At 68.7% G+C, this 48,911-nt stretch carries 42 protein-coding genes and 4 pseudogenes; 20 read left to right on the forward strand and 26 right to left on the reverse strand.

The genetic code is table 11. The features are described from left to right. Positions 1–80: 80 nt before the first annotated feature. Complete coding sequence (locus ACWCPY_RS35100; protein ID WP_451271923.1) at positions 81–1,337, forward strand: RNA polymerase sigma factor; 1,257 nt, start codon at positions 81–83, stop codon at positions 1,335–1,337. Positions 1,338–1,671: 334 nt separating this feature from the next. On the opposite strand, the gene ACWCPY_RS35105 is transcribed toward ACWCPY_RS35100, so the two are convergent. Continuing rightward, positions 1,672–1,956, reverse strand: coding sequence for an SsgA family sporulation/cell division regulator (locus ACWCPY_RS35105; protein WP_451272001.1), 285 nt, complete (start codon positions 1,954–1,956; stop codon positions 1,672–1,674). 281 nt (positions 1,957–2,237) lie between these two features. On the opposite strand from ACWCPY_RS35105, the gene ACWCPY_RS35110 reads away from it, so the two are divergent. After that, positions 2,238–2,453, forward strand: a complete 216-nt coding sequence (locus tag ACWCPY_RS35110) for a hypothetical protein (RefSeq protein WP_451271925.1) — start codon at positions 2,238–2,240, stop codon at positions 2,451–2,453. Then, on the forward strand, positions 2,441–2,884 hold the full coding sequence (locus tag ACWCPY_RS35115; protein ID WP_451271927.1) for a tail fiber domain-containing protein: 444 nt from the start codon (positions 2,441–2,443) through the stop codon (positions 2,882–2,884). The genes ACWCPY_RS35110 and ACWCPY_RS35115 overlap by 13 nt, the downstream gene beginning before the upstream one ends. Positions 2,885–3,000: 116 nt before the next feature. Here the strand turns inward: ACWCPY_RS35115 and ACWCPY_RS35120 are convergent, their stop codons facing one another. Genes ACWCPY_RS35120 through ACWCPY_RS35130 form a run of 3 tightly spaced genes read right to left on the reverse strand, consistent with a single transcriptional unit; the run spans position 3,001 to position 5,339 of the window. Next, complete coding sequence (locus ACWCPY_RS35120) at positions 3,001–3,327, reverse strand: hypothetical protein (protein ID WP_451271929.1); 327 nt, start codon at positions 3,325–3,327, stop codon at positions 3,001–3,003. A gap of 42 nt (positions 3,328–3,369) precedes the next feature. Continuing rightward, on the reverse strand, positions 3,370–4,233 hold the full coding sequence (locus ACWCPY_RS35125; RefSeq protein WP_451271931.1) for a DUF3592 domain-containing protein: 864 nt from the start codon (positions 4,231–4,233) through the stop codon (positions 3,370–3,372). A 23-nt stretch (positions 4,234–4,256) separates the two neighbouring features. Next, positions 4,257–5,339: a hypothetical protein gene (locus ACWCPY_RS35130; RefSeq protein WP_451271933.1), complete on the reverse strand. Its 1,083-nt coding sequence runs from the start codon at positions 5,337–5,339 to the stop codon at positions 4,257–4,259. Positions 5,340–5,774: 435 nt separating this feature from the next. Here ACWCPY_RS35130 and ACWCPY_RS35135 point away from each other — a divergent pair, with 435 nt between their 5' ends. The 3 genes and pseudogenes from ACWCPY_RS35135 (at position 5,775) to ACWCPY_RS35145 (ending at position 7,435) form a co-directional block, all read left to right on the forward strand. Beyond that, positions 5,775–6,653 carry a hypothetical protein gene (locus ACWCPY_RS35135; protein ID WP_451271935.1) on the forward strand — a complete coding sequence of 293 codons (879 nt, stop codon included), beginning with the start codon at positions 5,775–5,777 and terminating at the stop codon, positions 6,651–6,653. A 72-nt stretch (positions 6,654–6,725) separates the two neighbouring features. After that, a pseudogene (locus ACWCPY_RS35140) lies at positions 6,726–6,854 on the forward strand (IS5/IS1182 family transposase); the annotation flags it as partial. A 278-nt stretch (positions 6,855–7,132) separates the two neighbouring features. After that, positions 7,133–7,435: a hypothetical protein gene (locus tag ACWCPY_RS35145; protein WP_451271937.1), complete on the forward strand. Its 303-nt coding sequence runs from the start codon at positions 7,133–7,135 to the stop codon at positions 7,433–7,435. Positions 7,436–7,791: 356 nt separating this feature from the next. On the opposite strand, the pseudogene ACWCPY_RS35150 reads toward ACWCPY_RS35145, so the two are convergent. Next, positions 7,792–8,234, reverse strand: a pseudogene (locus tag ACWCPY_RS35150) (helix-turn-helix domain-containing protein); the annotation flags it as partial. A gap of 63 nt (positions 8,235–8,297) precedes the next feature. On the opposite strand from ACWCPY_RS35150, the gene ACWCPY_RS35155 reads away from it, so the two are divergent. Further along, entirely contained in the window at positions 8,298–8,510 is a 213-nt protein-coding gene (locus tag ACWCPY_RS35155; protein WP_451271939.1) for a hypothetical protein, read from the forward strand. On the opposite strand, the gene ACWCPY_RS35160 is transcribed toward ACWCPY_RS35155, so the two are convergent. From ACWCPY_RS35160 to ACWCPY_RS35175, 4 genes are all read right to left on the reverse strand, one after another. Further along, complete coding sequence (locus ACWCPY_RS35160) at positions 8,501–9,157, reverse strand: class I SAM-dependent methyltransferase (RefSeq protein ID WP_451272003.1); 657 nt, start codon at positions 9,155–9,157, stop codon at positions 8,501–8,503. The genes ACWCPY_RS35155 and ACWCPY_RS35160 overlap by 10 nt on opposite strands. A gap of 835 nt (positions 9,158–9,992) precedes the next feature. Then, positions 9,993–10,265: a DUF6225 family protein gene (locus tag ACWCPY_RS35165; RefSeq protein ID WP_451271941.1), complete on the reverse strand. Its 273-nt coding sequence runs from the start codon at positions 10,263–10,265 to the stop codon at positions 9,993–9,995. 473 nt (positions 10,266–10,738) lie between these two features. Further along, a complete protein-coding gene (locus tag ACWCPY_RS35170) occupies positions 10,739–10,909 on the reverse strand; it encodes a hypothetical protein (protein ID WP_451271943.1) in 171 nt (56 codons plus the stop codon). Positions 10,910–11,372: 463 nt separating this feature from the next. Continuing rightward, a complete protein-coding gene (locus ACWCPY_RS35175; RefSeq protein WP_451271945.1) occupies positions 11,373–12,917 on the reverse strand; it encodes a hypothetical protein in 1,545 nt (514 codons plus the stop codon). 500 nt (positions 12,918–13,417) lie between these two features. Here ACWCPY_RS35175 and ACWCPY_RS35180 point away from each other — a divergent pair, with 500 nt between their 5' ends. After that, on the forward strand, positions 13,418–14,992 hold the full coding sequence (locus tag ACWCPY_RS35180) for a N,N-dimethylformamidase beta subunit family domain-containing protein (protein ID WP_451271947.1): 1,575 nt from the start codon (positions 13,418–13,420) through the stop codon (positions 14,990–14,992). Positions 14,993–15,249: 257 nt separating this feature from the next. Here ACWCPY_RS35180 and ACWCPY_RS35185 read toward each other — a convergent pair. Then, positions 15,250–15,441, reverse strand: a pseudogene (locus ACWCPY_RS35185) (SUKH-4 family immunity protein); the annotation flags it as partial. A gap of 276 nt (positions 15,442–15,717) precedes the next feature. Here ACWCPY_RS35185 and ACWCPY_RS35190 point away from each other — a divergent pair. Beyond that, on the forward strand, positions 15,718–17,319 hold the full coding sequence (locus ACWCPY_RS35190; protein WP_451271949.1) for a TROVE domain-containing protein: 1,602 nt from the start codon (positions 15,718–15,720) through the stop codon (positions 17,317–17,319). A 263-nt stretch (positions 17,320–17,582) separates the two neighbouring features. Here the strand turns inward: ACWCPY_RS35190 and ACWCPY_RS35195 are convergent, their stop codons facing one another. The 7 genes from ACWCPY_RS35195 to ACWCPY_RS35225 all read right to left on the reverse strand — a co-directional run bounded on the left by ACWCPY_RS35195 (position 17,583) and on the right by ACWCPY_RS35225 (position 27,400). After that, complete coding sequence (locus tag ACWCPY_RS35195) at positions 17,583–18,449, reverse strand: NAD-dependent epimerase/dehydratase family protein (protein WP_451271951.1); 867 nt, start codon at positions 18,447–18,449, stop codon at positions 17,583–17,585. A 26-nt stretch (positions 18,450–18,475) separates the two neighbouring features. Then, positions 18,476–20,698: an FAD-dependent oxidoreductase gene (locus ACWCPY_RS35200; RefSeq protein WP_451271953.1), complete on the reverse strand. Its 2,223-nt coding sequence runs from the start codon at positions 20,696–20,698 to the stop codon at positions 18,476–18,478. A gap of 12 nt (positions 20,699–20,710) precedes the next feature. Continuing rightward, on the reverse strand, positions 20,711–23,002 hold the full coding sequence (locus ACWCPY_RS35205; RefSeq protein WP_451271955.1) for a hypothetical protein: 2,292 nt from the start codon (positions 23,000–23,002) through the stop codon (positions 20,711–20,713). 103 nt (positions 23,003–23,105) lie between these two features. Further along, on the reverse strand, positions 23,106–23,984 hold the full coding sequence (locus ACWCPY_RS35210) for a carbohydrate ABC transporter permease (RefSeq protein WP_451271957.1): 879 nt from the start codon (positions 23,982–23,984) through the stop codon (positions 23,106–23,108). Then, positions 23,981–24,931, reverse strand: coding sequence for a carbohydrate ABC transporter permease (locus ACWCPY_RS35215; protein ID WP_451271959.1), 951 nt, complete (start codon positions 24,929–24,931; stop codon positions 23,981–23,983). Before ACWCPY_RS35215 ends, ACWCPY_RS35210 begins: the two co-directional genes overlap by 4 nt. Before the next feature lie 7 nt (positions 24,932–24,938). Beyond that, the gene (locus ACWCPY_RS35220; protein ID WP_451271961.1) at positions 24,939–26,279 is read right to left on the reverse strand and encodes an ABC transporter substrate-binding protein; all 1,341 of its coding nucleotides are present in this window, start codon (positions 26,277–26,279) and stop codon (positions 24,939–24,941) included. 119 nt (positions 26,280–26,398) lie between these two features. After that, positions 26,399–27,400: a LacI family DNA-binding transcriptional regulator gene (locus ACWCPY_RS35225; protein WP_451271963.1), complete on the reverse strand. Its 1,002-nt coding sequence runs from the start codon at positions 27,398–27,400 to the stop codon at positions 26,399–26,401. Positions 27,401–27,636: 236 nt separating this feature from the next. Between ACWCPY_RS35225 and ACWCPY_RS35230 the strand changes: the two genes are divergently transcribed. From ACWCPY_RS35230 to ACWCPY_RS35240, 3 genes are all read left to right on the forward strand, one after another. Beyond that, positions 27,637–28,779: a mandelate racemase/muconate lactonizing enzyme family protein gene (locus ACWCPY_RS35230; protein WP_451271965.1), complete on the forward strand. Its 1,143-nt coding sequence runs from the start codon at positions 27,637–27,639 to the stop codon at positions 28,777–28,779. A gap of 454 nt (positions 28,780–29,233) precedes the next feature. Beyond that, a complete protein-coding gene (locus ACWCPY_RS35235) occupies positions 29,234–31,327 on the forward strand; it encodes a DUF6351 family protein (protein ID WP_451271967.1) in 2,094 nt (697 codons plus the stop codon). Positions 31,328–31,541: 214 nt separating this feature from the next. Continuing rightward, positions 31,542–31,868, forward strand: coding sequence for a hypothetical protein (locus ACWCPY_RS35240; RefSeq protein WP_451271969.1), 327 nt, complete (start codon positions 31,542–31,544; stop codon positions 31,866–31,868). A 279-nt stretch (positions 31,869–32,147) separates the two neighbouring features. Here ACWCPY_RS35240 and ACWCPY_RS35245 read toward each other — a convergent pair whose 3' ends face one another. Beyond that, positions 32,148–32,627, reverse strand: coding sequence for a hypothetical protein (locus ACWCPY_RS35245; RefSeq protein ID WP_451271971.1), 480 nt, complete (start codon positions 32,625–32,627; stop codon positions 32,148–32,150). A 177-nt stretch (positions 32,628–32,804) separates the two neighbouring features. Here ACWCPY_RS35245 and ACWCPY_RS35250 point away from each other — a divergent pair, with 177 nt between their 5' ends. From ACWCPY_RS35250 to ACWCPY_RS35265, 4 genes and pseudogenes are all read left to right on the forward strand, one after another. Then, positions 32,805–33,647, forward strand: coding sequence for a DUF6461 domain-containing protein (locus ACWCPY_RS35250; RefSeq protein WP_451271973.1), 843 nt, complete (start codon positions 32,805–32,807; stop codon positions 33,645–33,647). A gap of 734 nt (positions 33,648–34,381) precedes the next feature. Further along, a complete protein-coding gene (locus tag ACWCPY_RS35255; RefSeq protein ID WP_451271975.1) occupies positions 34,382–35,125 on the forward strand; it encodes an SDR family NAD(P)-dependent oxidoreductase in 744 nt (247 codons plus the stop codon). Positions 35,126–35,334: 209 nt separating this feature from the next. Next, complete coding sequence (locus tag ACWCPY_RS35260) at positions 35,335–36,528, forward strand: PP2C family protein-serine/threonine phosphatase (protein WP_451271977.1); 1,194 nt, start codon at positions 35,335–35,337, stop codon at positions 36,526–36,528. 382 nt (positions 36,529–36,910) lie between these two features. Continuing rightward, positions 36,911–37,134 (forward strand): annotated as a pseudogene (locus tag ACWCPY_RS35265) (IS256 family transposase); the annotation flags it as partial. Positions 37,135–37,214: 80 nt separating this feature from the next. Here the strand turns inward: ACWCPY_RS35265 and ACWCPY_RS35270 are convergent. Then, a complete protein-coding gene (locus tag ACWCPY_RS35270; protein ID WP_451272005.1) occupies positions 37,215–37,625 on the reverse strand; it encodes a hypothetical protein in 411 nt (136 codons plus the stop codon). Between the two features lie 647 nt (positions 37,626–38,272). Here ACWCPY_RS35270 and ACWCPY_RS35275 point away from each other — a divergent pair. Further along, positions 38,273–38,953 carry a class I SAM-dependent methyltransferase gene (locus ACWCPY_RS35275; protein ID WP_451271979.1) on the forward strand — a complete coding sequence of 227 codons (681 nt, stop codon included), beginning with the start codon at positions 38,273–38,275 and terminating at the stop codon, positions 38,951–38,953. 117 nt (positions 38,954–39,070) lie between these two features. Here ACWCPY_RS35275 and ACWCPY_RS35280 read toward each other — a convergent pair whose 3' ends face one another. Further along, complete coding sequence (locus tag ACWCPY_RS35280) at positions 39,071–39,499, reverse strand: hypothetical protein (RefSeq protein WP_451271981.1); 429 nt, start codon at positions 39,497–39,499, stop codon at positions 39,071–39,073. Positions 39,500–41,220: 1,721 nt separating this feature from the next. Between ACWCPY_RS35280 and ACWCPY_RS35285 the strand changes: the two genes are divergently transcribed. Next, on the forward strand, positions 41,221–41,775 hold the full coding sequence (locus ACWCPY_RS35285) for a hypothetical protein (protein ID WP_451271983.1): 555 nt from the start codon (positions 41,221–41,223) through the stop codon (positions 41,773–41,775). Between the two features lie 118 nt (positions 41,776–41,893). Here ACWCPY_RS35285 and ACWCPY_RS35290 read toward each other — a convergent pair whose 3' ends face one another. From ACWCPY_RS35290 to ACWCPY_RS35305, 4 genes are all read right to left on the reverse strand, one after another. After that, a complete protein-coding gene (locus ACWCPY_RS35290; RefSeq protein ID WP_451271985.1) occupies positions 41,894–42,451 on the reverse strand; it encodes a DUF3291 domain-containing protein in 558 nt (185 codons plus the stop codon). 613 nt (positions 42,452–43,064) lie between these two features. Further along, positions 43,065–43,832, reverse strand: a complete 768-nt coding sequence (locus ACWCPY_RS35295) for a hypothetical protein (RefSeq protein WP_451271987.1) — start codon at positions 43,830–43,832, stop codon at positions 43,065–43,067. A gap of 242 nt (positions 43,833–44,074) precedes the next feature. Then, positions 44,075–44,878, reverse strand: a complete 804-nt coding sequence (locus ACWCPY_RS35300; protein ID WP_451271989.1) for an SMI1/KNR4 family protein — start codon at positions 44,876–44,878, stop codon at positions 44,075–44,077. 186 nt (positions 44,879–45,064) lie between these two features. Continuing rightward, the gene (locus ACWCPY_RS35305) at positions 45,065–45,985 is read right to left on the reverse strand and encodes a DMT family transporter (RefSeq protein WP_451271991.1); all 921 of its coding nucleotides are present in this window, start codon (positions 45,983–45,985) and stop codon (positions 45,065–45,067) included. 52 nt (positions 45,986–46,037) lie between these two features. Here ACWCPY_RS35305 and ACWCPY_RS35310 point away from each other — a divergent pair, with 52 nt between their 5' ends. Next, positions 46,038–46,562: a MarR family winged helix-turn-helix transcriptional regulator gene (locus tag ACWCPY_RS35310; RefSeq protein WP_451271993.1), complete on the forward strand. Its 525-nt coding sequence runs from the start codon at positions 46,038–46,040 to the stop codon at positions 46,560–46,562. A 131-nt stretch (positions 46,563–46,693) separates the two neighbouring features. Here the strand turns inward: ACWCPY_RS35310 and ACWCPY_RS35315 are convergent, their stop codons facing one another. Next, positions 46,694–47,197, reverse strand: a complete 504-nt coding sequence (locus ACWCPY_RS35315) for a hypothetical protein (RefSeq protein WP_451271995.1) — start codon at positions 47,195–47,197, stop codon at positions 46,694–46,696. A 350-nt stretch (positions 47,198–47,547) separates the two neighbouring features. Then, entirely contained in the window at positions 47,548–47,715 is a 168-nt protein-coding gene (locus ACWCPY_RS35320; protein ID WP_451271997.1) for a SulP family inorganic anion transporter, read from the reverse strand. 145 nt (positions 47,716–47,860) lie between these two features. On the opposite strand from ACWCPY_RS35320, the gene ACWCPY_RS35325 reads away from it, so the two are divergent. Next, positions 47,861–48,727 carry a hypothetical protein gene (locus ACWCPY_RS35325; RefSeq protein ID WP_451271999.1) on the forward strand — a complete coding sequence of 289 codons (867 nt, stop codon included), beginning with the start codon at positions 47,861–47,863 and terminating at the stop codon, positions 48,725–48,727. Positions 48,728–48,911 lie beyond the last annotated feature (184 nt).

Here is a 48,911-nt window from a genome sequence, read left to right on the forward strand (position 1 = left end):
GCCGCGATGATCCCGGACGCCCGGTTCAACGGCCTGGGCATCGAGATCCGCCAGGTGATCTTCTCCGGAGGCCCGACCGCGTGAACGCCGACCGCACCACCGTCGAGGGCCTGCTGCGTGCGCTCGCGCCGCGGGCCCTCGGCGCGCTGGTGCGCCGGTACGGGCAGTTCGACCTGAGCGAGGACGCCGTGCAGGAGGCGCTGCTCGCCGCAGCGACACGCTGGCCGACCGAAGGCGTCCCGGACAACCCGCACGGCTGGCTGACCACGGTCGCCGGCCGCCGCCTGATCGACGAGCTCCGCAGCGAACAGGCCCGACGCCGACGAGAGGACGCGGTCGCCGCCCGGGAAGCGGATCCGATGTCGCCCGGTCCCGGCGAGCACACTCCGGTCGACCGGGACGACACGCTCACCCTGCTGTTCCTGTGCTGCCATCCGGCGCTGAGCCCGGCCTCGCAGATCGCGCTGACACTGCGCGCGGTCGGCGGCCTGACCACCGCGGAGATCGCCCGGGCCTACTTCGTGCCGGAACCGACCATGGCGGTCCGGATCAGCCGGGCCAAGCAGCGGATCAAGGCCGCCGGCAGCGAGTTCACCATGCCGGTCGGGCAGGACCGGACGGAGCGACTGCGGGTCGTGCTGCACGTGCTGTACGTGATCTTCAACGAGGGTTACACCGCCAGCTCCGGCGACCGGCTGCGCCGCGACGACCTGGCCGCCGAGGCGATCCGCTTGACCCGCCTGCTGCACCGGCTACTGCCGGACGACGGCTCGGTGGCCGGCCTGCTGGCCCTGATGCTGCTGACCGACGCACGCCGGGCCGCCCGCACCGGCCTGCACGGCGAGCTGGTCCCGCTCGACGAGCAGGACCGCTCGCGCTGGGACCGCGGCCGCATCGCCGAGGGCGTCGCACTGGTCACCGATGCGATGACCCGCTCGACGCTCGGCCCCTACCAGTTGCAGGCCGCCATCGCCGCGCTGCACGACGAGGCGCCCAGCACCGGCGAGACCGACTGGCGCCAGATCAACACGCTGTACAAGATCCTGGAACGGCTCGCACCGAACCCGATGGCCAGCCTGAACCGGGCGGTGGCGGTCGCCATGATCGACGGACCACAGTCCGGCCTGGCCCTGCTGGACAGGCTGGCCGCGGACGACCGGATCGCGGACCACCATCGGCTGCACGCGGTCCGCGCACACCTGCTGGAGATGGCCGACGACCTCCCGGCGGCCCGGGAGTGCTACCACCGCGCCGCCCGCGGCACCACCAGCCTGACCGAGCGCCGCTACCTGGAAACCCGTGCCGCCCGACTGACGTCACCCCCCGCTTCCGGCTGACCCGGCCGTCAAGGCCGACGGCGTGGGCGCGCTGAAGGATCCTGTGACCGGCTGCGGCGTACGTGGCGAACACCGTCACCCGGTCCAAGTCCCGTACCCGGGTAAATGGCTCCGCACCCAACAACGTTCGCCCTGCTCACGGCCTCACGGAGGTGTTCGTCGGCGGCGTCCCTGTTCCGCCGGACGATGTAGTGGTGGATCATGCTGCTCTGTTCCTGACGACACCCGTTGATGCTCGCGAGGTCCTGATCCAGCGAGAGGCCAGGACGTGGTCCAGGACGACCGGCGCCGCCCCCTGCGCCGAACCGCCACCCTCCCTGCGCGCGGGTTCCGCTCAGGCGCCGTTGCGCTTCCATTGCGGCCAGTTCTCGGGCGTCGGTCCGTCATCCGGGAAAGAGGCATCGCCATCGACGCGCTTGCGCTCCGTGCCCAGGGAGACGGATTCGTGAGTGGCCGGAAGGAACGCTTGGAGGGCCACGGCCGGGGCATGCAGCAGTGCGTCGCCCTCGGGCGAGCCGAGACCGACGCACACGGTTCCCGCCCGTTTCGTAGAGGGCAAGACGCGCACGTCGCCAGTGCCGACCGCGGTACGGCCCCTGCGCGAGTGGAGCCGTTGCAGGAAGCTCCTTCATCAGGCCCCGGCGCGCACGCGCCCGACGTTTCCCGGCGGGCGGGCGGATGGTGTACCACAGCCGTCGTTCACCATCCACGAACCACTGCGAACAGCTTCGTCGCTCGGGCTCATCGCGAAGCGCGCTGATCAGGACCCCCGGGCCTCGTCAACGTGTGGTCGTGCTGCTCGTGACCGACGGGGGACGGTGTCGTTGCTTGGTTGATCCGATCTCTGACCAACCCGGAGCGTGCTTCATGTCTCTTACTGCAGTTACCCGGCTTGCCGCCGTGTCCTCCGCCGTGATTGCCGCCGTGTCGGTGTGCCTGGGTGCGGCCTCGGCGGCAGCGGCCACCGACACCGCGCAGGTTCGGGCAGTGGAGCAGAGCACCGCCCCGGCCGACGACGACCCGCAGGATTCCGCTCAGTTCGTCCCGCTGGGCAGTCTGCTGTTCTCGGACCGGGCCGTGAAGACGAACGTGAGCCCGGTGCGATGGGATCGCTGACCGAACGCCTTCACCGTGCCCGGATCGCCGGCATTCGGGCCTACCGGGCGCGCCTGCACCCTGACACCCTCAATCCCGCTGGAATGATGTCCACAGCCTCCCGGGAAACAGTCGCAGAGGCGGGTGACGGCGTGAACGGATTCGATGTTCTCGCCGCGGTGGTCGGCCTGCCCGTGAGCACATGGCGATACCGGTGGGAGGGCGACGAAGTGCGCCACCTGGGGCCGATGGCACAGGACTGGCGGGCCCACCTGGGCCTGGGAACCGACGACAAGACGATCTGCTGCACCGATGCGAACGGCGTCGCGATCGTGGCGATTCAGGCACTTCACCGGCAACTCGCGGACCTTCAGGCTGAGGTCAGGGAACTCCGGGCGCAGGAGACCGAACCAGCAGTACACGCACCTGGTGCGGAGACTCCGCGGAGCTGACCGTCTCAACCGCTGGGCCTGGCCGTGGCTGGGTGCAGCGGTTGCACCGGAACACCTCGAGGGGGTGCGTGGTCGACCCGCATGTGCACGGTGTCGTGAAGACCACCGGTTCCACGTCAGACCACCGACCGGTCGGCGAGCCGCGCCACCTCGGTGAAGTAGGCGCGGAACAAAGGCTCGTCGCCGGGCGGCACCTGGAACGCGGGCGAGGTCGAGTACCGCAGAGCGAGCCGGTCGGTGTTGTAAAGGGCGGCCTGCGGATCACGGACCACGCCGAAGTACGGTGTGCCGGGCCGGTCTGGTCTCTTGTAGTGCAGGGACACCCCGAGCCAGCGCAGCGGGACACGGAACGTGTGCGCCGAGCTGTCCAGGTTGAACAGCTCGAACACCCCCCGGTCCACACGCGCGTGCAGGTTCTCGTAGTCGAACGTGAACGGTTCCATGGGGGAGAAGGTACACACCTGGTCCAGAGCCCGTCGTGGTCCTCAGAGGAACACCACTCCCACCACGGCCGTCGCCACGAGCACGACGAACACCAGGGCGCTGAACGTCACCTCCCGCTCTTCCGAGCGCTGCTCGGCGGTGCGGTCCAGGGTGAATTCGGCGGGGTCGGCGCGCGTGTAATGGACCATCACGTCACGGCCGTACGCGCCGGCGGGGTCCGGAAGGTTCGACGTGCAATAGGCCGTGACGGCCGTGCCCTCGAGGGTGGTGAACGACACGACCGGGGTGATCGTGGTCGAGGTGTGACCGTCGTCCTGGTCGACGCTGACGTCCTTGAGGACCGCGACGACCCGTCCCGGGACGGTCTCCATCGCAGCCAGCCTCTCGACGCGGCGGTTCTTGGCGCGTACTGTCCCGGGCAGGTGAACGGCGCCGGAGACCGCCCAGGTCCCGCCGAAGCCGATCAGCGCCCACGGCCACCCCCACTCGAGCGCGGCGAGGACCACCAGCCCGACGTAGACCAGGAAGACCGCGAACCCCGGCCAGCCGAGCCCACGATCGGGCTCCTTCGGTGTGTTGGAGAACTGGTAGGCGTGCGGTCTGCCCCGTGGGTGGCTGACCCCGATCTCCCGGCCCTCCCACGCGGGGGTGATCATCTCGCCGCGCTCACCGTCGTTCGTGACGGTGACCTCCTGACAGGAGGCCGGGTCACGGTAGGAGACGACCACCGATATCCCGCCCTTCCGGGACCCGCCGTGCCGCGGCTCCCGCACCCGCGTGATCCTCCCCGTGAGCCGGACCGTCCGCTGCGCCTTCGTCACCCCGGCCAGCGACCGGACGAACCCGACCACCGCCGCCGCGCCCCACACCGCACACCACAGCGCCAGAAACGTGTCCCACCCCATGCGCCTTTCTCCTCCCGTTGCGATCAACTTCCGCTGCGGCGAAGCACTTTGCCCTGCACGTCCGCCTCCAGCGTTCCCATGTCACCGCCGCCGGTCACCACGACTCCGAGTGTGAGCGAGCCGGTGACGTTGTCGGCGGTGAGCTGCCAGTTCTGCGGAGAGTCGACGCCGAGGGTGGTCCTGGCTTCATCGACCAGACCGGGGATGCGATCGTAGGGCAGGGACTTCGGGTCGAACCCGGCGGTCGTCGTGCCGGTGGGGGAGAAGACGACCGTCAGCAGGTGATCCTGGATGACGACGGTGAGCGCCTGGCGCTTGTCCCCGCCTTCGGCCAACGACGCGACGGCCTTGCGCAGTTCACCCTTGTCCAGCATCGACTGACTCGGCCCCAGCGTGACCGTGCCCGTCGCCGACGTCACGACGGTCGTGGACGACGAGGAGGAGACAGACGGCTCGGGGACTCCGCTCCTGCTCTCAGCGGAGTCGAACAGGTCGGTGCGCAAGAGCACGAGCACGGCGCCCGCGCCGAGCAGCAGACCGAGGAGAGTGAGGAGCCCACCGAAACAGCCCGCCGGGGTATCGATCTTCATGGCAGGACCGGGCACCGAGTCCACCTGGGCCTTGGCCGCCCGCTCCTCCCATTCCGGGGTCGGCCGCTTCACGATCCGTGTCTTCCACGGTCGGTCCGGCGGATACTCCACCACCACGACCCCGCGCACCCGGTAGTCGGTCAGCTCGACGAGGTTGACGTCCTGCCGTATCTCGACGCGGAACGCGGGCGCGCTGTCCGGCGCGACGGACAGCTCGAACCGCACCGGCACGTCGCTGGTCTCACCCCCGAAGGCCTCCAGATCCTCGATCACCGCGAGCGCCGTACGCGGAACGACGGCCGCTTCCCGGGCCCGGCGAGGCAGAGTGGCGAGGAAGAAGACCAGCCCGTAGACCGCAGGCAGGACCAGCCCCGTGACGATCAGCGAAGCCCTCTCGACGATGCAACCGCCGATGAAGGCGGTCAGCGACGCCCCGATCACCCCGCCCGTCAGGAGCCCCAGGGCGAGGTCGGCAGGCGTGTTGTGCGTGGGTGGCGCGCCCGCCGGGATCGTCATGTCGCTGATTGTGCACGTCATGGATGACGACCGACAGACTTGTGGATGACCTCTGCGAGCACGACGGGAGAGCCTCGGCCGTCCTTCTCAAGCGGCATGGCCCACCGCGAGCAGTTCAGGGTAGCGGCGACCGCCGAGCGCCACTGCCGGCATGCACTACTGAGAGGCATGGCTCCGAGTCGACCCTGCTGATCACTGTTCAGATCTCACGCCTGCACCGATGTGACCGCCCGTGCCGAAGATGTCCGCAGGCTGCCCGTCCGGCGTCGCCGTCGTTACCAATGCCACCGGGCAGTCTTCGAGTCGCTGTCCGCCTCGCCGGTGAACCGGTGTTCATCCAGTGCTCATTGACGGTGGTCGTCCGCCGCTGCTGTAATCCCTTCGCCCCCGAAAAACGACGTTCCGCATTGCAGAACAACGGAAGGGTGGAATCAGATGAAGCTGGGCAGGGTCTCGGCGGTCGCGGTAGTCGCGGCCGCGACACTCATCGGGAGTACGGCGTCTCCCGCGATGGCCGCGACTTGGACACGGACGGCGGACTATCAGCGGTGGACAGGGTTCAATGCGCTGGAGCGCGGGCAGGGCGTGGCGACGGACGGGACGTATTTCTACTATGCCGGGCCCGGAGGGATGGTGAAGGCCACCGTCGCCAACGACTCGGAGACCGCATCGTCGGTGGCCCCGATTCCCCGGGAGATGAAAGGGGCGTACGGCAGCGATCACATAGGGGACGTGGAGTACTACGACGGCTATGTCATCGCGCCGATCGAGGATGGTGACAGCGGCTACCAGCATCCGCTGCTGGCGTTGTACAACGCGAGTGACCTGAGCTACACGGGTCGCTATGTGCAACTGCCCCTTGAGCAGATGCCGGGCGGGGTGCCGTGGGTCGCGGTGGACGCTGCTGCGGGACTGGTCTACACCGCACCCTGGGATCAGGATGTCGCGCAGGGCACCAACGAACTGGTCGCCTACAGCCTGACAGACCTGTTGGGTCTTCCGGCCGGTTCGACACTGCCTGTGGTGAAGACCGTGACGCTGTCACAGCCCCTGAGCCGGATCCAGGGTGCCGCGATGTGGCAGGGCAAGCTCTACGCCTCCGTCGACGACTCGGCGAAGTCGGTCTACTCGATCGACATCGGCTCCGGACAGGTTTCCTACGCATTCCATCAGGACGTCGAGTCCGGGGACGAGGTTCAGGGGATCGCCGCCTGGGACTTCGGCCCATCCGGCGGTCAGCTGCACATCGTCAACGTCGGATCGGGCTGGAAATCGATTTTCCTCTATCTGCAGCACTACAACCAGACCGGCTGAATTGGTGCAGCATCAGGAGTTCATGGACGAGCGAGATGGTGTCCTATTTGGCGATAGTGCGTTGTGCTGTCCATGGAGTGGGGCACTCGGAGCCGAATTGTTCCGGACAGGCTGCGGGAGATCGCGAAGCCGCTGATCCCGTTGTCGACGGTGCGTCCGCAGGGCGATGAAACGCAGGATACGCCCGAGGAGAAGCTGTTTCAGACGTCGGCCGTGTGCCATGAGTCAAGTCGCCGCCAGCACGTCATGCCAGAGCCGAAGCCCGGCTCCGGCGGCGGTGCGATGAGTCACGGGCCGGGACCGTGAGGTCGTCGCGCGGCAGGAGACGGAGTGGGGTCTCCCGTTCTGTTTTCCCATGAGCCCTCGGGCAGCGGTGGCCCGAGGGCGCGCGGGAACCGCTGGACGGCGAAGTCCTCGATCAGGTTGTCTGCCATGATCACTCAAGCGTCCGGCGCGGGTCCGACGCGCAGGGAAGGACCATGAAACTCTGCCTCACCGTACCTGTTGTTCTGCTGGCGTTGCTCATCGCCGCCTCCGGCATAGCGGCGGTTGCCCGCGGCCGGGTGCTCCCCACGAACCGGCGAGCGGTCCGCCGCCCGCGCCTCTATGGCTGGGGCCAGTTGATGGTTGCCTTCGCCCTGTGCTGGCAGATGGTCTTACTGCTGGTGATCAGCGATCCCGGCACGCGCCAGTGGGGGACCCTGACTGGCAGCGCGCTGCTGCCGGCCGGCCTCATCATGATGACGGTGAGCCACCGCACGGGCCGTATACCGGCAAGGTAGTGGCACGTCCTGAGCACGGCCATCGACGGCGTGGCGCCGGGCCGTTACGCCCACGGCGCCGTTCAAGGTGGACGCCGCCGACCCGGTCAAACTCAAGGGCCGCCTCTCCGATCTGCTCCCGAACCGTAGACCTGGACCTCGGCCGGCCCGCACCTCGCAATCCACGGCAGCGCGACGACCGGGGCGAGTTCGGGGGCGGAATTCGTATCGGTCGGCTGAGTGTGCCGGGCAAGGCCCGGTCCTTCGCCCTGGTCGGTCTCCGCGGGCGCGGCCTTGTCGACTGCGGCGTTGGTGCGGTGAGGTTCGCTGCTGCCGGGAATACAGAATCTCTCGCTGAGTTCACCGTCGGTCCCCGGCCTGAGACGACCGATGAGAGCCGGTGCGTACGTGCGGAAGCCTTCATGGGTTGCGCGGTCGGTTCGAGTGATTCCGGCCGGGCGGGGATGATCATTTTGAACGCGTGCACACCGCCCGGCCGCCGCGACAGGGGCACGAAGGTCATTCCGCACCGCCTGATCGGCTTGAGGTGGATCCGGGGGTCGCCGGTGCGCGGGGCACCGACGAGGTCGTCCAGCCGAACGTCGTAGATACGGGCCAGCGGAAGCAGCAGTTCCAGGCTCGGCCGACGCTGCCCGCTCTCCAGCCGGGACAGGCTGCTCTCCGACACGCCGGTCGTCGCCGCGAGGTCGGCCAGGCTGATGCCACGGTCACGACGCAGTGCACGGAGCCGTGGCCCCACCGCGTCGAGCACGTCGTCGTCCGTCCGGCTATTTACACGGCCATCTTGCCATTCTCGCAAGATCTCGTGCCAGGCCGTGGAGCGCCTGGCAAGACTGAGCGCCCACCGACACAAGGAGTCTTGATGAGCAGCACCGAAGCGGTCGCCTTCTGGGACGGCGTCTACGCGGGCCGACCGGCAGCCGGCAACCCGCAGCCGAATGCTCGCCTCACCGAGACGGTGACGGGCTTGGCGCCCGGTGGCCCTGGCAGACTTCCTGCCCAACTGGTCGAAAAGGCCATTCATCGGCAGCTGAACGTCGAAAAGAGCGGTTCCGGGAACGCTCGTCAGCCCTGATGCCAGACCAGCGTGTAGCGCCAGAACAGACGTCGGCGCAGCCGAACACCGGGCAGAACACGGCGGGCTTCACGAGCAATGTCGGCGAAGCTCATGGTTGCTGGTCGGGTGGGGGCGGTCATGGAGTCCGGCCGTGGTGCTCTGCGCCCCTTGTTCTTGATCCAAGCCATGGCGACATTCAACGGAATGGCGGCAGCGCCGAGAAGGTGATCACCGGGGGACTGAGCGCGGGCCACGCCTACGACGACCAGGGTCCCACCCGGTGCCAGGTGCTGGCGAAGGCGGGAGAGAGCGTCGGAGAACGGCAGGTGGTGGATGGTGGCGACACACGTGATGACGTCGTAGGAACCAGGCGGAATCTCCGTCAGCGCGTCTCCCGCGGTGAACATCACTGGGGCAGCCGGCGCAGTGAGCTCCCGGGCCCGAGCAACGATCGCGTCGTCGGCGTCCAGACCCTGCACCGTTCTGGCACGTGAGGCCAGGAGCCGGGCCAGATCTCCGCTACCCGACCCGACGTCCAAAGCCCTGTCGAAGCGCCTGGGGACCTGCCGCATGATCCATCGGTGGTAGTGGGCGTTGTGGTCCCACGGGTGGACGCTGTGGAATCGATCAATCGCCTGAAAGAGGCGGGCCGCCCATGTCGTCATGGCAGGAAGTTCATCATCCTCGGGCCACCTGCAACAGTGCCGCAGGATCTCAAACACTCAACTCACCGTCGGCGACACCGAGCGGTTCGGTTGCCTCGCTCACATCCACGGGCTGTGGTTCATCACGATCGAGCCCTTCGCCGTCGCCGTGCTCACCGCCACCGAGCCGTTGTGTTGGCAGTGAGCCCGATGCCCTCCCGGTTGATTCCGGCTTCGGATCATTGGGGCCCACAGCATCATGGCCATGACGGTGACGGTCATGACCGGCAGCAGCCAGCGGAATGCGCGAGAGGTACGCAGTCCGAAGCCGGAAAGGGCCCAGCACACGGTGAGCAGGCCTCGTTCAGGACGGGCTGTGCCGTGGTGGTCGTGCCGACGGCGAACCGGGTACGACCGGATGGACGGAACTGGCCGACGTGGAACGACCCAGTGAGAACGCGGCCGCTCAGGTCGGAATCGGTGGGGACCGGACATGTCGTGTCGATCCCGCGCAAGGAGGTCACTTTCACGGTCGCCTCGCTCGTGAAGTCCGAGGCAGGCGTATGCGGTGCATCCGGAAGCGGGCAGGCTGGTCGGTGGCCGCAGTCGGGCGGGTGATGACAGCGTCCGGCAGATCGACTTCGGCGTAACGCAGGAGCAGGGCCGACCGCATCCCAGCGGGTGCGCACGCACCGCACTCGGACGATCGGCGACTGCCCGAGCCGCTCGTACTCCGAGCGCCGCACCTTCCTCCTGGAGATCCTCGCCGATGTCGAACCGTCGATCCAGGCAGTCCTGGCAACCGACGACCGGGACGTCGCCGTACTCCGGGGGAGGTGCCGTGATGGGCCCCGGTTCAGTCCAGGTGGTCGTATGCGCCCGGCTCCCAGTCGGCGAACAGCGTCAGTGCGTCCGCCGTCTCGGTACGTTCCGGCGCTGTGGAGGTGGCCGGCCACCAGTTCTCCACCTGATGAGCGTCAACGAGGACGAATTCCCGGTATCCGTCGAAGTCGCCGGGGTCGCCTGCCACGCCGATGTGGATGGGCGCGTCATCGGGCAGGTCCTTGAGCGCGTCGCGAAGCTGCGCGGCATTCCAGACCTGCGGGGTGTGCTCGAAGATGTCGGTCATGGGCACAGAGTGCCGGACCGGGCCACGTTGCCGGTGGAGACACGGCCACGCGCAGGGCTGACTCTGCACACGTCGAGAAGCACTGCTTCTACCGCAGTTCGCCCGGGTGGCCGACGATGGAAGCGCCGGCCACGGGGCCAGGCGGTCGGTGGTCCAGCATCGATGCCGCTCGCAAGCCGCCCGGTTCGGCAGTCGGGGCAGAATGAGTGCCACGCCTACGACGTCGAACGAGTGAAGGATCGATCGGCCGGTCGCGCCCCCTGGTCGGCGCCGGGCGGAAGAAGACCCCGGCCGGCGAGGCCGTGGCCCGTGGGAACGGCCCGGCACACGGCCCGCGCGCAGGAGACCGAGGCGGACGGGCGGGTACGACCGGCCCGTGATGCCCACCGCACCTGCCTGGCTGGTACGACCGGCTGAGCAGCACAGCCCACGCAGGCACACATCCCCAGGCCCCAACCGCGCCGGTGGACCGGTCATACGGCGAAGACGTGACCTGCGCCGAGCCGTTGGTCATTGCCCGGCCGCGCCGAGCAGGCGTTGGGATTGATCTCGTAGGTCTCGTCACCCTCCTTGATCGCCTCGTCGGGACACTCGGGCTCGCAGGCAACGCAGTTGATGCAGTCCTCGGTGATCTTGATGGCCACTGCCACTGCCACTGCCACTGCCACTGCCGCTGCCGCTGGCTCCTGTCTCCTGGTGCAGTCCGGTGACCAACGAGCGAACGGCCGGACATTGCCGCGTGATGCCCGCACCAGCAGGTACTGAAGGGCTTGGGCAGTCGGGCAGGGGAAAGTCCGGGTCCGGGGTGCGCAGCCACGTGATCGCGTCAGGGACTCGGCTGTGCCCGGCGTGGCTGCTCGGGGCCCGGTGCGCCGCGCGGACGCGGTCGAGGGGCGGTGAATATCGGTGGGTTCGTAGGTGGCCGGACGGCCTTCGGTGAGTTCGTGGATGAGCGCGCTCGGCCCGGCGCATCCGAGAGTGCGGTGTGCGCAGTCGTTCGCGGCGAGCAGCAGGCCCGGCAGGCAACCAGGCTGGTGCCGACCAGCGGCCGACACCAACACGGGTTCACTCGAACGGGTGTTGTACCTCGCCCTCGGCCTGCCCCGGCTATGTGAGGGGGCAGGTGAGCGGGAGGACCCGCTCGGTCAGCCGGCCGGTGAGGCGGGTGGCGGTGAGGGCGGGTTCGGCGAGCCAGTCCGCCGCGGCCAACTGATCGGCCGGAAGAGCCAGTTCGTCGGGGTCGACGGCGCACCAGGAGGCGAGATGGCCCAGGTCGATGCCCTGGCCTCCAGGGCCCAGCCGTCCGTCGGGGGAGCTGTGGGTGGCCAGGACCAGGGCGAGCAGCCGGGGAACGGCGCCTGCTTTGGTCTTGCGGAGTTTCTTGTCCGAGACGATCTTCTGGGCCCACCCGGAGAGTTTGGGCCGCAGCTTCTTGCCGAACGTGAACGGCCCCGGCTTGTCCCCGTCGGGAACCAGCGAGGGGACGGTGATGGGGGTGGGGCTCTCGGGCCGGGAAGCGAGCAGGTCACGAGGGGTATGGGGAAGGCGTAGCCAGCCGCAGTCGGTCAATTGCGTGACCAGGTCCTCCGGCTCGCTCAGACCCAGCCCGGTGATGTCCTGGCCGACGAGGTTGCCCGTGCCGGTGTGCGCTGTGCGCAGAGTCAGCATCACCACCAGCAGGCGCGCCTCCGGCCCGGGCAACGGTGCGGTGTCGGTGACGTGGGCCAGGACGGACCGGGCGTGGCCCCACTGGACGGGGCCCACCAGCAGGCGGGCCACGGCGGCAGCGTCGCTGTCCGGGTCGGTGCTGCTCGTGACCAGGCCGGTGCGCTGCTGGTGCTGGAGGCGGGCGGCGGTGGCGGCCTGCTCGGCACGCTGGGCGTCCAGTCTCAGGCGGGTGTCGCCAGTGGCCTCGGCCCAGGCCGCGAAGGCGCTCGCCTTGCGGGTGTGGAGGTCTGCCAGAAGTGCCAGGTCCGGTTGGTCGCGCTGTTGGTAGGCGCGGAAGAGGTCACCGAGTTCGATGAGTTCGTCCCGCAGGGCGATGGGCCGCAGATCGTGCGGGATGACGCGCTGGGCGATCTTCACCTGCGGTGGGCGACGCCGCACGGGTGTGGAGCGAGGAGTCGGCACCCATGTCCCGGCTGTGACCTGCTGGTCGGAGAACTGCGGTGTGCCCGTGTCCAGGGCTGCGCGGGCCGGGCGGCGGTCGGTGCACTGGGGCCCGGGAGCCTGGGAGGTGGCCGCGGTCTTCGCTCCGGGTGTGGCGGCCGCACACCGTGAGCAGCACTCCATGGCCTGCCACCAGCGTCCTGCCCGGTCGGCGACCACGGCCAGGACGATCGGCCCGCCGCACCGCCAGGGTTCGGCACGTGTCTGCCGGCCGGTTTCGGGCAGATGAGTCTGGCAGCCCTCGGCCCTGCACGCGCAGTACGACCCTGCTCTGGGGGCGGGGGCGGCGCGGAGGTGGGCCTTGAGGTGGGCGACCGCTGCCGCACGGCCGGCGGTCGCGGACGGCAGACGCTGCTCGGCACATGCGGGGCGGCTGCACGAGATGCGCACCGCCGCACTGCCCCGGCCGGCGGAGTCCAGCCGTACTGTCCACCGGCGTCCCGGCACCCGCTCGTCCAGCTCGCTCCCCGCAGCCTGTGTCATCCCGCTCTTCCTCCCTGTTTCGTGTCCCCGATCGCCACCCGCCGCCTGCCATGGCCGATGGCGCGCGGCAGGCACAGCGTATGCGGCTCACCGAGCCGGCAGGGGCGGTCGCGAAGTGCGCGTCGACGAATGATCCGCCGTGTGGTATCCGGCCAGCTCCGAATGGCTTTGTGTCATTTTTCGGCAACCCGTCTCCAGCATCGCTGAGGCCCGGCTGCACAATAAGGCGGGGCGGCACGCGGCGGCCTCATCTGTGTGTGGGCCGGTCGTGCGGGAGGTCCTTGAGCCCGCCGGCCGACACGCCGGCTGATACGCCGGACGGCCCGTGAGGGGCTCCTGCACGTGTCCCGGAAGCACGCCGAGCGCCTGGGAGTCGGCAGGTTAGCGATGCCGCGACACGATGCGGCCCGTTCCCGGTTCGGCGCTGCCTCGTCGTTCCCGAGCACGTGGCGGGTGACGATGGCCGGTGACAGCGTTGCGGTACGGGATTGGCGGGCGACATGAAGCACGGTGAGGGGCAGGATGCCGGGATCCCCGGCGGACTGGACCGCAGGCTCTTCCTCGCTGCGGCAGCGGGCGGGGCAATGGCCGGCAGCGTGGCAGTGACCGGTTGCCACTCCTCCGGGACCGGCGGGTCGACCCCGCCCGGCGCGGGCGGCCGCACCGAGAGAGCGGAGAACGCCCGGGCGGGGGACTCCGACTGGCGGGTCCGTTCGCTGGGACCGTCCGGGGCCATCGAGGGCTATGCCGACAAGGTCAGTGTGTTGCCGGGCGAGGAGTTCGGCCTGTACGTCTCCACCACCGCCCCGGCGTTCCGGGTCTCGGCCTACCGCGTCGGCTGGTACGACGGGGCGCAGGCGCGGCTGGTCTGGCGTTCGCACCGTGTTGCCGGGTCGGTCCAGGGGCGCCCCCGGCTGGTCCAGGCAACCCGTACCGTAAAGGCGGACTGGCAACGCACACTCCCCGTCCGCACCAACGGCTGGCCGGAGGGAGCGTATCTGCTCCGGCTGGACTCGGACGACGTCCATCAGCACTATGTGCCACTGGTCGTCCGCTCGGTGAGTGCCGCGGGCAGAATCGTATTGATGCACGCCCCGGCAACATGGCAGGCGTACAACCGGTGGGGCGGCTACAGCCTCTACCAGGGCGAGAACGGCGCGTACGGCACGCGGTCGCTCGCCGTCAGCTTCGACCGGCCCTACGACGGCAACGGCGCCGAGAAGTTCATGGTTTACGAACGGGCGGTGGTGGTCCTGGCGGAGAAGCTGGGTATCCCGCTCGCCTACACCACGGGCCTGGACATCCATCGCGACCCCGGAATCCTCCACAACGCGGCCGGAGCGGTCTCGCTGGGACATGACGAGTATTGGACGCCGCAGCAACGGGCGCACGTGACCCGGGCACGCGACACAGGCACGAACGTGGCCTTCCTCGGGGCCAACGCCTGCTTCCGCAGGGTCAGGCTGGAGCCGGACGCCACCGGCGCCGACCGCACCGTCGTCTGCTACAAGACCGACTACCTGAACGACCCGTACCTCGCCGACCACCCGGACATGCCGACCAACGATTTCCGCGAGCCACCCGGTGCCTCCCCCGAATCCTCTCTGACGGGTGTCCTCTACGAGGGCTATCCCGTGGACGCCCCGTATGTCGTCCGCCGGAGCGACCACTGGCTCCTCGAGGGGACGGGCGCGAAGCGAGGAGCCTCCTTCGACCATCTGGTCGGGGTGGAGTACGACCGGGTCACTCCCGGCATGCCCACCCCGGCACCGCTCGAGATCATCGCCCATTCCCCTCTCGTTTGTAAGGGCAGGCCCAGTTACTCCGACTCCGCCTACTACACCGTGCCGAGCGGGGCGGGCGTCTTCGCCTCAGGGACGATGCGGTGGGTCGAGGCCCTGATGGCGGGAACCCGCGAGAACGGACGCAACCACGGCATGGACGCCCGTACGGGAGCTTTCGTCACGCGCACGACGGAGAATCTGCTCCGCGCCTTCGCGGCGGGCCCGTGCGGCCGGAACAGGCCGAAGCCCAGGGACGATGTGAGAGGCGTGTACGCGTCCGCATCACGCTGACACCAGCGGCGCCGCCCCGTCGGAGGACATCCTTCGCATCGGACGAAGTCGAGCACGGCCGGATCGGGCGGCGCGCCCGGCGCTGGACCTGAGCCGGCCGTTCCCGGGCCGAGGACGTTCTCCAGGGAGCAGGCGAGCACACAGCAGGGGGCGGATTGGCCGGATGGGCATTCAGCCACGCGTGAACCAGGTGCGGGGCCGACACGTCCGGCGCCGCAATCGGAGCGCGCGGTGCGTGAGCGACATCGGCCCGGCGATCACCCGTGGAGCGAGCGTGCTCCCGGGCTCTTGCCCTTGAAGCGTTGGCCCGCGGCGATCTCCTCGCCGACCACCTACCAGATGGTCTCGTCGTCCTGGAAGGGGAGCGGGTCCATGCCGCTCGTCTCCTGACGGATACGTTCGACCTCGCGTTCCAGGCGCTCGAAGTCGGCTTCCTCGTCACCCTCGTCACCGTCGGCGCCCATGCCGGAGTCCGACAACGGGCCTGCGTTAATCGTTGGTGCGCGGCACGGGCGGCTTGTAGGTTGGCATCGCGACCGCGCCTCCGATGCGCTCGGCTGCGGCTACTTCCTTCTGACAACCAAGTGATGCCGCCGCCCCCTTTGATCTCGGCAGGCGCGGGCGTCTTCGCCCCGTCAGGCCTTTGGCCGGGGCGTCCAAACCTTTGAATCCGGGAGGATTCGCTGCCTCGTCACACCCCACGTGTCTCCAAGATCTGGTCCGAGATGCTCGTGGCCTCGCACGTCTCGTCGGCTGCCCGCACACTGCCGGGGCCACGACCCCATCACGGGCCCGCCGGGCCGGACTTCCGCACCTACGAGGGCGGACCGTCCTTCGTCCGCGAGCCCCGCGAGGAGCTCTTCCTCCTTGCGGTCGGCAACTTCGTATCCCAGAGCACCTTTTACGAGGGCGGTGACGAGCGGGACGACCGCTACGCTCGTCTCGTCGGCGAACTCGCTGTCCAGGACCCCGTGTGGACGGCCGGCCTGCTGCGCTGGCTTCGCGGCGAGGGCAACATGCGCACGGCGTCCCTGGTGGGTGCCGCCACATACGTGCGGGCCCGACTCGAGGCCGGGGCGTCCGAAGGCCCGTCCAACCGGTCAGTGATCGACTCGGTGCTCCAGCGCGCCGACGAGCCCGGTGAGCTGCTTGCCCACTGGATCTCGGTGTACGGGCGGAACGTGCCGCAGCCCGTGAAGCGGGGCATCGCCGACGGCGTACGTCGGCTGTACACGTCCCGATCCCTGCTCAAGTACGACACCGAGTCCAAGGACTTCCGCTTCGGTGACGTGCTCAACCTGGTGCACGCCTCCCCCGACCCGGACAAGCCCTGGCAAGGCGCGCTCTTCCGGTACATCCTGGACCGCCGCCACCACCCGGAGCAGGCTGTTCCGCCGGCTTCCGACCATTTGCTGACCGCCCACCGGGCATTGATGGAGTCGGCTGTGGACCAGCGGCGGGCGGTGGTGACCGGGCCCGGCGGCTCCGGGCGGCTGGCCGCGGCGGGCATGACGTGGGAGTCCCTGGCGGGCTGGCTCCACGGACCGATGGACGCCGCCGTCTGGGCAGCGGTGATCCCCACGATGGCGCCGATGGCGCTCCTGCGGAATCTGCGGAACTTCGACGAGGCGGGGGTCTCGGACGAAGTCGCGGCCAAGGTCGCCGCACGGCTCTCGGACGCCTCCGAGGTTGCCCGGTCCCGGCAGTTCCCCTTCCGCTACCTGGCCGCCCATCAGCACGCGCCGTCGCAGCGTTGGGCAGCCGCGCTGGAACAGGCACTGAGCCACTCCCTGGCCAACGTACCGCCCCTGCCCGGCCGTACTCTGATTCTGGTGGACCGGTCGGACTCCATGTTCTGGGACACCGTCTCCGAGCGGTCCAAGCTGACTCGAGCGGACGCGGCCGCCGTGTTCGGTACCGGGCTGGCCATGCGTGCCGAGCAGGCGGATCTGGTGGAGTTCGGCTGGCGCAGCGCAGAGGTGCCGTTCGAGCCGGGCGAGCCGGTGCTCGAGGTGCTGAAACGGTTCCACGGCCTCGGAGGCACCCACACCTCGAAGGCGGTGCGGACCCACTACCGGGAACACGACCGGGTCGTGATCGTTACCGACGAGCAGGCTGCCGCCTACGGCCCCGGCGGGCCGGCCGAACCGGTCCCGGCCGACATCCCCGTCTACACGTGGAACCTGGCGGGGTACCGGCCCGCCCACGGACCCACGGGCCCCCACCGGCACACGTTCGGCGGCCTCACGGACGCCGCGTTCCGGATGGTCGGCCTCATCGAGGCCGGCTGCGAGGCCTCTTGGCCGTGGACCGCCGAGCCGGCCTGATCCGAAGACACGGCCGGTGGCCTCCTTGCCCGAGGGCCGGACTTCGAGCATGGCGAAGTGCGAGGTCGTCGTGGGCTTGCTGCCCCATCGCCAGGCCACCTCCTCGAAGACGGTTCCGGCGTCGAGGAGCCGTTGTCAGGGGCGGGCGGTCTCGCGGCAACGGGTGACAGCCGGGCGATGACCTCTCGTGGCGAGTCAGGCCCAGGAGTCGACGGATTCGCGGCAGCCGTCACCCCGCGACCGGTCCGGTGGCCGTCGTGATCTCACTGCGGGGCACCCGCCCCGCGACCGAGGAGATTCCGTGCCGTGAACCCGAGCAACCTGTGCGCGGCCGAGGTGTCGACCGGCGCCGTGCGACCCGGCAGCGGGCGCCGCAGCACGGTGCCGGGGTGATAGCGGCGCAGCAGTTCCTCCGTCGGGTACGGCACGATGATCTCGGGCGCGCAGAGGTGTACCGTGTGCGCCGCACGGCCGGGTACGTCCAGGGCCAGCAGCGCGGCCCTCGCCGCGTCCTGGACCTCGAGGTACGTCCACAGGTCCCTTGCCCCCGCGGCCGGGTCGGCGGTGAGCCGGGCGGCGTGCGCGCGCAGCCGTTCCTCGAATCCCCCCACGTACGGATAGCGCAGGCACACCACGCTCATCCCGTGCCGCCGCGCCATCATCTGCGCTGTCAGCTCGTCGACCTGTTTGGACAAGCCGTAGGGGTCGGCGACCTGGGAGGCCATTGCCTCATCGACCGGTGCGTACGGTGGATGCGGATCCGCGACGTCCGTCCAGGGCAGGCCCGTGACACCCCAGGAGCTCGCCACCGCCGCATGCCGGATCCCGGCCCGGCCGGCCTCCTCCAGGACGGTGAAGGTGGAGAGGCTGTTGCCCGCGAAGACCTCGAATGCGGTGTTGCGCGCGGGAGTCGGGATCGCCGCCAGGTGGATGACCGCGTCGGCGCCCTCCAGAGCCGCCCGCACGGTCTTCGCGTCGGCCGCGTCACCGGTGACGACCAGGCGCGCCGCGAGATCACCGGGATCATCGAGGACCAGGGCATTGGCCTCGATCCCGCGCTCGGCGAGCAGCGCGAGGACCGCTCGCCCGATCCGCCCGGCGGCCCCGGTGACCATCGCTCTTCCGACCATCCAGTCACTCTCCTGCGTCGGTGCTTCTACTCGTAGGCGCGCACGGCGACGACGTGCGCCGCCGCCGCACCGTTGGTGGCTTCGACGACGACCCGGATCGCCGACGTGGTGACCCGCTCCGCCGGGCTGTGCGTCTCGCGTCGCCGCCGATTCTGCGCCGCACGGGCGATGACGCGCCAGGTGCCGTCAGTATCCAGTGCTTCGACGCGGTAGTCGCGAAGGAGGGTGGGGAGGGTGTCGAAGGGCGTGCGGTGGTGATGCAGGTTGATCAGGTCCTCGTTGACGTCGTCGTCGGCGATGACCTCGATCCGGCCAAGGACGACCGGTTCCGGCCAGGCCAACTCGATCCAGGGGGTGGGGACGTCCGCCAGTGGTGCGGAGACCCACATGTGGGGCCCCGCGTACGGGCGGGCGTAGCCGTCGGTGGCCTTGGCGGGGGAGTAGGCCGAGGTCTCTCCCGTACGGAGGCAGAAGGTGCGGCGCAGCAGGCCGGTGTCCGTCCACTCGCGCAGCGGCTGCGGCGATTCGTCCGACGGGCGCGGCGGAACGCGCGTGAAGCACAGGACGCCGGGGGTCGGGCGGTCGGAGCGGTGCAGGGCGAGGGCGTCGTTGGCGCGGACGACCAAGAAGGCGTTGCGCGGGGTTTCGGGGGACCAGTCCAGGCCCGTTCTGAGCCACTGCCGGGCACCGGCGGTGACGGGCAGGGTGGTGGAGGTGACGAGGCGGCGCGGGACGTAGTTCTGTCCGAGTTCGGGGTCGTACAGATCGATGACGATCTCGGTGTCGCGGTCGGCGTCGACGAGCAGCTCCACCCCGGAGAGGCCCGGGTCCGCGGGAAGGACGAGCCCGGCGTCCGCCGCGAGCGGCCACAGCTCGTCGGAGTCCTCGACCGCCAGTCTGCTCAAGGTGGACGATGCGGTGGCCGTCGCCCGAAGAGCCAGATCCTCCGGGTCCGTCGAGGCGAGGCCGATGAGCGAGGCATCGTGGCGCAACAGCGCCCTGTGCAGCTCGGGTACGGGGAGCGCGCGCGGGGTGACGTCTCCGGTGGCGCAGAGTGCCGCCGCCGTGCCGGCCGCCTGGCCCATCGTGGCGCAGGTCGCCATGACGCGGGTCGAGCCGAAGGCGACATGGCTGGCGGAGATGTTGCGTCCGGCGAAGAGCAGGTTCTCGGTGTTCACCGAGTAGAGGCTGCGGTAGGGAATGTGGTAGATGCCGTCCGCGTAGAGCTGTCTGGCACCAGCCTCGGTGGCGTACATGCCCTGCGGCGGATGCAGGTCGATGGACCAGCCGCCGAAAGCGACCCGGTCGGCGAACTCGGTCTGGCCGAGGATGTCGCCCTGGTGCAGGACGTAGTCGCCGAGGAAGCGCCGGTACTCCCGTTTGCCGGGGATCGAGCCCACCCACTCCAGGGTCATGTTCGCCGCGTCGAACTCGCCGGAGTTCTTGATGTGGTCCCAGATGCCGTGGATCACCGACCACAGCTCGTCGCGGATGCGTTCGTTGTCGTGGACGGTGTCGAGCTCGCCGCCGAACTCGATCCACCAGTACGCGCAACCGTTGTCGCCCGCCTTGATGATGCGGCGCTGCGGGATGGAGGTCCGGGTGATGTCCTTGGCGAAGTCGGGCGGCACGAATTTGACCGGGTGCCCGGCATCCTTCGTATAGAAGAGGAGAGTGGAGCCCAGAGTGATGTCGTCGGCCGCCTCCGGAGCCCATGCCTCGTCGTACTCGGCGCGTGATTCCCGGCCGATGCGGTGGTGGGCGCCCGCCAGGTGGCCGATCAGGCCGTCTCCCGTGCAGTCGAGGAAGAGCGTGCTCTCGAAACGTATCCGCCGCTCCGAGCCCATCATCCAGCCGGTGACCGAGGTGATCCGCCGGGCCTCGTCCGGACCTTCGGCGTCGACCTCGCGCACGTCGGTGTTGAGGTAGAGCGTGATGCCGGGCTCGGCGCGTACGGCGTCCAGGACCACGGCGTCCCAGTAGTAGGGGTTCCCGTCCGGGTTGCGGAACTGGTTCTCCACGAGCAACTCGCCCATGATGCCGCCCTCACGGGCATGGTGGTTCTTGCCGTGGCCGGTCGCGCCGCACACCCAGACCCGGACCTCGCTGCTCGCGTTGCCGCCGAGCACCGGCCTGTTGTTGATCAGCGCGACGCTCCGGCCGAGCCGGGCCGCGGCGATCGCCGCGCAGACCCCGGCCAGGCCGCCGCCGACGACGGTGATGTCGTGCCGTGCGGTTTCATTCCTCATGTCTTGCGTCACTTACTTCCAGTCGGGATTGGCGGCGAGACCGTAGTAGACGCGCGGGGCGCCGTCGAGGGTGAGGGTGATCTTGCCCCTGGAGGCTTTGAGAGTGCGCTCCTGGCCGATGCAGTTCAGCTCACGGACCGTGCCGTCGACCGTCCCCGAGTGGGCCACGACCGTGGTCTTGGTCGTCCAGGTGTCGATCCATGGCTCGGGCGATGCGTACCAGGGATCCTCGCCGTGCTCGGGGTTGAGGATGTACCCGTCCTTGCGGCTCCAGATGATCGACACCGGTCCGTCCGCAGTGGTGAAGAGAAGCCCCTTGATGTCCTGGTCCGCGAAGGAGAGATGCCGGACGAACTCCGCTTCGTCCAGGACCCGGGCGGCGGTCGCGAAGGCGAGGAGCGAGGGCTTGGCGCTGGTGTCGCGGTTCATCAGGCCGTAGTGGTACTCGGGGTTGGCCGGGTCGGCCTCCTGCGGGTGGTGGATCACCGAATCGTGCAACTGGTACCAGTTGACGGCGCGCACCTTCTCGGACTTGGCGAGAGCGAGCGTGAGCAGTGTGTTCTCGGCGGCGTGCCGGTAGGTGTCGCTCCACCAGGCGTTGGGCCGGGTCGGTGCGTACGCCTCGGTGAGCCACAGCTCCTTGTCGCCGCCGTACTCCTCCAGCACCTGGTTCGCCTTGCGCAGTGCGCCGAGGAAGTTCCAGTACGAGCCGGACGACCCCTGCGTCCACTCCTCGGGCGGCGGCGCGAAGTCGGGTGTGAAGTTACCGCGACCGGGGTGGAAGGCGAAGGCGTCGATGAGGTCCCAGCCGCCCGCGTCATGGAAGTTCTTGGTCCATATGTAGTCCATGCCGCCGAGGCCGGCGTTCATGACCTTCATCCGCGAGCCCGCCGCGTCGAGGCGCGTGGTGACCTGGCGCAGGCCGTCCCGGACGTAGGCGTCGGCACCGCGGCCCGACATCCAGGGCTGGTTGACCTCGTTGCTCACCTCGAAGTACGCGGCCTCGGCGTCCAGGGCCTTGGCGACATTCGTGTCGGCCCAGGCCGCGATCTGCTCCGGGCTGCCGCCCACGGGGATGCCGCTCAGCTGCACGTTGTGCCCGATGCCGTTCGCGTCCAGAGTCGCGGTGTCGATGCCCGGGGCACCTGCGTAGGCGATGCGGATCCACTTGATGCCGAGCGTCCTGACCAGCCCGAGCACGGCGTCCTTGCCGGGCTTGAGCAGCCAGGGGTAGTTGGCCAGGCCGAACATCGACTCCTTGCCCGCCTTGTACGTGAACTCCGGGAGCACGCTCAGATTCGTGCGGGCCAGCGCCTTGTCATTGCCGCTGACCGCCTCCACCTCGGTGAACACGATGTTCTGCGAGGGCGAGGTCAGGGGAAAGGAGGCATTCCAGGCAGCGCCCGCGGCGAGGCACTTGGAGAGCGTTCCACCGGCGATCTTCTTGCCGCCGAAGTCCCGCGCCCACCAGGTGAGCGTCACCGTCCTTGCCGCGGCGGAGCCGTTGACGATCTGCGCCTTGAGCGTCATCGTCTGCCCGGCCGTCTTGTAGAGGTTGAACGGCTGGTCGGTCCACACCTCCACGCCGAGGGGCCTCTTGGCAGCGAGCGCACCCGCCCCGCGCGGACGCAGATCGCCGAGGACCAGATCGGCCTCGGTGACCGCGGTGCCCGCGCCGGTCGAGGTGCCGGGGGAATGGACCCATGTGGCGTTGGTGCTCGCCGGATTGGTGGACGAGAGGCAGAAGAAGCCCTTCGATCCCGCCCACGTCTCCACGTACGCGCCACCCGCGTTCACCTCGTACGGAATGCCGCCTCGGGCGTCCCGCTCCCAGACGGTCAGCGCTTCGTACGACTCCGCCGCGCTCGCTTCGTACACCGTGCGGGAGAACATGAAGCCGGCCGGTGTGAGCGTGCTGGAGCCGCTGACCTCCCACTTCATGTGTGCCTTGTGAGGGGTGAGGTCGAAGGTGCCGCGCACCGTGACTCCGGACACGCCGCTCGCCATCGTGTACGTGACCTGAATCGCGGGCCGCCCGTCGGGGAGCGTGATCCGGGTGGGCGTACCGCCGAAGGTGCGCTGCTGGCCGAGCGCGGTGTCCTTGATCATGAAGTGGTTGAGCAGGATGCGGTCGGTGCCCGCACCGTCCTGCACGAGGACGCTGCCGTCGCTACGGCCGACCAGGGTGATGCCCTCGGCCTCGATGGTGACCGGGTCCGCTGCGTACGCGGGAACGGTCGGCAGCAGTGCGGCGCCGGTGGCGACGGCCGTGCCCTGGATGAATCTGCGGCGGGCGACTGACATGGAGGTGCCCTTCTCTTGGTCGGGGTGTTCCGGACGCTCCGAATTCCCGGAGCAGGAGGTGCGGTGGGGGAGCCGGTGGATCGGCCGTCGGCTCCGGCGGAACTCAGCCCTTGACGCCGGTGAAGCCGAGGCCGGCGACGATGTACTTCTGGCAGACCACGAAGACGAGCACGGGCGGGGCGACGGCCAGCACCATCGCGGCGATCAGCTGGTCCTGCGGAGCCTGAGTGGCGAGCTGGGCGAGCGCGACGCTGATCGGCTGCCTCTCGGGGTCGGTGATGGCCACCAGCGGCCAGATGAAGTCCTTCCAGGAGTGCATCACCGCGAGCAGACTGATCACGGCGAGCACCGGCCTGCTCATGGGCAGCACGATCTTGGTGAGCAGTTGCCGGGTACTCGCCCCGTCGACCCGCGCCGCGTCGAACAGCTCCTTGGGCAGGGCGTCGAAGAACTGCTTGGCGAGCAGCACCGTGAAGGCGTTCGTGCCGGCCGGCAGCCAGATCGCCCAGTAGGTGTCGCCCAGGTTGAGGTGGAGGAACGGCACATCGATCACGGTCATGAAGAGACTGACCATGTTCACCGTGTACGGCACGAACATCGTGGCGAGGATCGCCCCGTAGACCGCCTTGCCGAACCTCGGCTTGAGCACCGAGAGGGCAAAGCCCGCCGTGGCCGAGACGAAGAGCTGCACGAACCAGGATCCGCCGACCACCAGGAAGGTGTTCATCAGATAGCGGCCGACACTCAGATCGGTGTACGCCGCCGAGAAGTTGCCCAGGGCCGGCCGGTCCGGCCAGAGGGCCAGGGGCGCAGTGGTGAGCTCGGTGGGTGTCGAGACCGCGCCCTTGACCATCCAGTACAGCGGTCCGATGCCGATGAGCAGCAGCAGGACAAGGGTGAACACCTGGATGGAGCGCACTGCGGCGCGTACGCCGGGGCGTTGGCGGTCGTTGGTGGAGACGAAGGTGGTGAGCGTGGTCATGACGTGCTCCAGCTGCGGGTGGCCCGCAGATACACCGCGGAGAGCAGGGCGAGGGCGAGCACCATCAGGAAGGAGAGCGCGGCGGCCTGGCCGTACTCGCCGTCCTGGAAGGCGTACCGGAAGATCAGCAGCAGGACCGTGAGGGTGGAGTTCTCGGGCCCGCCGCCGGTGAAGACGTACGGCTCGGTGAAGACCTGCACCGTGTTGATCAGCTGGACGAGCAGCAACAGTCCGATGACCGAGCGGAGTTGGGGAAGCATCACATGCCAGATCCGCCGCCAGATCCCGGCGCCGTCCATCTCGGCGGCCTCATAGAGTTCGCCAGGGATGCCGACCATCGCCGCGAGGTAGATCAGGACGGCGCCACCCATGCCTGCCCAGGTGGCCTCCAGGACCAGCGAGAGCATCGCGCTGTCGGAGGACTCCAGCCACGAGTACGGGCCGAGCCCGACCTTGCCGAGGACGTTGTTGAAGAGCCCGCTCCCGGGATCGTAGAACCACTTCCAGAGCAGGATCGCCACCACCGGCGGGATGACCACCGGCAGATACACCAGGAAGCGGTAGACGCCCGCGCCGCGCCGCACCGTCGACATGATCGCGGCCAGGGCCAGCGGCGCCGGGAAGCCGATCAGCAGGCCGAGGGCCACGAAGAACAGGGTGTTCCCGACGGCGGTGCCGAGCAGCGGATCGTCGAACAAGGTACGGAAGTTGTCCAGGCCGACCCAGACCGCGGGCTCGACGAGGTTGGTCTTCTGGAAGCTGAGCAGCAGACTGCGTGCGATCGGCCACCAGGCAAAGAGCCCGAAGACCAGCAGCGCGGGGACGAGGAACAGCCAGGCCGTGAACTGCTTGCGGGGGCCGGTGCCACGCTGCGGCTGCGGCAGGGTTCGCGGCGCGGTCTCCTTGGCCACAGCAGCCGGACGTCGGGACGGAGTGAGCAGGGCCATGGGCCGACTACTTCTGGTCCGCGGCGAGCTTGGCATTGACATCCTTCTCGGCCGAGGCCAGCAGGGAGTCGATGTCGGCGTCGCGCTTGGTGAGCACAGCCTGGACCACCGGGTCGAGCACGGTGTACAGCTTCTGCGCCTGGTACGGCGGCTCCGGCTTCAGCTTCAGCGTGGAGAGACCGTTGATGTACGGCTCGAAGTTCTGCAGCTTCACATTGACGTACGGCTTGATCGCCGCGTCGATCTCGGTCTGCCGTTCTTTGTCGAAGACGGGCAGCGTCGGCACGCCCACCGCGGACTTCGGGTCGGCGGAGAGCGCCTTGGCCTGCTCGGCGGCGATGCCGGTGCTGTACTGCGGCTTGGCGTAGGCGAAGGTCAGCCACTCGACGGCCGCTGCCGCATGCTTCTTGTCGGCGGACTTCGGGACCATGTAGATGTCGCCGCCGGTGAGCGTCGCGTCGCCGCCGGACTGCGGCATCGGGGCCACGCCGAAGGCGTCGGTGTTCTCCATGCCGAACTGCATCTTCGCCAGTCGGTACGTCCCCGGGCTGCCCATGAACATGCCGACCTGACCGGCCGCGAACTGCTTGATCACGTCGTTCTGGTTGTTGAGCAGGGTTTTGCCGAGCGAATCGTCCTTCCAGCGCATGTCCTGGAGGAGCCGCAAACCCTTCTTCGTCGGCTCCCCGGTGAGCGTTGCGGTGTACTTGCCGCCCTGCTCCTTCTCCAGCTCGCCGCCGAAGGCGTACGACAGCATCGTGAGCTGCCAGCCGCCCTGGTTGTCCTTGGACTCGTGGACGAAGCCCGCCTTGCCGGTGCTGTCGCTGATCCTCTTGGCGGCGGTGCGGACTTCCTCCCAGGTGGCCGGCGGTCTGTCCGGGTCGAGGCCGGCCTTCTCGAAGAGCTCGCGGTTGTAGACCAGGCCCTGGGCGTACGGATTCTGCGGGACGCCGTACACATCGCCGGCGCTGTCGGTGAGCGGCTGGAGGACCTGAGGGTTGAACTCCTTGAAGTGCTTCCACTCCTTGAGCTGCCCGGTGATCGGCTGCACCTGCTTCTGCTGGATGAGCCGCTGCGGCTCGGTCAGCGGCACCTTGATGACGTCCTCGACATTGCCGCCGGACAGCTTCGCGGAGAACGTCAGCGGGTCGAAGACCGTGGTGGAGCCCTTGACCTTGATGCCCGGATTGGCCTTCTCGAAGTCGGCCACCTGCTTCTTGAACAGGGCGACCCCCGGCTTGTCGGTGGCCGGCGGCATGCCCTGCACCCGCAGCACGAGATCGCCGTCCCCGCCGGCACTGCTCGGGGTGAGGGAGGAACAGCCCGCGAGGGTCGCGGTCAGCGCCATGCAGCCAAGTATGGCCGCACAGCGGGAGTTTCTGGGCATAACGGCTCCAAGAAGGGCAGGAGTGGGCTCGGTGCGGTGTGGTGCGGTGCTTTGCGCGTTGTGGCGGTGTGCGCCGTGGATCAGTGGGAGGGCGCGGGGCCCGTCGAGGCGCGGGGGATCAGGCGTGAGCCGATCTCCACGAAGGGAGAAGTGGCTGCGAGTCCTGGTCCAGTACGGCCTGTTGCGCTCGCGATCGTCTCGATCAGGAGGTCCCCCGCGCGCGTGGCGATCTCTTCGGGGTCGATCCTGATCGTGGTCAGGCTGGGGGTGGAGACGGAGGCGAGCAGCGTGTCGTCGATTCCGATGACGCTGACGTCGCGCGGCACGCTCACGCCGAGGTGGGTCAGTTGGTGCAGTACGCCGAGGGCGACCAGATCATTGTGGGCGATCACGGCCGTCGCTTCGTGGGCGGCGATGAGCGTGGCGGCGTGCACGCCCGTCTCGAACCGTGGCTCGTACGGGCCGAGCTCGGACAGGGAGAGGTCGAGCGCTTCGAAGGACTCCTGGATGGACTTGCCGCGGCTCAGTTCGGCGCGGGACGCGTTGATGAAGACGCAGCGCCGATGGCCGTACGCCTTCAACTGCTCGGCGGCCTGTGTGATGCCTGCGGACAACGAGATCCGGACTTCGGGGATGCCCGGCACATGACGGTTCACCACCACCAGTGGCATCCGGCCCGCGAGTTCATGAAGCCGGCCCTCGGTGAGGGTGGAGGCCCACAGGATCAGGCCGTCGACCCGCTTCGACACGGCCGCGATGGCGGCCAGCTCGTCGGCCTCGCGCTCGTCGCTGTCGGCGACCAGGACCGTATAGCCCAGGTGCCGGGCGCGGGCCTGCATCGCCTTGATGATCGGCGGGAAGAACGGGTTGGCGATGTCCGGGACGATCAGGCCGAGTGTTCCGGTGCCGCCGCCGCGCAGTGAACGGGCCGCCGGGTTGGGGGAGTAGCCGAGCCCGGCCGCGGCGTCGAGGATGCGCTGCCGCGTCGCCGGCTGCACCTGGTCGGGTGCGGTGAACGCACGGGACACCGTCGACACCGAGACGCCCGCGGCGCTCGCCACCTCCCGGATCGTGACTGCCACGGACGGCCTCCTTGTCGTCTTGAGCCGGGGGGACCCCGGTCGTCTCGCATCTGGATCCTGCGAATGCGGTTGATGTTTGCGAACGTTCCCACGACGTGTCAAGACGTGTGTCAGGACTATTTCATCGAGGAAAACCTTCTGGATGCACGGGTCTTGCGTTTCAACTCGACCGCTGCTGATGATGTGTTCTCAAGAACGGCACTGAAATTGCGGGAACGTTTTCATAGAGGAGTGGAATGAAGATCACCGGCCTGGAAGTGCTGACTCTCCCCGACCACGGCGACAGCATGATGCTGGTCGTGGTCGACACCGACGAGGGCATCCACGGCTTGGGCGAGGTCGGCATCAGGTCGCGGCAACAGGCGGTCGCGGGCGGTCTCGGTCATCTCGCGGAGCTGATCGTCGGCGAGGACCCACGACGGATCGAGCACCTCTGGCAGGTGATGTTCCGGCGCGGGTTCTTCCCCGCCGACCGCATACTCGGCGCCGCCATCGCAGCAGTGGACGTGGCGCTCTGGGACATCCGTGGCAAGGCGCTCGGCGTACCGGTGCACGAACTCCTCGGCGGCCGGGTGCGTGATCACGTACCCGCCTATGTGCATGTCGGCGACGGCTACCACGACCGTGCGTGGTTCCTGGACCGCTGCCGCGACCTGGTCGCCGAGGGCTGGCGCCATCTGCGGTTCGCCTCGCCGCATGACGCCGACGGCACGCTTGACGCCCGCCGCTGCCTGCGCGACTCGGTCGACCTCTTCCACCAGGTGCGGGACGCGGTCGGCGACGAGGTGGAGCTGATCCTCGACGTCCATACGCGCCTGGATCCGCCGGAGGCACTGACCCTGTGCCGGGAGATCGAGGCGGCCCGCCCGTACTTCGTCGAGGACCCACTGCGCTGTGAGAACCCGGAAAGCTACCGCATGCTGCGGGCCCGCACCGGCGTACCACTGGCCGCAGGTGAGCAGTACGGCTCCAAATGGGAGTTCAGAACCCTCATCGAGGACGACCTCATCGATTACGCGCGCGTGGATGTCGGGGTGGCCGCGGGCCTGACCGAGGCGAAGAAGATCGCGGCGATGGCGGAGACCCACCACATCAAGTTGGCCACCCACAACCCGCTCGGCCCGGTCACCGCCGCTTCCTCGCTCCAGCTCAACCTGGCCTGCCCCAATGTGGCGATCCAGGAGCACCAGACCGACCCCGATCCGGCCATCGCCGACCTCTTCACCGCGCAGCCGACGATCCTGCCGGGGCGGGTGGAGCTGAGCGAACTGCCCGGCATCGGCGTGGACATCGACCGGGAGGCGGCGCGCCGGCACCAGGCCGCGGCGGCCGAGCGCCCGCACCTGCGCACGGCGGACGGGGCGTTCACCAACTGGTGACCGTGCACCGCCGGTACGTGCAGGCCTTCGACGTGGCCACGGGCGCGGGCCCGGACCTGACTCCTTCACCCCACTGTATCGGCTGCCGGTGTCCCTGCCGGAACACCGGAGTGGGCAAGGCGCCGCTTCGTCTGCGACGCAGTGGTCGCGGCTGTCCCGTCCGGCACCGCCCGATGGGGGGGCAACAACCAACCGATCCGGGCCCGCATGAAGCCCTTCGGCGTCTTCATCGGGCGGGCACGGCCGTGCACCGAGCCAGGCATTGCATGTGCAGGTCATTGACTGAAGTTGCACACCATGACGACGGGACATCCGCATCACCGTCCCGGCGGGCCCATGGCCCGCATCTGCACACTGAGCACGATCTCCGACTCCAGAAAGTGAGGCGAGTTCCGTCGTGTCGTTCAGAGGAACCGCGAGACCGGTCGAACTGGGCCTTGTCGGCATAGCGTTCATGGGCGTGCTGGTAGGCGCGTCCGCGACACCGGCCGGCAGCCAGGAACGCGAGAAGCTGCACGTGACGGCCGTGTCGTCGCGACCCGGCACGGTGTCGGGAGACGACGCCCTGATACGTGTCGAGGTGCCCGCCTCCATAGTGGCCGACAAGGTCCGGGTCGAGGTGGAAGGCCGGGACGTGACCTCGAGTTTCCGGCCCTCCGGCAACAACGCGCTGATGGGCGTGGTGAAGGAGCTGTCCAAGGGCGACAACAGGCTCACGGCCAGAGCTCAAGGCGCGGACTCCGGACAACTGACCCTGAAGAACCACCCCATCACGGGGCCGGTGTTCGCCGGGCCGCACGAACAGCCGTTCGTCTGTGACACCGCCGAGTTCAAGACGGTCACCGGCGCCACCCTCGGGCAGCCGATCGACAAGGACTGCTCGGTCAAGACCCGTGTCGATTACATGTATCGCACCACGGCCGGCAAGTTCGTTCCGTTGCCCGACGAGAGCGTCCGTCCCGCCGATCTGGCGACCGCCACGACGAGCGCGGGCGAGAAGGTGCCGTACATCATCCGCGTAGAGACCGGCACCATCAACCGCGCCATCTACGAGACGGCCGTGCTGCACGACCCGAACGCCGGTACCCCCGACCCGCTGCAGCGGGGTCCGGGCTGGAACGGGCGCCTCGTGTACGGCTTCGGCGGGGGCTGTAACGGCGGCTGGTACGTCCAGGGCCGCAACACCGTCGGCATCATGAACGACACGTATCTGAGCAAGGGCTACGGCGTCGCATCGTCCACGCTGAACGTCTTCGGCAACAACTGCAACGACCTGCTGGCCGCCGAGACCATGAGCATGGTCAAGGAACGCTTCGTGGAGACGTACGGCGAACCCGCCTTCACCATCGGAAACGGCTGCTCCGGCGGCTCCTACCAGACCCACCAGATCGCCGACAACTACCCAGGTCTACTGGACGGCATCCTCTCCGGCTGCAGCTTCCCCGACGTCGGCTTCGGAACGATTCACACGCTCAGCGACGCCCAGCTCCTGGACCACTACTTCAAGGAAGTCGCGCCGGACGCATTCACCAAGGAGCAGCAGAGGGCGGTCTCCGGGTTCGGCAAGTGGGAGAGCATCGGCAGCCTGGCCAGGGCGGCCGGCCGGATCGACCCCACGGTGTTCTGCCCGCCCCAGCTGCCCGAGGGACAGCGCTACGACCCCGACACCAACCCGGACGGTGCCCGCTGTGACGTCTACAGCCACACCGTGAACGTCTACGGCGAGGTACCGGAGACCGGGAAGGCGCGCAGGCCGCTCGACAACACCGGTATCCAGTACGGACTTGAGGCCCTGAACAAGGGGACCATCGACATGGACCAGTTCATCGACCTGAACCGGCGCATCGGCGGCCTCGACGACGACGCCAAGCCCGCCGCCGAGCGCACCGTCGCCGATCTCAAGGCGGTACGGACGGCCTACCGCACGGGCCGCATGCTGAACGGCGGTGGCGGCCTCGCCGACGTTCCGATCATCGACTACCGCGACTATACGGACGACGCGACGGCCGGCGACATGCACATGCGCTTCCACTCCTTCTCCACCCGCGCGCGCTTGGACAAGGCCAACGGCACCCACGCCAACCAGGTCATGCTCACCCGCTCCAACGGGCACGGATTCACTCTCGCCGGGATGCTGTCCGACATGGACCAGTGGCTCACCGGCATCAAGGGAGACGCCGGCGACGACGCCCCCATCGAGAAGATCGTCCGCCACCGGCCGCAGGGTCTCACGGACGCCTGCTGGACCCGTGGCATCGGTGCGAAGAAGATCTCGGAGCCCCAGGTCGAAGGCATCGACAACACCGAGTGCAACACGCTCTACCCGGTGTGGACATCGCCGCGAATGGTCGCCGGAGCCGATGTGGCCAACGACATCGTCAAGTGCCGCAAGCGTCCAGTGACCGGCTCCGACTACCGAGTGCCGGTGACCGACGGCCAGCTCGAAGATCTGAAGGCGATCTTCCGCGACGGTGTCTGCGACTGGTCCAAGCCCGGGGCGGGTCAGCAGGGCCTCGCCGGTACATGGCTCTCCTTCGACCGGAAGTGACAGGAACGCGGTAGGTGACGCGAACTGGGAACAGGTCCGACCTCCCGCCCTGACACCAGTGGTGGTGAACTCGGTGTTCGCCCAGGTCGGCACCTGTGCCCAGTCCGCCGAAGCATCGTCACACCCGGCTGTTCCTCGATCTGTTGTCAGTTCAGGGGCGTCCTGCGTCCCACAGCCCTGCGGACGCTCCATCGACGCCCGCGATACTTGGACCATGGACAGCTACGAGGGCACCGCGACGCTTGAGTGGTGGGCCAACCGATCGACGTGCTTGAGCAGGCTCGGTGTGCGAGTCGCGGTCCGTTTCGCCGGCAATCGCTGGACGTGCGATGCGAGCCTCGCACCTCTCCCGTCTGTGGAGCACTGGGAGAGCTTCATCCTCCTGATGCAGGTCGATCCGCACTTCACTCTGTGCTTTGACGAGGAGAGCACGCTGCTGGTCAGAGTCGTCGAAGCAGAAGTCGAGGGACAGCTCGTTCTCACCGCAGCCCAGGCAGACACTGTGGAGCGAGCCGGATCCAGGAAGGTGCCGCGCCAGTAGCCCCGGGGCCCCGCGAGATGCTGCGCTGCTCGGGACGCGCCGGGTCCCCGGTCCACGGGCACTTCGCCCCGGGAGCCCGTTCCCCGTACGAGCCGGGCCCCGGCGGCCCAGGCAGGGGCTCGGTACACGTAGGTCGTCATATCACCCCGGGGAGGTCGTGGCTTCCCCGGGGAGACTTCCCGTGGTGGCGGCTTGCCCAGGCCGGCCGGCCCCAGCTGCGCCATGGCGGCGGACACGGCCTCAAGGACGGCGCGCTGCTGAGGGAACACTGCCGGCTGTCTACTTGATCTGAGCTGAAGCGTGCAGAACGAAGGAGTTGAGGGACGCCCGTGCCTCGACCGACCTCGTCCGCAGTTCTTCGCGGTCCGTTGCGCGGTGAAGAGCACCGATCGTCCCGATGGTCCGCTCAGCCCGTGCATGCAGGTCGCCATCGGGTACGAGCAGGCGCAGCCGGTGAACGGCCTGGAAGGCCTGGCCGCGGATCCGGAAGGCTTCCGTCCTGGCTGATACATGTGCGGGACCGTCCTGTTCCTCGTGCTGCCGGTGCCACCAGTCGTGTTGGCTCCGTATGAATTCGTTGGTCGCGGCCGTGAAGGCGAGTACGGCGCTGCGGCGTTCGCTCCGGTCTGCCACACGCTTCTGGAACCGATACCCCAGAAGAGAACCGATGAGTGTTCCCGCCACTGCGATGAGGGTCGTAAGTACCTGATTCATCAAGCTAGTCGACCATCCCAACTCCAGCATCGACAGGGAACGCATCGGCGAGATGTCGGACTGGCCCGGAGACTGCCGCCGGGCAAGAACTCACGACGCCTCAGTACAGCTCGTACCACGATCACGTCCCTGACCTGGAATGGGCGCAGCACGAGTACCGGTCCAGCCGTACGAATCGGCTTGCACCGGGCATTGTCAGAGGCGTCAGGCACACTGCGCCGTATGAACTTGGTGACCGCGCACGACTACGCCTGGATCCGTACTTCGGCGCTCTTCCGCCACATGTTGGAGAGCGGATACACCCTGACACTGATTCGGGGGCGGAGTCCGCGCGAGGTGCTGCGCGTGATGGAGGCGGAACCGCGTGGCATTGGGGAAGGAACGGTCGGGCTGATCGAGGCGGACGACGCTCACCGCGACGAGGTGGATGACGACTACTGGGACGAGTCCTACGTCGCGGGCGCCTTCAGCGCTCCGGGCGAGGGCGGCGACTGGACGCTCGTCCTCGGCTTCGACGGTGGCCTGGGGATCGAGGGCGTGTGCGTGGAGACGCTGTCGAAGGGCGGCCGGGTCGTGGCGCACTCGAGCAACGGCGGCAAGCCCATTCACCTCTTCCACTGGTTCGAGGACGGTGAGCTCCGTACGACGTTCGAGGGCCCCTCGGCGCGCGACGGCGGCAGCCCCGATGAACTGGTTCCCCTGTTGCGGGAAGTCGGTTTCCCTCTGACTCCCGAGGGAGAGAACGACGAGAGTGCCCCGGCCGTCGACGGGAAGGCGGCGGTCCTCGCTCTGGCCGAGAGACTCACCGGCATACGCGTTACCGAATCCCTCCTCCAGGACGCCACCTACGAACTGGGACTCGTCCCCGAACAGCCTGCCGAGGAGTGGACCGGCCTAGTCATCGACATCACCGATGCCCACGGGGAGCGTCTGTACAAGGAATGGACCTACGAGGAGATCGCGGCTGCTTCGGACCGCGCACGGGCGGAGGCGAACGCGCCGGTCGTGATCACCTGCAACGAGCCTTTGGCCATGGATCGTTCGGAACATGAGACAGATGGGTAGCGAACGGGCGCGTGGAGGGTTCCCCCCGGGGCGCTCGCCACCCTCTGCAAGGGAGCTTGCCGCCACGAGGTCTTCTGCGATCACGGACCGGCGGCCCCCTTGAAGTCGTCGGTAGCAGATGAGGCTGCAAGCGAGGGAAATGAAGGCGTCGTGGAGTTCGGTGCGGCGTTCCCATCGGACGGCGAGTCGTTTGAAGTGGTGGAGCAGGGCGAAGGTCTGCTCGACGACGTTGCGGAGCTTGCCCAGGAGCCGAGCCAATGACTTGGCGGCAAGAGAGGCAGCTCAGCCGCCGGTGTCTCATGAGCCACCTCACAGTCCGGAGGGGGACCGCTACAGAACCGTGCTGCGCCGTACCGGCAACACCATCGTGCTGTACGCCCGGTCCGGCAGAGCCGTCCCCCGGTACTGGAGGGTCCTGGCTGTAGCCGACATGGAACTCGGGCCAGGCACGGCCATGAACGGAGAGGCCGTGATCCGGCGGGATGAGGTGCTCGTTTTCGCGGCCGCGCAGGCGCGGGCCGCATCCCCCATGACCCGGGCCCGCGCCTTGGCGGCTCGGTCCGGCCTCCTGCGTCCGCTGGGACGACCGTGCGACACCCCGAGACGGACCAGCCGCAGGTGCCGGAACCTGCGGTGGCAGGAACAGTGGAGGGCAGGACCCACAGGGGGCGCGCGTCGTGGTTCATCCGCCTGTCGGGCGTGCGCTTCCCCAGCCAGCCGAAAGGTGCATCCCCATGCCTGCGGAGCGCGCACACGTCAACCCGCACCCCCTCACTGCCCTGGTCACCGGGGCCACATCCGGCATCGGCCGGGCGGTTGCCCAGCGGTTGGCCGCCGACGGAATGTCCGTCGTCGTGGTCGGCCGCAACGCTCAGCGTGGGGCAGAGACCGTCGACGAGATCACCACCGCCGGTGGCCACGCCCGATTTGTCGCGGCGGACCTGGAGGACCCGGCCGGCGTCGACCGGCTCGTCGCGGAGGTCGACGAGATCGATGTCCTGGTCAACAACGCCGGACACGCCGTCTGGGCGCCGACCGAGGAGATGACGGTCTCCGACTACGACGCGATGTTCGCCGGCAACGTCCGTGCGGCATTCTTCCTCGTGGCCGCGTTCGCTCCGGCGATGGCCGCGAAAGGATCGGGAAGCGTGATCAGCATCGGCAGTGTGGCCGGCAGTCTCGGCCTGGCCAATGCCGCCGCGTACGGGGCGACCAAGGCCGCGCTGGCCTCACTGACGCAGAGCTGGACGGCTGAGTACAGCGGCCGTGGCGTCCGCTTCAACACTGTTGCCCCCGGCCCGGTCTATACCAGGGGCGCGGCCCGTGAGCTGTTCGACGCGATCGCCGAAACCACAGCGATGAAGCGTGCGGCCGAGCCTGCTGAGATCGCCGAGGTCGTCGCGTTCCTCGCCTCACCGAAGGCCAGCTACGTCACCGGCGCGACCGTCGCCGTCGACGGCGGCCGCAGCGCCATCTGAACCCAGACCAAGCGGGTCTCCAACAGGCACACCATTCGGGTTTCTGGCTCAATTTCTGTGGTGATGGGCCGACGGACACTGGAACCGCTCGACGCAGCCGGAAACCGGCGGGTCAGAGAAGAACGGTCTGGCACAGGAAGGGCGAGAGGGGACCAGCCCCGTGCTCGTCGGCTGGCTGGGGGCGCGCCGTCGATGCAGCATGAGGGGATATGGGTGTGCGACGTTCGTGGGATCACCTCCTGGAGCCGCCATCAGGCCGTGGTCTGGTGGCGATCCCGTTCGTGCTGATCGTGCTCATCACCGTGCTGGACATCTACACCGGGCGCGATATCCAGCTGGGCCCGCTGCTGGTCATCGCGCCCGCCCTGACCGCCTCCCTCGCCGGGACACGACTCACCGCACTCGCCGGGGTCCTGGCAGTGGCGGCCCAAGTGTTCATCGCCGTCTTCCTCGGCGGAGCGACCACGCCCAACCGCACGGCGCAGATCATCGCGCTGGCCGCGCTCTCCGCCTTGGTGGTCCTCATGAGGTTTGTGAGGGAGCGGCGCGACCGGGCGCTGAGCCTGGCACGCTCCGTGGCCGAGACGGCCCAGCGGGTGCTGCTTCGGCCTCCGCCACGCCGGATCGGGCCGTTGCAGGTGGCATGGCTGTATATGTCCGCGCAGGACGAGGCCGAGATCGGGGGTGATCTGTTTGCGTTCGCCCGCGCCGCGCATGCCGCGACCCGGGTGGTCATCGGCGATGTCCGGGGCAACGGGCTGGCCGCCATCGGTGAGGCTTCGCTGGTGCTGGGGGCATTCCGTGAGGGCGCACACAGGTATGCCACCCTTCCCGAGCTGGTGACTGCCCTCGAAGACAGCGTCTCCCGGAACCTGGAGGACGTGACGGACACCAGGAACGAACCCGGCGAGCACTTCATCACCTCCCTCGTCCTGGAGATCCCTGACGATGCCCCGGCCGCCGAGATGATCAACTGCGGGCATCCCCCGCCTCTGCTGGTGCACGATCAGCGGGTCACGGTCGTGCATGCCCGAGAGCCTTTGCCTCCGCTGGGCGTGTGCGAACGACCGATCGAGGACGACCACATCGACCCGTTCACCTTCGCGTGCGGTGACATGCTCGTCCTCTACACCGACGGCGTCATCGAAGCCCGCTCGCCGTCCGGCGCGTTCTACCCGCTCGCCGAACGAGTCGCCTCCTTCCCTGCCAGCAGTCCCGAGACTCTGCTGCACCACATCCACCGCGATCTGCTCAACCACATCGGCGGGCACCCCGCCGACGACGCCGCCCTCCTGGTCATCGAACGCACCCCGTCCCACCGGCCGCACCTCACACCCCATCCCATGGCTCACCACCGGCACCACCTCAATGAATCGCCCCGCCCCCAGGCCGCTGACCCATGAGCCGGGGTCGCCGCAGCGGCAGAGCGCGATGAGTCCGGTCCGGATCGCACCGACATGCATGGTGCGCATGAACACGCCATCGGCGACGTGTGCAGGGGCGGGTGGTGGCTCGCGGTGACGCCATACCCCAACGAGAGGCCCCTGCAGTTCAGGGTAGGAAGGGGGGCTGTTCGGGCATGTTCGAGGATTGCACTGCCGTCGCTTGTTTGGCCTTCCGCGTCATGGGGTGCTCCAGCGCGCGACGACAAGCCGTAGGCGGCCATGACCCGCGCGGTGGAGACAGCCGACGGTCCCGCTGATCGTCCGGTCGGACGACGGGTCGGTCTGTGAGGGGCGCAGGGGGCTCCTCCCTTTTTGGGTCCTTGGCCGGGGGCTGGTTGAGCGGACCACGAATCCGATCGAGCCGATTTTCTCCACGGTCAGGCTGTGGAACAAGGTCACCCGCGGGGCCGGCAGCCCGGCCGCAGCCCTGGCCATGCTGTTCAAACCGGTCGAGTCCGCCCGGGCCCGATGGCGATCACCGCAGCCCACCTCGTGTCCCTCGTGCGCGCGGGCGCCTGCTTCGAGAACGGCGTCCTGATCGAGCGCGCCGACGTGGCGGCATGAACGCACCGCCAGACCGAGCCCTGCCTGGCACGGCTGGAGAGATCCGCCCCTCCGGCCCGCGGCCCCCTCGTGCCACCCGATCACACGACTCGCCGATCACTCATCAACGTGACGAATCGACCAAAGTTCTCGTCCCCGGCGCGACTGTCGCCGAGCTCCGCGCACAGCACAGGGAACTCGACCCACGCCTCGCCCGCGACCGACCACCGCGCAACGCTGCTCCGCCCGTCGTGGATGCGCGCCTCGTCAACCCATTGGTCGAGGCCGTCGCCCATCGAGTAGACGAAGAAGTGCGCGTCCTCCATGGCCGGTGCCAGGAGGCTGATGAGCTGGTGAAGGTTGCGTATGTCGATGTAGCAGACGTCCGACAGCATCTCCAGACAGAGGTAGTCGGCCTCCTGCGGGCCCAGGTCGAAGTCCCATCCTCTCCCATGGGCCTTCTGGTTGAGCAGATGGACCGGCCAGGTCTGCCCGGGCAGCTCGGCAGTCACCAATGCCAGCGCTTCCTCGACCAAAGACCGCCATCCCGGACGCACTCGGACAAACGTCGTGGACAGGTCGGGCCACGGCGATACTTGAGGGAAACGCAACCGGAACCGCCCGTACCAAAGATCATCGCTCCTGGTGACAAAGGTCCCCGATGGCTCGACCGGATGAGGCTCTCTCATGGGCTGAGCATAGGAGACACCGCCGACGGACCCCCGAAGCCCCGCGTCCCGTCGGCAAGCCCTTCCGAGCCGGCGTGCCAGGTGTGAGCACAAGGCTTTCATCAAGGTAGGTGAGACACCGCCACCTCACACATCACCTGACCCACCACTCTTGACAATTGTTCCCCTCCGTCGAGACACCCCACTGAACTCAGTACGTGCGACATAGGCCCGTGGGCGGCGTACCGACAGCCTGGATGAATGGGCTCAAGGCTCGCGACCGCCCTGGTGAGGCCCGGCCTCTGCGGACGGAGGCCATTCAGGCCTCGGCGTGCTGGTCGAGCAGCGCCGCCGATCCCGGGGCGAGCTCAGGGACACGTTCCGCGATGACGTCCAGAGCGACCGTGCTCCGCTGTCGCCCCCGGGGCGCCGTTTTGCCGGACCGGCAACAGGAGTGGCGTGATCCGAACGCGATGGACAACGGTGGGCCCGTGACTGACAACATCGCAGCAGGATCACCTCTGTCCGACACCTTCTCGCCTGTCGACGGATACGTCGGAGACCCCGCAGTGCGAGCGGAGTGGGACAGCCGGTACGCCGACCGACAACAGTTGTGGAGCGGTCGGCCCAACGGCGCACTCGTGGCCGAGAGCGCCGGGCTCACTCCCGGGCGCGTACTCGATGTCGGCTGTGGCGAGGGCGCGGACGCCGTCTGGCTCGCGCGCAACGGCTGGAAGGTGACCGCGCTCGAGGTCTCGGGTGTGGCGCTGGAGCGGGCTGCCGGGCACGCGCGGGACATCGGCGTCGCCGTTCGCTGGGTACACGCCGCGCTGACGGAGGCAATGCTTCCGCCGGCCTCCTTCGATCTGGTCTCCGCACAGTACCCGGCCCTGCTGCGCACTCCCGACGCCGCGGCCGAGCGAGCACTGCTCGCGGCCGTCGCGCCCGGCGGCGTACTGCTGCTCGTACACCACGCGGGGATGGACACCCAGCAGGCGCACGACAGCGGCTTCGACCCGGCCGACTACGTCTGGCCCTCGATGGTCGCCGCTCTGCTCGACGACGACTGGGAGGTGGAGGTGAACGAGCAGCGGCCACGGATGGCACCCGACGGCGGTGCCGGCGCGCACCATACCGATGACCTGGTGCTGCGCGTGCGTCGGCTGCGCTGAGGACCCTCGCTCGTAGCAGGACGGCAATCAGCGCGGCGAAGACGTGGAAGAGCTCAACGGCGGGGCTGTCCTCATGGACGCGCCCCGCCGTTGGCACAGGTCGGTCGGGTGGTTGGGTCACCAGTGGTCGTGGCGCTCACAGCGCTCGTCGTGCTCGTGGCGCTTGATCTTGGTGAGATCGGTGGCGGTGTGGGTAGTGGTGTCACCGCCACCGACAACGGTGGCGGTGTTCTTCACCTGGGCGCGGGCCCTGCAGGAGACGTCGACCTTCAAAGTGATGGGAGGGTAGCTGCTCCCGGCGGGGAGGACGTCGCTACGGGTGCAGGTGAGGGTGTTCAGGGTGCAGTTCCATCCCGTGCCACCGATGCTGTCGGCGCTGAGTCCGGCGGGGAGGGTGTCGTGCACGGTGACCGTGGTGCCGTTGGTCGGGGCGGCCCCGGCGGCGTTGCCCACGGTCATGGTGTAGGTGCCATCCCGCCCCTGGGTGAAGAGCCTGGTGTGGGTCTTGGCGATGGTCAAGGACGGGACCTTGTAGGAGATGATCACCTGGCCGTTGTGGTTCGCCGTCCCGACCGTCGAAGGCGAATAGCTCGTGCCGGTGCCTGTGGCGGTGGTGAAGCTGCTGCCCCCACCGCCGCCGCCCCCACCCGCCGAGGTGCCTGTTCTGTCGACGGCGCCGCTGCCGCCGCCCCCGCCGGCGAAGTACCCGCCCCCACCGCCCCCACCACCAGCGATGGCCGTGGCGGCGCAGCCGCCGTCGAAGCTGCCCCCGGTGCCCCCGGTGCCTACCGCGGCACCTGAGAACCCGCTCCCCGGACCGCCGTTCGAAGCCGCACACAATCGAACGATGCCGGCTGCCCCACCGGCACCCCCGGTGCTGGTGCTGGTGCTGCCACCGCCCCCACCCTGCCCCGGAGCAGCCCCAGGACCGGCAGCACTTCCTGCGGTACCGCCCGTGGCGTCCGGCGTTGTCCCGCCGTTGCCTCCGTTCCCTCCCGTAGAGCCCGCTCCGGTGCCGCCTGCGGCACCGCCGCCCCCGGCGACCACCAGCAAGGGGCCGCCCGTGCTCACGCTGGATGCCCCGCCTCCACCCGGACCTTCGAAATGGAAGCCAATGAGCGGAAACCCCCCACCTGGGGCGCCGCCGTTGAACCCGCCGGCACCCGGCGTCCCGGTGCCGTTGCAGCCTTTGCCGCCGGTGCCGCCGACGTTGACGGTGAAGGTCGTCGGGGCGGTGGTCTGCGGGAGGGTGGTGACGACCCGCGCCCCTGTCCCACCGGTCCCCGTGACGGAACAGGCGGTGCCGGCGTTGTCGGCGCCGCCGGCGCCGTCCGCGGTGATCGTCACCACCGCCCCCGCCGGAACCGTCAAGGTCTGCGGAGCGCCGGTGAAGGTGAAGGTCTGCGAAGGATCAACCCTCTGCGCCCGCACCGGCACGGCCCCCGTCGGCACGGCGGCGACCTGCGGAGCCGCGGCCGCCAGCAGAGCCATTCCGGACAGCAGCACGCACCCCGCCGATACCACCCCCGCACCATGTTCGCCACGCCGTCCACCGGAGCCGACCGGATCGGCCACACCGGCGGCACGAACCGGGGGCGTCTCACCGGCAGGGGCCCTGAGCACGGACACGGGCCACTTACGGCCGACCCGATGTGATGACGAATCGCCCTGTCCGCGAGTATGAGCTCTCATCCTCGGGTTCACCTCTCCTCACAGCAAGGCGCCCCGCACCCCTCACGCGGCAGCACGCAAGCATGGCAGGGCACCTGATGGAAAATCATGACAAATCGCAATTAGATACCCCGGTTCGATTACTTCGAGGCAGTGAGGCAATGAGAAGCGTCGTGTGTCGCAGCGCCCCGCGCGATCCGGGGAGAAGGTGAGTCACATCATTGGCCCGGCCTCTGGCGTGCGGCGGCGAACGCCTTCTGGCATCGACGGCCCGAGCACGGCGGGCCTCGATCGGGTCAGTGACCTCCTCCCCCCTGGGCGCAGCAATGCGACCCGTCCATCCGTGCCCGGGACAGGGGGTGTTGGTCGTGCTCCAATAGCGGGCTTCCGCCGCCTGCGGCTGGACGGCGGTGTCCGCCGTCGGATCGGGCCGCTGCAGCTCCATGGTCTCGGGCGCGCAGACGCAGAACGTAGTAGGACACCTGGGTGCCCGCCGCTGCCGGGGCGCTGCCTCGCAGCACCGGGTACCGCAGTACGCCGCCGCACCGCTCGGTACGGCCGCGCCACGTTCCTTCGGTGCGTTTCCCTGGGCTTCCGTGAGTGTGGTGCGACGGCTTCAAATCCCGTCCGGTGTCCGCTACTGGACTGTGGTGGACGACGGCCTGGCCGTGGTGCACGAGGCAAACGCGTTTCTGCGGCACGCACGATTCGGCGGGGACCAGGCCGAACTGACGACCCATACGTACGCCGGGCACGTCGCGCTGTACCTGCGCTGGTGCATACGGACGGACCGCGAAGGCCGCCGCGCCGATACCGGACGCCGCCTCGATCGCGTTCTGGCCGCCCTCGCCGAGGGTGCGAAGAACGGCACGGACATCAGCGTCATCGTGATCGCCTGCCACGTGGGCGTCGACCGCACCTTCCTCTACCGCCACTGCGATCTCCTCACCCAGATCCATGTCCAGGCCGCCGAACCGACCACAGCTCCCGGCGGCCGCAGCCCGGCCGTCAGCCGTGCATCCCTGAAGGCCGACCTCGCCGCCGCCCGCGCGGCTAACCGCGAGCTCGTGGCGCAGCTCAACCGGACGCCACCCGCCGGCCCCGAGCAACGATCCGCCGGAACGAGTGGATTGCACCGGTTCCCGCCCTGAGGACGGGAACCGGTGGGACCTTCGAAAGGTCACGAGGGCCGCCTTGACCACGCGCTTCTTGTTCGCCGTCATTCAATCGAGGAGTTCGACGGCGAACCCAGTCGTTCAGGCTCCCTCGTCAGCGAACCTGGTCGCTCTTCGGCGCGATGCCTTTGATCCCGGTCGGAGTTCCGTCCGGGGCGAACGAGTGGCGGAAGGTGAAGGCGTGCGGCGCGGGGCCGTGGTCGTGGAGGTGTTCCAGCCTGGAAACCCCGTCCTGCCAGGTGGGTGTCACGCCGTCGGAGACCCACCAGAACACGTAACTCGGGTGTCCTTTCCTCTCGAACCAGTCGTAACGCCTGTTCAGCGCCTCACGGTGCAGACCGGTGTAGATGGCGTCGAAGGCGGGACGCAGGTCGGTCCAGAGTGAGAGGGTCGCGGCCAGGGCGGTGCTTTCCGCCGTACGGCCCTTGCCGTACCAGGTCGGTACGGTGAACTCTCCCCATGCGCCCCAGTCCAAGTCGAAGTGTGTGCCCCGGTTGGCGTCTGCCGCTTCAGCATGAGCGAGGTACCCGGGGTGCTGGCTGATCTTCCGGTAGATGGCCTCGCCGCTGTCGTGGAGTTCACGCGTGAGAGGTGAGGGATCGGCGAGAGGTGACTTCAGGACGCCGAATGTGTACAGCGCAAGATGGGGCATTCGTCTCTCCCTGGTTCGGGGTGCCTGGTGTGGACCCGGTCCGGTGGCTTACGCATGGGGGCGAGGGTTCGTGGAGCGTGACCGACTCATCCCGTCGCGGGTGGCTCAGCCTGAAGGAACTCCTGTGCGACCGTGGGCGATCGCCGAAGACCAGGTGAAGGTAGCGGCCTCTGCGGGCCATGTCGAAGTTGCGTTTCCCCTGTCCACATGTCCTCCTGCACAGGTCCATGCGGGAGCTGGGGCGGCTCCGCCTGCCGTCGTGGAAGTCCGGATCGGCCCGGTAAATGCGGGGGAGCAGCAGCGACAGCTCTGCTCAAGCCGGTGTGCCCTCGACCAAGCCCTGATCACCCTGCATCTCATCCGCCTCCACATCAGGGCGATCAAGACGAAGGAGCGACCCGTCGGCGAAGCCGTGCACCACACATGCTGCACCAGCTATGGTCATCTGGACCGCCTCTGAGCTGCGATGATTCCTCTCGCACACTCGCGATGCCCCGGCGAAGGTGCGGTGACTTCGACGCGAGTGGGGCGGAGATCGAGCGGGACTGGGCCCGGCGTACAAGATGACCTGGCCGGTCCGCCCGACCCGAGGTGGGCCGAGCGGACCGGGTCATCAGCGCACGTCGACGTAGTCGCCTGTGGCGCTGACTGCCGACGTGGTGGAGGTGCCCGCGAAAGACCAGCGCCAGTAGCCGTCGGCCGCAGCGGTGACCGTCGTCGACAGGTTGCCCGTCGAGTTGCTCTTGACCGTCTTGACGGTCGTGTAGGTGCTGGTGCCCGCTTTACGGAACTGCAGCTTCACGGGCTGGTCGGTATAGCCCGCGTAGGTGCGCCTGTCCCAGTTGGCACGGGTCAGCTTGCCCGTGACCTTGAGCGACTTGCCCTTGGTCACCGGCTCGGGCCCGGCGTCGACGCTGAGCTTGCCGCGGCGCAGGACCGGATGGGTGATGTCGCCGCCGTTGTTGTAGAAGTCACCGTCCTTGGACTCGAGCTGGACGACCACCTTCCACGGACCCGCGAGGGCGTTGCGGGGCACGCCCCAGCCCGAGTCGAGTTTGGTGGTGAGTTTGCAGGTGGAGGTGGTGGTACTGCTCGCGGTGCACGTCGGGGTGCCGTGGTACGACCAATACCTGTCCCCGATTTCGCGCTTGATCTGCAAGAACGCGAGCTTGCTGCTGATCCCCGAGTCGTCCGAAGCCGTCACCGAGATGGTGAACGACTCGGTCTGGGAGGTGCCGAGGACGATGGGCTTGCCGCCGTTCACGGACACCTTCCGGATCACCACACCGGTCTCCGCGGCATACGCGGCCGAAGCGGTGACACCGGAGGCGGAAAGGACCAGGGCGCCGGTGAGTACGGCGCTTATGGATGTTGCGCGCAATGAATCCCCAATATGTCGAGCCGGCCCCGGCCGTGTGAATCCCCCCGGCCGCAGGCCTGGCAGGTGACGTGAGGATACGTCACCCCTGTGGCCCGGTCTCGGCGGTGTACGGGCCGCCCGGATTGCACACCTGCGCATCGCGTCGGCGAAGGCGGCCGCGATCCTGTGCTCGCCGGAGGCGTTCGGGTGCGTGGAGTCGTACGTGTCGCGGTGGAGGTCCCAGCCGGTGCGGCGGGGTCCGGTCAGCTGCTTTCCCGGTAGTTCATGAACCAGTGGGTGTTGAAATAGCGGGCCATCGTGAATGGGTGGTGTGGGTCGACGAGGATGCGGCAGACGAACTCCGCGGCCTGACAGCCAAAGAGGGTGTCCTCGCCGTCAAAGGAACGGACCATGACGGGCCAACGGTCGGGGTCGTCGCCGTCGGCCCTCCAGCAATACAGATCCTCGTGCTCAGTGCCTGCCCAGATGAGCAGGCCGTCCCTTCTGAGGTCCGTCCACGGCTCCTGGTTCAGGTCCAGATACCCGTCGAAGGCGCCTTCGCCGAACGTTTCGACCATGCGCTTGTAGTCGCTCGGCAGCGCGGTGCCCAGGCGCGACTCCACCTCCGCCCAGTCCACGTCCGGCCGCTGGGCGGGGCGTGCCCAGCCGGTGATCCGTCTGAGCCGCTCCATCCAGTCGACGTCATCGTCCTCATCCGGAGCGACCGCCAAGAGCTCTGGTACTTCCCTGTGAGCGACCACCAACACCGGCCGCTCGGCCCCCTCGGCGTCCCGCGCCGTACCCGTGCCGACCCACTGATCTCCATACGCCCACGCCCGTATCATCACGGCCCGGTCCCCGAAGGGGACGAGGAGAGCCGCACCCTTGGACTCGTCGACCGTCGGATCGGTGAAGCCGTCCAGGACGAGGGTGCGCGGGGCGCCGTACCTGCTGCCGAGCAGGTCGGTCAGGTCCAGTGGGTCCAGGTCGCCGGGCAGGTAGATGCAGCCGCCCCGGGGGCCGAGGCCGGCCAGCAGGTCGTTGACGGTCGCTTGCGTGAGCTCCATGGCGGACAGTGAAGCGCACGACGCTGACAAGAGGCATCACGCAGCCTGAAGGAGCAGGTCATGGGCCGGCGTGGGCCGAGGCCGGGTGGGAGTCCCCGAAGCCGCTCCGGCGTCGCGGCGAGATCCAGAACTCACCCCGTTACCCCGGGGCCAAAAGGCCGTCCTGGACACCCCCATGCCTGATCCTCACGAGGGCTTGCGCAGCGAGGGCGCTCCCGCGGGACACTCGGTGGATACCGGATGGGGAGGTGTCCGGCTGCTGTCGCTTCGGCCTGCGCGCCTGGGCCGGCCAAGGACGACCCCGGCCAGGACCAGGACCAGTCCGCAGAGTTGCTGAACGGTCACCACCTCTCCGGCAACCGCTGTGCCGAGCAGCACGCCTGTAACGGGGTTGAGGAGTCCGATCAGTCCGACTGTCCCCGCAGGCAGGTGCCGCAGCCCGGTGAACCAGGCGGCGAAGGCCAGCGCGGTGGCGACCAGGGCGACGTAGCCGAACGCGAGGAGCGTCGCTGGGGGGAGCGCGGGTGGAGGGCCCTCCACAGCCGCGGCGACCGGGAGCAGGAACACACCCCCGGCGGTGAGTTGCCAGGCGGTCGAGGCGAGAACATCGGCACCGCCGCTCCACCGCTTGGCCAGGATGTGACCGAAGGACGACACCAGCATGGCGGCGGCCGAGGCGAGGACTCCCGGCACGCTCGCCCCTTCCGCCCCCGTGAGCAGCATGAGACAGACCCCACCGAATCCGACCGCGGCGCCAGCCAGATGGGCGGGACGGGGCCGCTCGGACAACAGGGGCCAGGCGATGAACATCATCGTCAGCGGGGACATCGCCATGACGGTCGAGGCCACGCTCGTCGGAAGCAGTTGGGAGGCGGCGTAGACGAGGACGAAGAACGCGCTCATGTTGAGCAGCCCGAGCACCGCGGACCGCCCCCACCACGCGCCGTGCGGCCGCTGCCTGCACATGGCCAGCAGGACCAGACCGGCAGGCAGCGCCCGCAGGGCGGCCCCGTACAGCGGGCGGTCGGCCGGCAGGAACTCGTGTGTGACGAAGTAGTTGGTCCCCCAGGCCACCGGCGCGACTGCTGTCAGTGCGACCCAACGCATATTAGCTTCCACGGAAGACAATATAGCTTCCCGGGAAGCTATTATGGAGTCCATGGAGCACCATCAACCGCCGGACCGAGTGGCCCGCATCCAGGCCGGCTGGCGCCTCGAACGACCCGACGTCGACGTCGGCCCGCAGGGCGTGATCGGCCGACTGCACCGATTGGCCAACCTGCTCACCGAGGAGCTCTGCCTCGTCTACGGCCGCTACGGCCTCAGCGAGGGAGAGTTCGACGTCCTGTGCGCACTGCGCCGCGCCGGAGAGCCCTACGAACGGGCACCCGGCGAGCTCGCAGCGCACACCATGGTCACCACCGGCGCAATGACGAAGAGGATCAACCGCCTGGAGCTGGCCGGACTCGTCACCCGCCGCCGTTCGGACGACGACCAACGCGGCCGGATCGTCGCCCTCACCGCACCCGGACGCGAACTCATCGACCGGGCGTTCACCGACCACATGCACAACGAACGCCACCTGCTGGATCTGCTGACGCCAACCGAGGCCAAGACGCTTGAATCGCTGCTCACCACCTGGCTCTCCCGCATGGAACATCCGCGTCCTGCCACCAGCGAGTGACCCGCCACCGCCCCTCCACGCCGAGGCCGGAGCCTTGGAGGCTCACGCGGAAGTCCTCAGGAGCTGAGCGGACCCGGCTCGCCGCCATCACAGAAGTTCCGCCAGAACCCGGGTTCTGGCGGAACTTCACGTCAGTGATCTCGGCCTGTGGTCCGTGCGGAGCGATCGTGTCCGTCGCCGGGCAGGCCCATGACGTTCAGCACGGGTTCTTCGCCCTCGGGGATCTCGAAGGTGAAGTTCGCTCCTGTCGGGATCGCCACGAGCGAGCACTGGTTGCCGAAGGTCAGCGGAGGATACGGCGCCCAGGAACAGTCGGCCTTGTCCAGGGCGGATACGACGTCCGTGCGTTTGAGCCCTGCCGGGAAGGTACCTGTCCCCCCGACGACCAACGGGGGGAGTTGAACGACGTCACGCCAGGTCTGGACACAGATGAGGGAGACCTTGCGGCAAGGGCAGACACTCAGCTCAAGGTCTCCGTAGGCGAAGAGCCTGGGCCACCTTCTGCTCCGGCTCATCGTTTCGATGTCCCACGGCTCGCCGAGCGCTGCGACCACATCGCTCCAGTCGGCTCCGCTGAACACCGGGCCCAGTCCACCCGTCTTCGCCATGTTGGTCAGGGCTTCGAGAATTTGCACGAGGCGGAGCCTGACAGGTGCCCTGACGAGCAGTCCAGCGGATTCAGGGGGGCAGCCGGCTGAGGTCTGGTCGGGCCGGGCCGTACAGCAGGCATGGTCGGGGCGCGCAGTCATCCGGCCAGGATTCCGGTTCCGCGCACTCGCAGTGGTGCCTTGCGAAGGGACCGTCGGATCAGGGGCCGGCGAAGGGGCGAACGCGCCCGGCCCACCAGGCCGAGGTGTATCGGAGCCCGTGCGCGACCCACGCGCGGCGAGCCGGCCCGGCACCGGCAGCGCGGAATCCTTGTCGGGGGACCGGCCCCGACACACTGGCCGGCGCCGTCCTGACGGGCGGGGCGTGGGGGCGGCGGTCAACGCGAGCCCGGTAGGAGCCGAAAAAGCCGTGAAGCGCGCTCGTAACTCGCGCATCGAAGGCACGAATGCCGTGTGAGGCCCGCGATCGGGTTGAACCCGGTGATGGACGCGTACGCCATGCCTTCCGGGATCGAGAAGTGCCCGGTCACCAGGCCCGCGCCCACATTCGAAGGCGTTGGCTTCCCCCCCGCCCGCCGCTGTTCGGCCGGGCGTGGCCGGATCCGTCAGCGGCTTGTTTGCCCGGCCGGCCCTGTGCGGGAGGCTGTGGCGACCGCGGACGGCGGCCCGGGCGGCAGAACGGAGTATGTGATGGCCGAGGTACGGGAAGACGGCGCGGGGGAGCCCGCGCAGCGCACGATGACCCCGTTCGACGACATCTACGACCAGGCCGATCCCCGCGCCTTCTTCCGCGAACTCGGCGCGTTCGGCTACCGGACACCGCATCACGCCCAGCGCATTTTCCGCCGTTTGACGGCGCTCCGGCTGCGGGCTCCGGGGGAAGCGGTGCTGGACCTGTGCTGTTCGTACGGCATCAACGCAGCCCTGCTCAATCACGAGCTGACCCTGGACGACCTGTACGCCCACTACACGTCACCGCGGTCGGTGGCCATGACCGCGGAGGAACTGGCCGAGCACGACAGGTCCTTCTTCCGCGCCCGCCGCAGACGGGACGCCGTCCCGGTGGTCGGCCTCGACATCGCGCCCAACGCCATCGCCTACGCACGAGCGGTCGGCTTGCTGGACGCCGGGTTCGCAGAGAACCTGGAGGCCGACCCACCGACCCGGGACCTGCTGGACGCGGCCCGGAACGTCCGACTCATCACCATCACGGGAGGTGCAAGCTTCCTGTCCCGGGCCACGTTCCAGCCACTCCTGGACAGCGCCCGGACACTGCCGTGGGTTGCCGCCTTCGTTCTGCGTACCGGCTCCTACGCGCCCATCGCCGAGCACCTGGCCGGTCACGGCCTGACCACCGAGATGTACGCCGGGCGCACTTTCGTCCAACGCCGCTTCACCGGCGCTGCCGAGCAGCAGTACGCCATCGACGCAGTGACCGCCCTTGGGCAGGACCCGGACGGCAAGGAATCGGCGGGTCATTTCCACACCGCACTGCATCTCGCGCGTTCCGCGGCCGATGTCGGCATGCCCCCGCTCGAGGAACTGGTCGCCCGGTGAATGATCCGGTCCGAGTGCCGTTCGCCCCACGCCCAGCGCACGCCGAGGCGATCGAGGTCCGCGCCGCGCTATCAGTGCTGGTGGAGGGCGCACGGTGACCGGTATCACCCTGTCCGCTCGTCCACGGTTCGCGCCCCGCGCCCCGATCCGTACGACGTGATACCCGGCGGGCCGCACCCGGACC

The sequence above is a fragment of the Streptomyces sp. NPDC002403 genome, from assembly GCF_053593015.1.

Excerpts from the sequence above, each read along its gene's own strand:
- ACWCPY_RS35115 (WP_451271927.1), top strand. The coding sequence starts at position 2,441 with ATGGGATCGCTGACCGAACGCCTTCACCGTGCCCGGATCGCCGGCATT.
- ACWCPY_RS35120 (WP_451271929.1), bottom strand. The coding sequence starts at position 3,327 with ATGGAACCGTTCACGTTCGACTACGAGAACCTGCACGCGCGTGTGGAC.
- ACWCPY_RS35125 (WP_451271931.1), bottom strand. The coding sequence starts at position 4,233 with ATGGGGTGGGACACGTTTCTGGCGCTGTGGTGTGCGGTGTGGGGCGCG.
- ACWCPY_RS35130 (WP_451271933.1), bottom strand. The coding sequence starts at position 5,339 with ATGACGATCCCGGCGGGCGCGCCACCCACGCACAACACGCCTGCCGAC.
- ACWCPY_RS35135 (WP_451271935.1), top strand. The coding sequence starts at position 5,775 with ATGAAGCTGGGCAGGGTCTCGGCGGTCGCGGTAGTCGCGGCCGCGACA.
- ACWCPY_RS35145 (WP_451271937.1), top strand. The coding sequence starts at position 7,133 with ATGAAACTCTGCCTCACCGTACCTGTTGTTCTGCTGGCGTTGCTCATC.
- ACWCPY_RS35155 (WP_451271939.1), top strand. The coding sequence starts at position 8,298 with ATGAGCAGCACCGAAGCGGTCGCCTTCTGGGACGGCGTCTACGCGGGC.
- ACWCPY_RS35160 (WP_451272003.1), bottom strand. The coding sequence starts at position 9,157 with ATGACGACATGGGCGGCCCGCCTCTTTCAGGCGATTGATCGATTCCAC.
- ACWCPY_RS35165 (WP_451271941.1), bottom strand. The coding sequence starts at position 10,265 with ATGACCGACATCTTCGAGCACACCCCGCAGGTCTGGAATGCCGCGCAG.
- ACWCPY_RS35175 (WP_451271945.1), bottom strand. The coding sequence starts at position 12,917 with ATGACACAGGCTGCGGGGAGCGAGCTGGACGAGCGGGTGCCGGGACGC.
- ACWCPY_RS35180 (WP_451271947.1), top strand. The coding sequence starts at position 13,418 with ATGAAGCACGGTGAGGGGCAGGATGCCGGGATCCCCGGCGGACTGGAC.
- ACWCPY_RS35190 (WP_451271949.1), top strand. The coding sequence starts at position 15,718 with ATGCTCGTGGCCTCGCACGTCTCGTCGGCTGCCCGCACACTGCCGGGG.
- ACWCPY_RS35195 (WP_451271951.1), bottom strand. The coding sequence starts at position 18,449 with ATGGTCGGAAGAGCGATGGTCACCGGGGCCGCCGGGCGGATCGGGCGA.
- ACWCPY_RS35200 (WP_451271953.1), bottom strand. The coding sequence starts at position 20,698 with ATGAGGAATGAAACCGCACGGCACGACATCACCGTCGTCGGCGGCGGC.
- ACWCPY_RS35205 (WP_451271955.1), bottom strand. The coding sequence starts at position 23,002 with ATGTCAGTCGCCCGCCGCAGATTCATCCAGGGCACGGCCGTCGCCACC.
- ACWCPY_RS35210 (WP_451271957.1), bottom strand. The coding sequence starts at position 23,984 with ATGACCACGCTCACCACCTTCGTCTCCACCAACGACCGCCAACGCCCC.
- ACWCPY_RS35215 (WP_451271959.1), bottom strand. The coding sequence starts at position 24,931 with ATGGCCCTGCTCACTCCGTCCCGACGTCCGGCTGCTGTGGCCAAGGAG.
- ACWCPY_RS35220 (WP_451271961.1), bottom strand. The coding sequence starts at position 26,279 with ATGGCGCTGACCGCGACCCTCGCGGGCTGTTCCTCCCTCACCCCGAGC.
- ACWCPY_RS35230 (WP_451271965.1), top strand. The coding sequence starts at position 27,637 with ATGAAGATCACCGGCCTGGAAGTGCTGACTCTCCCCGACCACGGCGAC.
- ACWCPY_RS35235 (WP_451271967.1), top strand. The coding sequence starts at position 29,234 with ATGGGCGTGCTGGTAGGCGCGTCCGCGACACCGGCCGGCAGCCAGGAA.
- ACWCPY_RS35240 (WP_451271969.1), top strand. The coding sequence starts at position 31,542 with ATGGACAGCTACGAGGGCACCGCGACGCTTGAGTGGTGGGCCAACCGA.
- ACWCPY_RS35245 (WP_451271971.1), bottom strand. The coding sequence starts at position 32,627 with ATGCGTTCCCTGTCGATGCTGGAGTTGGGATGGTCGACTAGCTTGATG.
- ACWCPY_RS35250 (WP_451271973.1), top strand. The coding sequence starts at position 32,805 with ATGAACTTGGTGACCGCGCACGACTACGCCTGGATCCGTACTTCGGCG.
- ACWCPY_RS35255 (WP_451271975.1), top strand. The coding sequence starts at position 34,382 with ATGCCTGCGGAGCGCGCACACGTCAACCCGCACCCCCTCACTGCCCTG.
- ACWCPY_RS35260 (WP_451271977.1), top strand. The coding sequence starts at position 35,335 with ATGGGTGTGCGACGTTCGTGGGATCACCTCCTGGAGCCGCCATCAGGC.
- ACWCPY_RS35290 (WP_451271985.1), bottom strand. The coding sequence starts at position 42,451 with ATGCCCCATCTTGCGCTGTACACATTCGGCGTCCTGAAGTCACCTCTC.
- ACWCPY_RS35300 (WP_451271989.1), bottom strand. The coding sequence starts at position 44,878 with ATGGAGCTCACGCAAGCGACCGTCAACGACCTGCTGGCCGGCCTCGGC.
- ACWCPY_RS35305 (WP_451271991.1), bottom strand. The coding sequence starts at position 45,985 with ATGCGTTGGGTCGCACTGACAGCAGTCGCGCCGGTGGCCTGGGGGACC.
- ACWCPY_RS35310 (WP_451271993.1), top strand. The coding sequence starts at position 46,038 with ATGGAGCACCATCAACCGCCGGACCGAGTGGCCCGCATCCAGGCCGGC.
- ACWCPY_RS35325 (WP_451271999.1), top strand. The coding sequence starts at position 47,861 with ATGGCCGAGGTACGGGAAGACGGCGCGGGGGAGCCCGCGCAGCGCACG.